The sequence below is a fragment of the Bradyrhizobium sp. LMG 9283 genome (genome assembly GCF_045571415.1).
GTDB lineage: Bacteria > Pseudomonadota > Alphaproteobacteria > Rhizobiales > Xanthobacteraceae > Bradyrhizobium.
This window is the reverse complement of the sequence record NZ_CP120691.1, coordinates 512427-568923: the sequence shown is the minus strand read 5'-3', so window position 1 is coordinate 568923 and position 56497 is coordinate 512427. Positions and strand designations below refer to the sequence as shown.

55 protein-coding genes, 2 tRNA genes and 5 pseudogenes (2 of these 62 only partly in view) are annotated in these 56497 nt (G+C 61.9%); 30 read left to right on the top strand and 32 right to left on the bottom strand.

Features of this window, described 5'->3' with window-relative positions:
- Positions 1–1067, bottom strand: a pseudogene (locus P6U29_RS02640) (chemotaxis protein CheW) (it extends 1752 nt beyond the left edge of the window).
- Between the two features lie 422 nt (positions 1068–1489).
- Positions 1490–1972 (bottom strand): response regulator, encoded by a 483-nt coding sequence (locus tag P6U29_RS02635; protein ID WP_407116198.1) that lies wholly within the window; start codon positions 1970–1972, stop codon positions 1490–1492.
- Positions 1973–2716: 744 nt separating this feature from the next.
- Between P6U29_RS02635 and P6U29_RS02630 the strand changes: the two genes are divergently transcribed.
- From P6U29_RS02630 to P6U29_RS02620, 3 genes are all read left to right on the top strand, one after another.
- Positions 2717–3415: a Crp/Fnr family transcriptional regulator gene (locus tag P6U29_RS02630; RefSeq protein ID WP_407119584.1), complete on the top strand. Its 699-nt coding sequence runs from the start codon at positions 2717–2719 to the stop codon at positions 3413–3415.
- A 154-nt stretch (positions 3416–3569) separates the two neighbouring features.
- Positions 3570–3947, top strand: a complete 378-nt coding sequence (locus tag P6U29_RS02625; protein WP_407116197.1) for an Hpt domain-containing protein — start codon at positions 3570–3572, stop codon at positions 3945–3947.
- Between the two features lie 121 nt (positions 3948–4068).
- Positions 4069–4317 (top strand): hypothetical protein, encoded by a 249-nt coding sequence (locus P6U29_RS02620; RefSeq protein WP_407116196.1) that lies wholly within the window; start codon positions 4069–4071, stop codon positions 4315–4317.
- A gap of 83 nt (positions 4318–4400) precedes the next feature.
- On the opposite strand, the gene P6U29_RS02615 is transcribed toward P6U29_RS02620, so the two are convergent.
- Positions 4401–5024, bottom strand: a complete 624-nt coding sequence (locus P6U29_RS02615; RefSeq protein WP_407116195.1) for a LuxR C-terminal-related transcriptional regulator — start codon at positions 5022–5024, stop codon at positions 4401–4403.
- Positions 5025–5357: 333 nt separating this feature from the next.
- Here P6U29_RS02615 and P6U29_RS02610 point away from each other — a divergent pair, with 333 nt between their 5' ends.
- From P6U29_RS02610 to P6U29_RS02600, 3 genes are all read left to right on the top strand, one after another.
- Positions 5358–6521, top strand: a complete 1164-nt coding sequence (locus P6U29_RS02610) for a hypothetical protein (RefSeq protein ID WP_407116194.1) — start codon at positions 5358–5360, stop codon at positions 6519–6521.
- 352 nt (positions 6522–6873) lie between these two features.
- Positions 6874–7299 carry a hypothetical protein gene (locus P6U29_RS02605; RefSeq protein WP_407116193.1) on the top strand — a complete coding sequence of 142 codons (426 nt, stop codon included), beginning with the start codon at positions 6874–6876 and terminating at the stop codon, positions 7297–7299.
- Positions 7300–7588: 289 nt separating this feature from the next.
- Entirely contained in the window at positions 7589–8803 is a 1215-nt protein-coding gene (locus P6U29_RS02600) for an EAL domain-containing protein (RefSeq protein ID WP_407116192.1), read from the top strand.
- An 11-nt stretch (positions 8804–8814) separates the two neighbouring features.
- Here the strand turns inward: P6U29_RS02600 and P6U29_RS02595 are convergent.
- The 3 genes and pseudogenes from P6U29_RS02595 to P6U29_RS02585 form a co-directional block, all read right to left on the bottom strand.
- Positions 8815–9674, bottom strand: a pseudogene (locus tag P6U29_RS02595) (DMT family transporter).
- 433 nt (positions 9675–10107) lie between these two features.
- A complete protein-coding gene (locus P6U29_RS02590) occupies positions 10108–10698 on the bottom strand; it encodes a type I restriction enzyme endonuclease domain-containing protein (RefSeq protein WP_407116191.1) in 591 nt (196 codons plus the stop codon).
- A 305-nt stretch (positions 10699–11003) separates the two neighbouring features.
- Positions 11004–11861: a GNAT family N-acetyltransferase gene (locus tag P6U29_RS02585; protein ID WP_407116190.1), complete on the bottom strand. Its 858-nt coding sequence runs from the start codon at positions 11859–11861 to the stop codon at positions 11004–11006.
- Positions 11862–12398: 537 nt separating this feature from the next.
- Here P6U29_RS02585 and P6U29_RS02580 point away from each other — a divergent pair.
- Positions 12399–13019 (top strand): DUF6538 domain-containing protein, encoded by a 621-nt coding sequence (locus tag P6U29_RS02580; RefSeq protein ID WP_407116189.1) that lies wholly within the window; start codon positions 12399–12401, stop codon positions 13017–13019.
- A gap of 1098 nt (positions 13020–14117) precedes the next feature.
- Here P6U29_RS02580 and P6U29_RS02575 read toward each other — a convergent pair.
- The gene (locus P6U29_RS02575; RefSeq protein WP_407116188.1) at positions 14118–18392 is read right to left on the bottom strand and encodes a TIR domain-containing protein; all 4275 of its coding nucleotides are present in this window, start codon (positions 18390–18392) and stop codon (positions 14118–14120) included.
- A gap of 743 nt (positions 18393–19135) precedes the next feature.
- Between P6U29_RS02575 and P6U29_RS02570 the strand changes: the two genes are divergently transcribed.
- The 8 genes from P6U29_RS02570 (at position 19136) to P6U29_RS02535 (ending at position 26493) form a co-directional block, all read left to right on the top strand.
- Positions 19136–19375 (top strand): hypothetical protein, encoded by a 240-nt coding sequence (locus P6U29_RS02570; RefSeq protein WP_407116187.1) that lies wholly within the window; start codon positions 19136–19138, stop codon positions 19373–19375.
- A 252-nt stretch (positions 19376–19627) separates the two neighbouring features.
- Entirely contained in the window at positions 19628–20215 is a 588-nt protein-coding gene (locus P6U29_RS02565; RefSeq protein ID WP_407116186.1) for a hypothetical protein, read from the top strand.
- A gap of 132 nt (positions 20216–20347) precedes the next feature.
- On the top strand, positions 20348–21997 hold the full coding sequence (locus P6U29_RS02560; RefSeq protein WP_407116185.1) for a hypothetical protein: 1650 nt from the start codon (positions 20348–20350) through the stop codon (positions 21995–21997).
- A gap of 15 nt (positions 21998–22012) precedes the next feature.
- Positions 22013–22603: a hypothetical protein gene (locus P6U29_RS02555; protein ID WP_407116184.1), complete on the top strand. Its 591-nt coding sequence runs from the start codon at positions 22013–22015 to the stop codon at positions 22601–22603.
- Positions 22604–23135: 532 nt separating this feature from the next.
- Positions 23136–24113, top strand: coding sequence for an AraC family transcriptional regulator (locus P6U29_RS02550; RefSeq protein ID WP_407119583.1), 978 nt, complete (start codon positions 23136–23138; stop codon positions 24111–24113).
- Between the two features lie 95 nt (positions 24114–24208).
- On the top strand, positions 24209–24895 hold the full coding sequence (locus P6U29_RS02545; RefSeq protein ID WP_407116183.1) for a nitroreductase family protein: 687 nt from the start codon (positions 24209–24211) through the stop codon (positions 24893–24895).
- A 31-nt stretch (positions 24896–24926) separates the two neighbouring features.
- Complete coding sequence (locus tag P6U29_RS02540) at positions 24927–25472, top strand: carboxymuconolactone decarboxylase family protein (protein WP_407116182.1); 546 nt, start codon at positions 24927–24929, stop codon at positions 25470–25472.
- 70 nt (positions 25473–25542) lie between these two features.
- Positions 25543–26493: an NADP-dependent oxidoreductase gene (locus P6U29_RS02535; protein ID WP_407116181.1), complete on the top strand. Its 951-nt coding sequence runs from the start codon at positions 25543–25545 to the stop codon at positions 26491–26493.
- Between the two features lie 84 nt (positions 26494–26577).
- Here the strand turns inward: P6U29_RS02535 and P6U29_RS02530 are convergent, their stop codons facing one another.
- On the bottom strand, positions 26578–27681 hold the full coding sequence (locus P6U29_RS02530; protein WP_407116180.1) for a DNA topoisomerase IB: 1104 nt from the start codon (positions 27679–27681) through the stop codon (positions 26578–26580).
- A 234-nt stretch (positions 27682–27915) separates the two neighbouring features.
- Here P6U29_RS02530 and P6U29_RS02525 point away from each other — a divergent pair, with 234 nt between their 5' ends.
- Positions 27916–28740 (top strand): ribonuclease HII, encoded by an 825-nt coding sequence (locus tag P6U29_RS02525; RefSeq protein WP_407116179.1) that lies wholly within the window; start codon positions 27916–27918, stop codon positions 28738–28740.
- Positions 28741–28767: 27 nt separating this feature from the next.
- On the opposite strand, the gene ligD is transcribed toward P6U29_RS02525, so the two are convergent.
- Complete coding sequence (gene ligD, locus P6U29_RS02520) at positions 28768–29715, bottom strand: non-homologous end-joining DNA ligase (protein WP_407119582.1); 948 nt, start codon at positions 29713–29715, stop codon at positions 28768–28770.
- A 322-nt stretch (positions 29716–30037) separates the two neighbouring features.
- Here ligD and P6U29_RS02515 point away from each other — a divergent pair, with 322 nt between their 5' ends.
- Positions 30038–31243 carry an IS481 family transposase gene (locus tag P6U29_RS02515; protein WP_407115981.1) on the top strand — a complete coding sequence of 402 codons (1206 nt, stop codon included), beginning with the start codon at positions 30038–30040 and terminating at the stop codon, positions 31241–31243.
- A gap of 204 nt (positions 31244–31447) precedes the next feature.
- Here P6U29_RS02515 and P6U29_RS02510 read toward each other — a convergent pair whose 3' ends face one another.
- The 9 genes and pseudogenes from P6U29_RS02510 to P6U29_RS02470 form a co-directional block, all read right to left on the bottom strand.
- The gene (locus P6U29_RS02510; protein WP_407119581.1) at positions 31448–31771 is read right to left on the bottom strand and encodes an MOSC domain-containing protein; all 324 of its coding nucleotides are present in this window, start codon (positions 31769–31771) and stop codon (positions 31448–31450) included.
- Positions 31771–31980 carry a hypothetical protein gene (locus tag P6U29_RS02505; RefSeq protein ID WP_407116178.1) on the bottom strand — a complete coding sequence of 70 codons (210 nt, stop codon included), beginning with the start codon at positions 31978–31980 and terminating at the stop codon, positions 31771–31773. The genes P6U29_RS02510 and P6U29_RS02505 overlap by 1 nt, the downstream gene beginning before the upstream one ends.
- Positions 31980–33650 carry a PHP domain-containing protein gene (locus P6U29_RS02500; RefSeq protein WP_407116177.1) on the bottom strand — a complete coding sequence of 557 codons (1671 nt, stop codon included), beginning with the start codon at positions 33648–33650 and terminating at the stop codon, positions 31980–31982. The genes P6U29_RS02505 and P6U29_RS02500 overlap by 1 nt, the downstream gene beginning before the upstream one ends.
- Complete coding sequence (locus P6U29_RS02495) at positions 33651–33932, bottom strand: hypothetical protein (RefSeq protein WP_407116176.1); 282 nt, start codon at positions 33930–33932, stop codon at positions 33651–33653.
- A gap of 44 nt (positions 33933–33976) precedes the next feature.
- Positions 33977–34532: pseudogene (locus P6U29_RS02490) on the bottom strand (DNA ligase); the annotation flags it as partial.
- 318 nt (positions 34533–34850) lie between these two features.
- Positions 34851–36200, bottom strand: coding sequence for a DUF1036 domain-containing protein (locus tag P6U29_RS02485; protein WP_407116175.1), 1350 nt, complete (start codon positions 36198–36200; stop codon positions 34851–34853).
- Positions 36201–36465: 265 nt separating this feature from the next.
- Positions 36466–37395, bottom strand: a complete 930-nt coding sequence (locus tag P6U29_RS02480) for a hypothetical protein (protein ID WP_407116174.1) — start codon at positions 37393–37395, stop codon at positions 36466–36468.
- 961 nt (positions 37396–38356) lie between these two features.
- Positions 38357–38485, bottom strand: a complete 129-nt coding sequence (locus P6U29_RS02475; protein ID WP_407116173.1) for a hypothetical protein — start codon at positions 38483–38485, stop codon at positions 38357–38359.
- 267 nt (positions 38486–38752) lie between these two features.
- A tRNA-OTHER gene (locus P6U29_RS02470) sits at positions 38753–38839 on the bottom strand.
- Positions 38840–38931: 92 nt separating this feature from the next.
- On the opposite strand from P6U29_RS02470, the gene P6U29_RS02465 reads away from it, so the two are divergent.
- A tRNA-Ile gene (locus P6U29_RS02465) sits at positions 38932–39007 on the top strand.
- Between the two features lie 163 nt (positions 39008–39170).
- Here the strand turns inward: P6U29_RS02465 and P6U29_RS02460 are convergent.
- A complete protein-coding gene (locus P6U29_RS02460) occupies positions 39171–39473 on the bottom strand; it encodes a hypothetical protein (RefSeq protein WP_407116172.1) in 303 nt (100 codons plus the stop codon).
- Positions 39474–39552: 79 nt separating this feature from the next.
- On the opposite strand from P6U29_RS02460, the gene P6U29_RS02455 reads away from it, so the two are divergent.
- Positions 39553–39786 (top strand): helix-turn-helix domain-containing protein, encoded by a 234-nt coding sequence (locus P6U29_RS02455; protein ID WP_407116171.1) that lies wholly within the window; start codon positions 39553–39555, stop codon positions 39784–39786.
- A gap of 114 nt (positions 39787–39900) precedes the next feature.
- On the opposite strand, the gene P6U29_RS02450 is transcribed toward P6U29_RS02455, so the two are convergent.
- Positions 39901–40464, bottom strand: a complete 564-nt coding sequence (locus tag P6U29_RS02450; RefSeq protein ID WP_407116170.1) for a DUF4145 domain-containing protein — start codon at positions 40462–40464, stop codon at positions 39901–39903.
- A gap of 121 nt (positions 40465–40585) precedes the next feature.
- Between P6U29_RS02450 and P6U29_RS02445 the strand changes: the two genes are divergently transcribed.
- Positions 40586–41116, top strand: coding sequence for a hypothetical protein (locus tag P6U29_RS02445; RefSeq protein ID WP_407116169.1), 531 nt, complete (start codon positions 40586–40588; stop codon positions 41114–41116).
- A gap of 68 nt (positions 41117–41184) precedes the next feature.
- Here the strand turns inward: P6U29_RS02445 and P6U29_RS02440 are convergent, their stop codons facing one another.
- Positions 41185–43617, bottom strand: coding sequence for a hypothetical protein (locus P6U29_RS02440; RefSeq protein WP_407116168.1), 2433 nt, complete (start codon positions 43615–43617; stop codon positions 41185–41187).
- A 718-nt stretch (positions 43618–44335) separates the two neighbouring features.
- Here P6U29_RS02440 and P6U29_RS02435 point away from each other — a divergent pair.
- From P6U29_RS02435 to P6U29_RS02425, 3 genes are all read left to right on the top strand, one after another.
- Positions 44336–44605, top strand: a complete 270-nt coding sequence (locus P6U29_RS02435) for a hypothetical protein (RefSeq protein ID WP_407116167.1) — start codon at positions 44336–44338, stop codon at positions 44603–44605.
- Positions 44606–44768: 163 nt separating this feature from the next.
- On the top strand, positions 44769–45188 hold the full coding sequence (locus P6U29_RS02430) for a CopG family transcriptional regulator (protein WP_407116166.1): 420 nt from the start codon (positions 44769–44771) through the stop codon (positions 45186–45188).
- Positions 45189–45192: 4 nt separating this feature from the next.
- Positions 45193–46365: an alpha/beta hydrolase family esterase gene (locus P6U29_RS02425; RefSeq protein ID WP_407116165.1), complete on the top strand. Its 1173-nt coding sequence runs from the start codon at positions 45193–45195 to the stop codon at positions 46363–46365.
- Between the two features lie 102 nt (positions 46366–46467).
- Here P6U29_RS02425 and P6U29_RS02420 read toward each other — a convergent pair whose 3' ends face one another.
- Both P6U29_RS02420 and P6U29_RS02415 read right to left on the bottom strand, forming a co-directional pair.
- Positions 46468–46665, bottom strand: coding sequence for a hypothetical protein (locus P6U29_RS02420; RefSeq protein ID WP_407116164.1), 198 nt, complete (start codon positions 46663–46665; stop codon positions 46468–46470).
- A gap of 158 nt (positions 46666–46823) precedes the next feature.
- Positions 46824–47789: pseudogene (locus P6U29_RS02415) on the bottom strand (glycosyltransferase family 4 protein); the annotation flags it as partial.
- Between the two features lie 61 nt (positions 47790–47850).
- Here P6U29_RS02415 and P6U29_RS02410 point away from each other — a divergent pair.
- The gene (locus P6U29_RS02410) at positions 47851–49296 is read left to right on the top strand and encodes an IS1182 family transposase (protein ID WP_407112541.1); all 1446 of its coding nucleotides are present in this window, start codon (positions 47851–47853) and stop codon (positions 49294–49296) included.
- A 147-nt stretch (positions 49297–49443) separates the two neighbouring features.
- On the opposite strand, the pseudogene P6U29_RS02405 reads toward P6U29_RS02410, so the two are convergent.
- The 4 genes and pseudogenes from P6U29_RS02405 to P6U29_RS02390 form a co-directional block, all read right to left on the bottom strand.
- Positions 49444–49551, bottom strand: a pseudogene (locus P6U29_RS02405) (glycosyltransferase family 4 protein); the annotation flags it as partial.
- Between the two features lie 138 nt (positions 49552–49689).
- Complete coding sequence (locus tag P6U29_RS02400; protein ID WP_407116163.1) at positions 49690–49899, bottom strand: hypothetical protein; 210 nt, start codon at positions 49897–49899, stop codon at positions 49690–49692.
- 195 nt (positions 49900–50094) lie between these two features.
- Positions 50095–50319 (bottom strand): hypothetical protein, encoded by a 225-nt coding sequence (locus P6U29_RS02395; protein WP_407116162.1) that lies wholly within the window; start codon positions 50317–50319, stop codon positions 50095–50097.
- Positions 50320–50339: 20 nt separating this feature from the next.
- Positions 50340–51263, bottom strand: coding sequence for a Ku protein (locus P6U29_RS02390; protein WP_407116161.1), 924 nt, complete (start codon positions 51261–51263; stop codon positions 50340–50342).
- A gap of 163 nt (positions 51264–51426) precedes the next feature.
- On the opposite strand from P6U29_RS02390, the gene P6U29_RS02385 reads away from it, so the two are divergent.
- The 3 genes from P6U29_RS02385 to P6U29_RS02375 all read left to right on the top strand — a co-directional run bounded on the left by P6U29_RS02385 (position 51427) and on the right by P6U29_RS02375 (position 52365).
- Positions 51427–51651 carry a hypothetical protein gene (locus tag P6U29_RS02385; protein WP_407116160.1) on the top strand — a complete coding sequence of 75 codons (225 nt, stop codon included), beginning with the start codon at positions 51427–51429 and terminating at the stop codon, positions 51649–51651.
- Positions 51652–51880: 229 nt separating this feature from the next.
- Positions 51881–52060: a DUF6557 family protein gene (locus P6U29_RS02380; protein WP_407116159.1), complete on the top strand. Its 180-nt coding sequence runs from the start codon at positions 51881–51883 to the stop codon at positions 52058–52060.
- A gap of 59 nt (positions 52061–52119) precedes the next feature.
- Entirely contained in the window at positions 52120–52365 is a 246-nt protein-coding gene (locus P6U29_RS02375) for a hypothetical protein (protein ID WP_407116158.1), read from the top strand.
- Positions 52366–52377: 12 nt separating this feature from the next.
- Here the strand turns inward: P6U29_RS02375 and P6U29_RS02370 are convergent, their stop codons facing one another.
- Complete coding sequence (locus P6U29_RS02370) at positions 52378–52545, bottom strand: hypothetical protein (RefSeq protein ID WP_407116157.1); 168 nt, start codon at positions 52543–52545, stop codon at positions 52378–52380.
- 407 nt (positions 52546–52952) lie between these two features.
- Between P6U29_RS02370 and P6U29_RS02365 the strand changes: the two genes are divergently transcribed.
- Both P6U29_RS02365 and P6U29_RS02360 read left to right on the top strand, forming a co-directional pair.
- On the top strand, positions 52953–53150 hold the full coding sequence (locus tag P6U29_RS02365; RefSeq protein ID WP_407116156.1) for a hypothetical protein: 198 nt from the start codon (positions 52953–52955) through the stop codon (positions 53148–53150).
- Between the two features lie 312 nt (positions 53151–53462).
- Positions 53463–53684, top strand: coding sequence for a hypothetical protein (locus P6U29_RS02360; RefSeq protein WP_407116155.1), 222 nt, complete (start codon positions 53463–53465; stop codon positions 53682–53684).
- A gap of 54 nt (positions 53685–53738) precedes the next feature.
- Here P6U29_RS02360 and P6U29_RS02355 read toward each other — a convergent pair whose 3' ends face one another.
- The 4 genes from P6U29_RS02355 to P6U29_RS02340 form a co-directional block, all read right to left on the bottom strand.
- Positions 53739–54116, bottom strand: a complete 378-nt coding sequence (locus tag P6U29_RS02355) for a response regulator (protein WP_407116154.1) — start codon at positions 54114–54116, stop codon at positions 53739–53741.
- Between the two features lie 77 nt (positions 54117–54193).
- Complete coding sequence (locus P6U29_RS02350) at positions 54194–54556, bottom strand: PRC-barrel domain-containing protein (RefSeq protein WP_407116153.1); 363 nt, start codon at positions 54554–54556, stop codon at positions 54194–54196.
- 318 nt (positions 54557–54874) lie between these two features.
- Positions 54875–55090, bottom strand: a complete 216-nt coding sequence (locus tag P6U29_RS02345) for a hypothetical protein (protein WP_407119580.1) — start codon at positions 55088–55090, stop codon at positions 54875–54877.
- 51 nt (positions 55091–55141) lie between these two features.
- On the bottom strand, positions 55142–55441 hold the full coding sequence (locus P6U29_RS02340) for a hypothetical protein (protein ID WP_407116152.1): 300 nt from the start codon (positions 55439–55441) through the stop codon (positions 55142–55144).
- 376 nt (positions 55442–55817) lie between these two features.
- On the opposite strand from P6U29_RS02340, the gene P6U29_RS02335 reads away from it, so the two are divergent.
- Positions 55818–56497 carry the 5' portion of a 3'-5' exonuclease gene (locus tag P6U29_RS02335; protein WP_407116151.1) on the top strand. 217 nt of this gene lie beyond the right edge of the window, so only the first 680 of its 897 coding nucleotides appear in the window; the start codon lies at positions 55818–55820; its stop codon lies off the right edge, out of view.

Here is a 56497-nt window from a genome sequence, read left to right as displayed (position 1 = left end):
CGGTCGAGCTCGGTGTCGGCGCCGTGCATCTCCAGTTCGATCTGCTTGCCGAGTTCGCTCGAGAGGTCGCGGACGATGCGCGGCAGCTTCTGCCAGGCATTGCCGATCGGCTGCATGCGCGTCTTCATGACGCCCTCCTGCAGCTCGGCGGTGACGTTGGAGAGGCGCTGCAAGGGCACCTTGAACTCGGTGTCCTCGTTGCGCCGCGAGATCTCCAGCAGCTGGTTGCGGGTCAAGACCAGCTCGGAGACCATGGTCATCAGATGCTCCAGCGTATCCACGTTGACGCGGATCGACTGGTTGGCGACGCGGTCGCCCTCGCTCGCGGTCTCGTCGGCCATCGACTTCTTCGGCGCGGGCTTGGCGGGTTTTGCGGCTTCCTTCGCGACAGGGGCGTCAGCCGCCGCTGCGGGCGCGGCCTTGACGTCAGCCTTGGCAACGGGCGCCGGGACCGGCGCTTCGCTCGCGGTCTCGCGGAAGGCGCGCTCGAGCTCGTCGAGCGAGACTTCGCCCGGACGCAACGGGCGCTCCAGGGTCTGCGCGACCAGCGAGCCCGTGGTCATCGCCTTGGCCGGTGCGGCTGGGGCTTCCGGCGCCAGCGGCGGCGCGTCGGCAACCGGAGCGGAGCCGCTCGGCAGCGGCTGCGCCGAGCCGGACGCGATCGGCGAAGCCGACGCTGCCATCGCCGCCATGCCCTGCTCGACCATCGCTTCCAGCTTGTCGATGAGGTCGCGGTCGTTGCCCTCCGGCTCGGCTTCGGTCGCCTCGAGGCCCGCCAGAATCTCCTTGATGCGGTCGATCGAGGACAGGATCACCGTCACCGCCTGCCCGGTCACCGGCATGCCGTCACGGAATTTGCCCATCAAGGTCTCGCCGGCATGCGCCAGCGCTTCCAATCGCGGCAGGCCGAGGAAGCCGCAGGTGCCCTTGATGGTGTGGACCAGGCGGAAGATGTTATCCAGGATCTTGGCGTTGTTCGGCTCCTGCTCGAACTTCACCAGCTGATTGTCAACGGTGTCCAGGCTCTCGCTGGTCTCCGTCAAAAACTCCCGCAACAGATCATCCATGAGCTACGCCTTACTGACCGGGCCTAAACTCGACGCCATCTCTTGCACGGACGGAGGCCCTATCCTGGATCGTTAGACATCCCCTTTCACGGTCCCGTTAATTTCATCCTCCGTGCTACTACGGATATTGAAGAGAAGTTTGCGGTTCGACCGCATCCTGCAGCGCTTTTCGGCAAGACCAGCTCCGCGCCGGCGTGCGAGGGGACATGCGAGGGTAAACGAGCCGATAACAGCGAGGCGAGGCTCGCAGAAAACTCCTGCTCGTGAAGAACGATAGAGACGGCGTGCAGGGCGTTGGACCGAGCCGCCCATAAGCGGCGGCGCTCTCGTGATCCGCGGTTTTGCGGTGTTGCCGCGACCTGCGCGGTCCGCGCTTGAGGTAAACGAACGATTACCCTGCAGCCAATGTGGCTCGTGTCGCGCTAACGGAGCCGCGCGGCCGAGGCAATGTCGCCGTCGGAGCGATGCTCTGCCAGGCAATCGTTGATGGCGACGAGCAGCGCATGCGGCGTGAACGGCTTGCGCAGACAGCGTGCGGCGCCGAGCTCCAGCGCCATCCGCAGGAAATCAGGTGCGGGTGAATTCAGATTTGCGAACGCATAGCCGGACATCGCGATCAGCGGAACAGCGGGTGCCCGGTCGTGGAAGAGCCGGATCGATTCGAACCCGCGCATGTGCGGCATGAAGATATCGATGATCATCAGATCAAACTGTTCGTGCTCGAGAGCGCGCAGTCCGGCTTCACCTCCCTCGGCGATCGTCACCCGAAAATTGTTGCGCTGAAGATAGATCTCGATGGCCATACACACCATCGGGTCATCGTCGACGACGAGAATATGGCGCAGACTTTCGGTCCCCGTATGAGCTTCCCGTTTCGGCGATTCAATAAATGAACCGTGGGGCACGCCGTTCGCCTATGTTTTCAATCAAGAGAGGGTGGTCGCAAACGTCATTGGCGGAGCGATGAAGACGGAGGCGACGGAAATAGGAGCCGCGGTCATCGGACACCAAGGTTCAGTGCAATGCTGGGTAGCTATGAGCAATCGTCCAACGAACGAGGCGGCGCGGGTCAACCGGCGTCCGACGGCAGCACGGATGCAATGCTTCCGGCTCATGAAGGCCCCCCACCGCTTTTTCCTACATGCCCTTGCAGGACACGCGCCCGCTCGGAAGCGAATCAGCGCGCATTTCTTAATTCCGTCGCGAATGAGACACCCTGTCTGCCCTCCAACGGGTATATGGACGGCGTCACAACCTTCGGGATAGTATTTATTCACCGTGCAACTGAATGACGGGCAGACGCGCCGATCGTCTATCGAACCCGCTGGATTGACCTGCATGACCGCGAGCGGCCACCCGCCCAATCAGCTGCTGCAACTGCTCGACGCTGCGGATTTCGATTTGCTGCGTCCGCATCTCGCGACGGTCGAAATGGTCAGGAAATCTGTCCTGGGCGGGGGCGGCGCTGCGTTGGATACACCTACTTCTCCCATGCGCGCAAACGTCGCGCACCAATCGCAACGGACGGACAACTTGTCCCAATTGCTAATATATCGCGGCGTGAACATGATGGAACTTACCCGCGCAGGACGTGATTTCGCGCCGCGACTCGAGGGGGGTAGGGAACGGGGGAGGCAGCTTTGGAAACGATGGTGCGTCCACCCAACGGCTTCCTGTCTGCACTGTCGGCAGACGATTACGAATTGATCCGTCCGCACCTGCGAACGGTCGATCTGCCCCATGATGCCGTGCTGGTCGAGACCGGCGAGACGCTCAAGCGCGCCTATTTTCCCCACCGCGGCGTCATCTCGCTGGTGGTGGAGCTGGCCAAGGGCGAGCATGTCCAAGTCGCCATGATCGGCCGCGATAGCCTGCTCGGGACGCTTTCGATCATGGGCGATGCGTGTGCGTTGAACACCGCCATTGTGCTGGTTCCCGGCGTCGCCTCGGTGGTGGATCTGGACCGGCTGCGGATCGCCGCCGACCAGAGCAGCACCCTGCGCACGTTGCTCGCGCGCCACGGGCTGGCAGTCTATGCCCAGGTGCAGCAGACCGCGGGCTGCAACGCCGCCCATCCGGTGGAGTCGCGGCTGTCGCGGTGCCTGTTGCACACTCATGATCTGTCGGGCGACTCCCGGCTGCTGCTGACCCAGGAGACCCTGGCACAGATGATCGGGGCGCGGCGCAACAGCGTGTCGCTGGTCGCCAACTCGTTGCAGCAGGCCAATTTCATCCACTACAGCCGCGGACACATCCAGATCACCAATCTGGACGGCCTGCGCGAGACGGCGTGCGAGTGCTACGCCACCGTGAAGGCTCAGTACGACCGCCTGCTCGGCACCGGCTGATCGCCGCGGTCTTGGTAAACCGCCGGCTAATGCCCGCGTGCAAACACCGGCCATCCTGCTACCGGAACTGAAATTCGAATGCCGTAGACCCGGGGCATGCCTCGCGCCGGCACGTGCCGCGCGCCAACGAAACGTGATTGATCAAGGCAGGCCCATGTTGGACGTAACCGTCGCGCCGGCGCAGAAGGCGCTCGATGCCGAAGCTGCGCGCGAGCCGCGCGCGTACGAAGCGCTGGTGCACGAGATCGGCGAGGACGGCGCCTCTGAAGTGCGCGATGTGTTCTGGAGCGATACCTGCGTGCGCCTGCAACTGTTCCGCACGCTCTCGCCTGCACAGCACCACGCCAGGATCTCGCGCGAAGCGCATTCGCTGAAGAGCGCGGCCGGAACGTTCGGCTATGTCAGGCTCGCAGCGCTGGCGTTGCGGCTGGAGAAAACCGCGGAGGGCCTCGGCGAGGCCGAATTCCCCGTTCTCCTGGACATGATGGATGCCGCCTATGCCGCCGCGCGCGCGCAGGAGCCGCAGGTCTAAAGCGCGACCTTGCGCGCTCCGGCACAGACCGCGCGAAACCCGCCGTACTTCTACGGTTTGGGATTTTTAGAGATGGCTAATCATAGGTAGCGATAGTCCCGGAAAACCAGGAGGGTTTTCCATGTTCACCTACGAGACCGCAGACCAGAAGGAGGTTCGTCGCTTCCGCATCGCACAGTTCAACGGCCGGATGGCGACGGTGAAGGCTGGCGAGTCGACCGTGACCGGCTTCGTGCGTTCGGTGCTGGAGCAGGAATCGAGCATGCCACCCCGCTGGACCATCACGATCATTCCGAACGCGCCGAAGGAAGAGATCAAGCCACCGCGTCCCGCCTCGCGCACACGTCCGTTCATCGAAGACTATTTCTGAGCGCGACGGGTTTCCAGACTTCTCGAGAGATGTCGCGGGCCTCGCCCGCACCGCCTGCCGGCCGCGCATCAAGCCGGCTTGATCTAGTCGATCGAATGCAGCAGTGCCGCACGGACGAGGTCCGCGGTGTTGCGCGCACCGAGCTTGCGCATCGCCTCGGCGCGGTGGCTCTCGAAGGTGCGCGGACTGATCTGCATGCGAAGCGCACCCTGCTTGTTCGAGTAGCCTTCGCTGATCAGCCTCAGCACCTCGCGCTCGCGCTTGGTCAGCCGCTTCTGGCCGGACGGGCCGAGGAGTTCGGCGCCTGGCACGCGCTGCGGCTGCAGCACGCGGGCGGCCTTCGATTCTGCCTCCTCGGTGCTCGACGGCATTGGCACGCCGCCCTTGTGAGGACCGGCAAGCTGCTTGACCAGACCGCAAACACGCTCGGTCTGGGCCAGCGCGTTCTCCACCACCCGCTGCAAATAGGCGCGATCGCCCGTGCCGGGCGCGAGCTGGTCGCTGTGATGCTTGATCTCGCCCATGTAGAGCAGGAGCGCAGTCAGAGGGCCGTTGAGCTCGCGGGCGATGGCAGCGGCCATTTCGTCAGCTGCCTTGGCACGGACGGCGCTCAGGCGGACGAAATCGGGCTCTTCAGCTGAAGCAGCGCTGCCTTCGTGCCATTCCGACGGCCGCGAATCGGTGGCCGTATCATTCTGTGACCCCATGTCACTCATTTAGCGGAACCGGGGCCGGTCTGTGGTTAACTTTTTGCTCCGTAAGACTACGGTGATTTAGGCCGTTTTGCGCAAAAATGACGGCTTCGGCACAATTTGTGCTTGCGCGGCGTCGCGCCCGACCATGCAAGGGTTGAGTTTCCCCCCGAAATCTTGGGCGGACAGGCGCAACTCCTTGGCCGCCGGCTTCCTCTGACGTCCGCCCCCCGGGTTTTACGGATTAATTAACGGCGACTTGCTTCTCTGGGGAGGTTGAGAGCGCGCAAATGCCTCCACGCATTGGGCCCGCAAGCCCGCGGGACACGCTGCGAAAGATTGCGTGCCATGAACGAGATCGATCGGCTGTCGGAATTCCTGCAGAGGCTGACGCCGCTGTCGCGCAGCTGTCTGCTCAGCGAGCTCGAACGGCTCGAGCTGTGCGGCATCGACATGCCGGGTTCGGCCGACATCCAGTCCCGCCTGCGCGCCGAGTTCCGCAAGGACGGATCAACCCACGCGCGCGCCACCAACCCTTCGCGTTATTTCTTCGCGCCGCTGGAGCTGCTGCTGATCGACGGCGCGCCCGAGCATGCCAACGCGGGGCGGATCTCGCGCAACACCCTCACCCCGATCTGGGAATGGATCTGCCGCGACCTGCTGCCGACCATGGCGCGCGACTACATCAAGGCGATCAACGACCAGGTCGCGGCCAACAACCCGAAGGAAGTGCAGAAGATCGCCTCGACCTTCCAGACCAAGGTCGTCAAAGTCCTCGAGAGTTCCCTCACCTCGTCCGAGAGCGCCGAATCGGCGCGCGCCAAGCTCGCGCAATATACGGCCTCGCGCACCGCCTTCGACGACGTCTTGAAGATGCTGCAGGTGTTGCGCGCCGGCGATGCGCTACCGAAGTTCAACGAGAAGCTGCCTGAAAAGATCGCGAAGTTCGACGACGGCCACGTCGCCCAGATCACCACGCAGCTCGACGCCTTCAAGAGGGCGCATCCCCAGGCGCTGCCCTTTGCGCTGGCGCTGGTGGCGCGGCGGCTGAAGACGTCCTGGCAATTGGTGCGGCTCGCCACCAAGGCCGCTGCGAGCAAGGCCGCCGCAGATGTTGCCGCCACGCCCTATGCCTGCGTTGTTCCCATGGTCCTCGACCGGCTCGACGACAGGCGCCTCGCGCTGCGTATCGCCCTTCGGCACAACCGGGTGCTGATCGCCCGCGACCTGCTCACCGAAATCTACGAAATCGAGTATGCGCTCAAGGTCCGCATCGACGGCATCGAACATTGCGACTGGGGTGTCCGCCTCCAGCAATTGATGGACGCGATCGCAGCCCTGGTGTCCGCCGAGGTGAGCCGCTTCCCCGCCAATGTCGGCCACATCCTCGGATCGCGGCGGCTGCGCAGCCACGACACGCTCGGCAGCAAGCTGACCTATCTGGCCTGGAAGGGCCGCGACGCGATGCAGGACGGCGCGGCCGCGTTCCGCAAATTGATCGGGCAAAACTAGATCGGGGTTCGGTCGCGAAGCGACACGTTGCGCGCGGCTAACGCGGCAGGCAAAGGAAGCGATCCATAAATCGCCCTGACAGCACGAATCTGAACCACCAAGAAATCATTCGCCGCATCGACATAGCTGTAGTCCTCGACAGCCCTCCACCGGCTACGCGGACCAATAGCGCACCTGCAGCAATGCACATGTGATGTGCTTCACACGCGCGCCGTCTCATCCGGGCGCGTTGTCGCAGAACCGTCACGAGCGAAATCGAAACATGCGCGCATCGCGCGAAAATGAGTTCTTCGGCCATGCCACCACTCCTATGCTCCGATGCATCGCTTGAGCATTGGGAAGGAAATCCGCGATGAGGTCGAACCGACGGATATTGACGATGTCTGCCCTGGTGACGGTCGCGCTGGCGCTGACATCCACAACGATGGCGCAGACGGTGCCGCAGCAAGGCAATGCGGCGCCGACCGCCGACAACGCGGTGCTGCTCACCGTCTTCTTCAAGCACGACCAGTCCCGCCCGTTGAACGAGCTGAATGCGCAGCTCGACAAGCAGGGCTTCTACAAGGCGTTTCCGCCGCCCGGCGTCGAGGTCGTCAGCTGGTACGTGATGATGGGCATCGGACAGGTGATCACGCTGCGTTTGCCGGCCGGACGGCTGCGCGAGGTCAATCGCGTCATCGAGGACACCGCGTGGGGCTCTTACCGCACCGAATTCTATCCGACCTATGACTACAAGGCGATCGGCACGGCGCAACACGAAAAAGCCGCCGGCAATTAATCCTGCGGAAGCGTCATCGTTGAACCGGATGGCGATGCAACCGCGTCGCTCGTCTCAGTTCATCGGCAAGCAACGACAGTCGGACGCGCGAGGAAGATTTCGCCTGCACTGACTTGTCGTTGCCTGTGTGGTGCTCGGGTATGCGAACTCTTTTCGAAGATTCTGTCGAAAAATTAGCTCGAATTGCAGGGCTTAACGTTACTCAAATTATTCAACAACGATGTGAAGCTCTCCATATTTGAACCCACGCTCGGCGTTTAAGAAACCGTCACGGAACGGGAGTGGTGTAATGAACGATGGGATGACTGAACTCGTCGGACGAAGGCCTGTGACCTTCGGACGGCGAAAGGTGACGCCGCGCGCCTGCGTGGCCGACAGCAAGCGTCACTTGCGCGCCTTTCTCAGCGAGGTGCTCGAGGATCTCGGCTTCGTCACCTGCGAATGTGCCAGCGCCGACGAGCTGCGGACCGTGCTCGCCACCGAATTGCCGGACCTGATCCTGCTCGGTGTCGCCGCCGATGGCATCGAGCCGGGACGATTCCTCGAGATATTGGTGCGCGAGGCATTTGCCGGCAGGGTTCTCGCCGTCGGCGCCCGCGAGTCGATCATCGTCAAAGCCGTGCGGCAGGTCGGTGAGGAATATGGCCTTGCGATGCTGCCGCCGCTGACGACGCCGTTTGCCGCGGAGACGCTGCGTGAGCGTGTTGCGATGCTGCTGCCGGAGGAGCCGGCGCCGAGCCCGGCCGTGCATGTCGGCGAAGCCTTGCACGCCGGCTGGCTCGAGCTCTGGTACCAGCCCAAGATCGACGCGCGCACGCTGGTGCGCAGCGGCGCCGAGGCGTTGGTGCGGATGCGGCATCCGACCTGGGGCGTGGTGCCGCCGGCCTATTTCATCCCGGAGCCACACGATCCGCATTTTCGCGAGCTCTCGGAGTTCGTGATCGATCGCGCGGTGCAGGACTGGCACTATCTGCTGCAGCAACAAAGCCCGGTCGATCTGTCGATCAATCTTCCCGCCTCCTATCTCAGGGAGCCGCAGGCCGTGCGCGATCTCTGCCGCCGCGTGCCGACGCATCCGGCCTTCGGCGGACTGACGGTCGAGATCGAGAGCGAGGAGGCGATCCGCGAGCTCGATCTCTTGACCGAGGTCGCGCGCGAGGTCGGACTGCACAACATCGCCCTGTCGATCGACAATCTCGGCGCCGACTGGCCGGCGCTGATGGGCCTCGACAAGATTCCCTTCGTCAAGCTGAAGGCCGACCGGCAGTTCGTCACCGGCAGCGGCAATGACCGGCTCAAGCGCACGGTGTGCCGTCACATCGTCGAGCTGGCGCAGGGCTTTGGCGCGCGCGCGGTCGCGCAAGGAGTCGAGAGTCGCGCCGATCTCGTCGCGGCGAACGAGCTCGGCTTCGATCTCGTGCAGGGCTTTCTGTTCGGCAAGCCGATGCCGCTGAAGAAGTTCGCAAGAAGCGCGCTGACGCGAACGGTGATGGGGCAGGCGTGAGGCGACAGGCTTCAGGCAAACCGCCGTGCGAAGAAGACGCAGACGACGACGAGCGCGGTCGCGGCGATCATGCTCCAGGCGACCGGCTCGTGCAGCAGCAGACCCGCAAGCGCGAGACCGAAGAACGGCTGCAGCTGCTGCAACTGGCCGACGCGGGCGATGCCGCCGACGGCAAGCCCGCGGTACCAGAAGATGAAGCCGACGAACATGCTGAAGACGGAGACGTAGGCGAGCCCGATCCAGGCCGGCACACCGACGCCGCTCCAGGCGGGCGGCCACGTCAGAATTGCGAGCGCCAGCATCAACGGCAGCGAGAGCAGCAGCGCCCAGGGATCACCTGCCAGCCGCCGAGGCGGCGCGACAGTGCGGCGCCTTCCGCATAGCCGAGGCCGCACAGCACGATCGCGGCCACCATCAGGAGATCGCCGGTGAGCGAGGCCACGCCGTCGCCGGCGAGGGCAAAGCCGGCCACCGTCGCGCTGCCGAGACCAGCGAACAGCCAGAACAGCGGCCGCGGCCGCTCACCGCCGCGCAGCACGCCGAAGATCGCGGTCGACAGCGGCAACAAGCCGATGAAGACGATCGAATGCGCCGAAGTGATGTGCTGGAGCGCGAGCGCGGTCAGCAGAGGAAAGCCGACCACGACGCCGATGGCGACGATGGTGAGCGAGGCGAGATCCTGCCGTTGCGGTCGTGTCTGCCAGAGCACGGCGAGCACCGCCGCACCGATCAGCGCCGCGATGACGGCGCGCGCCGACGTCAGGAACAGCGCCGAGAAGCCACCGACGGCCACGCGCGTCGCCGGCAACGAGCCGCTGAAGATGATGACGCCGAGAAGGCCGTTGCCCCAGCCGCTGGCGGAAGAGTGCATGTTGGTCTCGCTTGGTAGATAGCGGCTGGATTTCGCCGGGAGAGCGGGGGTGCCGCGATCATGAAACCCTTGGCTTTCTGTCATGGGACAACAAAAACGCGAAAACAACCCCATGCACAGTAGACGGCAGCTGCATGATCAATGACTTACGTGGGGGTGAAAGTCTGATGAGATTTGAAGAGTGGTGCGCACCAGATGGTGGTGGGTTGATCGTCCTTGGTAGCGGGTTCGATGAGGGCGTGTCGTTTGACTCGTCGGGCAAAACAGGAGCATGATGTCATCATTGCAACTGACTGATCGGTACCGACGCTGCCAAGCCCATTAGTGCGCGCTATGGAGCGACTTGCCCTGAACAGGACCACGTACCCACGTTGCGCAAAGCCTGATTGTCGCGTCTCCGTGTGCACTCAACTAGCCGTCGCGAACCCGCCGCTCATGGCTTGCCGTCAGATATGCGCATAGACGCTATCCGCGACCAGCTTCTTTTCTTCGGGCGTGAAGGGCGGCGACGGCAGCTTGACAAAAATCTCGTCCAGAATGAGCGCCTCGACTTCACCCTTCGTCTGCTCCTTTCCCAAAACCGATCGAGTTCGGCCAAGCGGGTCTTTATCGATGAAAGCAACTCCCTGCTCGCCTGTTTGACGCGCTCGCGACTCGCCTTGTTAAGATCGTCCCTCTTCAACAGGTCGAACATGGCTAGCTCGTCGTCAGAGAGACCCTCCCGCGCCGCGCGCGCCTGTTCTTCGTCGAGGCTGTTCACAAGTTCGACCAGTCGCCTGAAGGTCTCCTCGATCGTCGCGCGGTCCTTCTCGTTGTTGTAGGCCGCGACGATAGCCTCGTACTTCAATTGATAGTCCATCCGCATCGAATTGCGTGTCAACATCTCGGCGAGCTTTTGTTCGACTACCTCAAATCCCTTTCTTATCCGCTCTCGGTGAGGGATAATGTCGAAGTCCCATTTCTTGAAATCGGCAACCTCGTTCTGAGCGTCGGCGCACCGTCTCTTGAGCGCCCAGTTCAACATCCTAGAAAAGCATGGCTATACGGCGAAGGTGGATGAGCGCGGCCGCCCCGCCGTCGAGATATTCTCGCGGAATGCCGCCCTCATATTGTTCGAGACTGAGATTCCGCAGCCAACCTCCGACGTCCACGGTGGTGACCTCCCGAAGAGATGATCTCCGAAGACAACCTGTCCAGGTGGTGCCGAATGTCCCGCTAATGATCAATTTCCGGTCCACGTTCAGGAGCTGACTATCTCGCCGCTAACGTGCTTTTCGGCTACGGCCGTGGACCGAAGCTCGGCCTGATGCCGGGGCCGAGGCTCCTTGCTCAATAGAGCACCGAGGGCAGATAAAAGCCCTTAGGCTCGTTGTAGAGGCCGGTCGTCATTAGGGTCATCTGGTGCACGAGTCGGAGGCCATTTTGCAGACACCAGCGGAATAGTTCGCTATTTCGGGTCGGCACCAAAAAGCCGCCGCCGGGAAAGCCCGGAGCAGATCCGATCAGGGCCTTCAGACCTTCGTTGCTCTCGGCGACGGCATGGGCGAAGAACGCGACATCCGTCGCATAGGCGGTGATGTGGCCGAGATGCACGACGACCCGCGCCGTTCCCGCCTTAATCGCGTCATCGAGTTCGCCGCCACGATCATGACCGTGAACCCGGTGGCATAACAAGTTGCAGGCCACGAGATCGTTAGCGCCGGCCGGACGCACGTCGTACCCCGGCAAGCTGACGCCCAGCGGAGCCCCGTTCATTTTCGAGATCGTCTCGCGGGTGTCAAAGCCGAGTTTGGCGTACAAACACAAAGAACGATTGTGAAATGCGGATTGCAGCAGCCTCACCCCGGCCGCACGCCGATCGCTCGCGCGGTCGAGCGCAGCCTGCATCAATCGGCTCCCAATCGTCGCGTTCTGTGAGGTCGGATCAACTGTGATCGGCCCGAGTCCGGCAATCGGTCCGCGTTCATCGAGAAAGTTGCTGCCGACAACCTTTCCGTCCTTTTCGGCGACAAGCGAGTAGAACCCCGGGTTGGACAGCAGCATCACCAGGACCTGCGTGGCCACCTCCACCGACGGAAAATCCCACGGGAAGTTGTGCTCGTCATCAATTGCCCTGAACGCCTCGAAGCAGATTTTTCCGCAAACGGTGGAATCCGACGGCGCGCCGGGTCGCAGCACGATGCTCATTCGTCCCTCCCCTGCGAATTGCTCTGACGCCTTATCCGACCAACAGTTCCGGGGATTTCAAGCTGCAGCTTATTGCTCTCAGGGTAAATTATCCAGAGCTTCGCTGCCGTGCGCCTCGGTCTTCTTCAGAGTACTCGAGAAGGAGTCCCTCCGAATTGTGGTCTACTCGCCGATGTCCGGGTCGGATCAAAATGAGGCTTGGCTGCCAGCGGATCGGCGCTTCGGGTGTACCCCACAAAGCTGACACGAGCTTGAGGACCCTCATCGGCAGGAACGGGCAACAAGCGGAAGGTCGTACTCCATGGCAACCGCTTCAGGATCGTGCTGGTCGACACCCTAGGGCCACACCAGAGACCTCTGGACCTTATTTCGTGCAGTAAGACCTTATTTTGTGGGGCTTTCTCGAAGCCGTTTTATTGTGGCGGAGAGGGAGGGATTCCTAACCCAGCGGCGGGATTTTGTCAGTCCGTTCAAATTGTTCCGGTCTGATAAGGGCTTACGCAGCATCCGGGTGCTACACAGGGATGCTACACAGCCATGGTCGTTCGTATGCCTGCGCCGGTCCTGCGTGACAAGAAAAGCAAATCCTATTGGCTGCGCAAGCGCGTGCCGCAGCGCTACCGCGACATCGTCGGCCGCGGCGAGGTCTGGCGCTCGCTGGAGACCGAGGACGAGCGGATCGCGACCGTTCGCTGCGCCAGCCTCTCCTTGGTGCTCGAATCCGAATGGGAGAAGCGGCTTGAGGCGCTGCGTGCGGGCCTGCCCGACCCCGTGACCCAGGACCTGCCGATGACGGCGCTCAGCCCCAGGCAAGCGGTTGGGCTTGCCGGAGAGTACTACCGCGAATACGTCGAGAAGCACGGCAACGACCCTACTTCCGCGGCCTACGAGGCGGCGCAAGTCCACAAGAAGAAATCCAAGCCGCTCATCTGGCACCCCAATTGGCAGCTGTTCGCCTATTGGGACGACATTTTGGAATTCCTCAAGCGGAAAAGATTGCGGCTCGATCCCAACAGCAAGCCCTTTTCGTGCGCGCCTTCTTCAAGGCTCGGGGCCATGCGACCGCCGACCTGGTCCGCGCCGCAAACGGTGACTTTTCACCCTCACCCCACGTTGCGAACTACCCGCCGCCCGAGCCCGAAAAACTCGACGCCCTGACCTGGTTCGACAAGTACGCCGAAGCCGCGGGTCTGGCTGCATCGACCCTGGAGCGGTGGCGGCCGGTCATCAAGGAGTTCACGGACTGGGCCAAGGATTCGAATCTCGCCAAGGTGACAAAAAAGCAGGTCATCGACTGGAAGAATGATCTGCTGCAACAAGACGTCAGGATCGGACGAGAGGTCAAAAAGCGCACGCCGCGGACTGTCAAGGACGTCCATCTCGCCGCCCTGAAAGCGGTCTGCCAGTATCTCGTCGACGAGGACAAGCTGACGATCAATCCCGTGTCCGGCGTCGTGGTTCGAAATGTCGAGACCGAAAAGGACGATGACGCGAAGGGATTTAGCGACAAGGACGCGCACACCATCCTGACCGCGACCCTGCAGAAGGGCTCGCATCTGCTTTCCACTGAAATGGCCGCGGCGCGACGGTGGATCCCCTGGATCTGCGCCTATACGGGCGCGCGGGTGAACGAGATCACGTCCCTCCTGCCGTCAGACATCGTAACAGTCCAAAGCATCCTCTGCTTCAACCTGCCCAAGGATCGCACCAAGGGCCGCAAGAAGCGCCTTGTGCCCGTCCACTCCCATCTGATCGAGCAGGGCTTCCTTGCCTACGTGGCAGAGCGCAAGAAACTTCGAAAGCCGTTGTTCTACGATCCGGGGCGATCACGTGGCGGCAAGGGTGCGCATCCTCACTACCAGAAGGTCGGCGAACGGCTGGCGGAATGGGTGAGGAACATGCCGGTCGATCACAACGTGTGGCCCAACCATGGCTGGCGGCACCGCTGGAAGTCCCAGTCACGCCACGTCGGGATGCATGCGCAGGTGGCGGATTTCATCCAGGGGCATGGCAGTGGCTCGGTGTCTGCGAAGTACGGCGCCAAATGGCCAAAGACACTGAAGAGAGCAGTCGAGATGATTCCGCGCTATCGGATTTCGGAATGCACCCCGCATTAGATTGGTAGTCTGGGCGGGAACCTCGAAATTGCCTAGGTTCGTTACCGTAAGAACCCAAGCACCGCCGAGTCGGTTCGGTTACTCGGTCCAACAATGGCAACAACAAACACTGCGTCGCAGTAAGGTCTCGCCGATGTTGTTACTGCCGCATAGCGGGTAACTTCCTGCCGGCGCGGGTATCGGCAAGCCATTGTTTCCAGGCAAGGGTATTGTAAGGCCACTTCTGCATTTCGATGCACCACGGCGGCGGCTCGGGGGGCAGGAAATACGCGTTGCGCTGCGCGGTGGTCAGGCAGCGGGGGATGCCTGTCTTTGCATGCGACACCAGCTCTTGCGTGTTTGCAAAAATCTTCCACAACCGTGCTGTCTTGTCCCCACACAGGGCGGCAATGTGCCCGCCATCGGGGCTGAACGCAGCGCTCAGCGCGTCACATTGGTGACCCTTGAGCGGCTTGCCGGTTTCGGCGTCCCACAACCGCACCGTCTTGTCGTAAGACGCGGTGACGATGCGCCTGCCGTCGGGGCTGAACGCCGCACTCCGTACCCCTCCCTCGTGGCCTACGAGCGGCTCGCCGATCGGCTTGCCGGTTTCGCCATCCCATAGCCGCGCCGTCTTGTCGTAAGACGCGGTAACGACCCGCTTGCCGTCGGGGCTGAACGCCGCGCTTCCTACCGAATCCCCGTGGCCTTTAAGCGGCTCGCCGAGGGGCTTGCCGGTTTCGCTGTCCCACAACTGGGCCGTTTTGTCCCGAGACGCCGTGACAATGCGCCTGCTGTCGGGGCTGAACACAGCGTCCGTCAGCTCATGCTCGTGGCCTTTGAGCGGCCCACCGATGGGCTCGCCGGTTTCGCCGTCCCACAGCCGCACCCTCTCAGGAGACGCGGTGGCGATGCGCTTGCCGTTGGGGCTGAACGCCGCGCTCCACACCGGATCCCCATGGCTGAGCGGCTTGCCGATCGGCTTGCCAGTTTCGCTGTCCCACAACCGCGCCGTCCTGTCCCCAGATCCGGTGACGATGCGCCTGCCGTCGGGGCTGAACGCCGCGCTCAGCACCATATCCTCGTGTCCTTCCAACGGCTCTCCGATCGGCTTGCCGGTTTCGCCGTCCCACAGCCGCGCAGTCTTGTCCCCAGACCCGGTGACGATGCGCCTGCCGTCGGGGCTGAACGCCGCGCTCAGCACCGCATCCTCGTGTCCTTCCAACGGCTCTCCGATCGGCTTGCCGGTTTCGCCGTCCCACAGCCGCGCCGTCTTGTCCCCAGAGGCGGTGAGGACGCGCTTGCCGTCGCGGCTGAATGCCGTGCTCAACACCTTAGCCTGGTGGCCTGTGAGCGTCATGCCGGCTTCGACGTCCCACAACCGCGCCGTCTTGTCGTGAGACGCGGTGACGATGCGCCTGCCGTCGGGGCTGAACGTTGCGCTTACCACATCTCCCTGGTGGCCTTTGATCAGCTCGCCGAGGGGCCTTCCCGTTTCGCCGTCCCACAACCGCACCGCTTTGTCGTCAGCTACCGTGACGATGCACTTGCCGTCGGGGCTGAACGCTGCGCCCCACACGGGATCCTCATGGCCGAGCGGCTCTCCTACCGGCCTGCCAGTTTCGCCGTCCCACAACCGCGCCGTCTTGTCAAAAGACGCAGTGACGACGCGCTTGCCGTCCGGGCTGAACGCCACGCTCCACACCGGACCATTGTGGCCGTCGAGCGGCTCACCGATCGGCTTGCCGGTTTCGCCGTCCCACAGCCGCGCCCTCCCGATAGACGCGGTGACGATGCGTCTGCCGTCGGGGCTGAACGCCGCGCTCCACACCGGATCCCCATGTCTGAGCGGCTCACCGAGAGGCTTGCCCGTTTCTCCGTCCCACAACCGCGCGGTTGTGTCGTACGACGCAGTGACGATGCGTTTGCCGTCGGGGCTAAACGCCGCGCTCCGCACCGCATGCCTGTGGCCTGTGAGTGGCTCGCCGATCGGCTTGCCGGTTTCTCCGTCCCACAACCGCGCTGTCTTGTCCTCAGACACGGTGACGATACGCCTGCCATCGGAGCTGAACGTTGCGCTCCACACCACACCCTCGTGGCCTGTGAGCGGCTCGCCGAGGGGCTTGCCGGTTTCGGCATCCCACAACCGCGCCGTCTTGTCGAAAGACCCGGTGACAATGCGCCTGCCGTCGGGGCTGAACGCCGCACTCCGCACCGCATCATCGTGGCCTTTGAGAACCAGCCGCTCACGCTGATCGTGCCAAGCCTCATCGAGCCGCCACTCGGCTTCAGGAACGTAGGGTCGAACAGGTCTGGCGGTGGGATCGGGCAGCGCTTCAAGTGCGAAGAGGACCGCTGTACCCGCGTCGCCCCCGCTTCGCAGCTGATTCGCGAGAGCCGCCAGGAACAGTGATTCCGTCTTTTGGGCCTTCTTGAGCTCGTCGTCAGCTCGCGCTCTTTCCGATTCAGCTATTTTTACGTTCTGCTCGGCTTTACGGGCCTCATGAAACGCGTAGCCTGCAAACCCCAGGGTAACCAGGAATGCCAGTGCAACGGCGAGCCGGTTCCGCCGACGTCGTTCGGCATCCTTGTCGACGCTCGCGTTGATGAATTGCCGCTCCTCTGCGGAGAGGTCTTGTGGACGCTTGACGAGCCATTCACCCGCACGAAGGAGCTTGTTGCCAGAAAGCAGCGCGCCCGATTTGTGGCTCTCCGGCGTCGCCCGCCACTCGGTGACATCCTGCTCGAGCTGGCTCTTGGCGACCAGAAATTCCCGCTCCTCCAGCAATGCGTCGTGCAGTTCGTGCCACTCGCGCAGCAGCGCCTCATGGGCGACCTCGATGATTTCGACATCCTGTCCAGCGATTTTGCGGCGATCCCTGATGAGCAGACGGCGCTCGGCGAAGCGGTCGATGAGAGGTCTTGCTTCCGCCAGGATCTCCGCGCGTGTCGCAATGCGTCGGGCGAACTGGCCGACCGGGTTCACCCTGGCGAGGTGCGGAATGAAGGCCATGCGCGCCAGCGCGAACTGAGCCTTCGCATCCTTGGGCAACTCACCCTTGGCGACACCCTCCTCAAAGGCCTCGCGGACCGTGGTTGCGATCACGCCCTTGAGGCGGCCGAGCTTCTCGTAATCCACGAGATTGAGTTCGTTGCCGGCCGCGTAGTTCTCGTAGAGATGCGCCAAGGTGAAAGCGAGAAGCGGCAGCGCGTCCTGGCCGGACACGTCCTGAAGCAGGGCATCGGTCAGCTGCGGATCGATTTTGAGCGGAGTCGGTTGGACGAGGCGCGCTGGATCTTCGATGACGGCGCGGTAGGACCCCTGCAACATCATGTCGAGCGTGAAGGTATCCTTCGGCAGGTCGGCGAGCCGCGCTTCGGTCTGCAATTGCGGGAACGAATCCGAACGCATGACCAGGATTGCGAGCGCATGCGGATCGGCTTTCAGCGCGTCAGTGAGGATCTCGATGAAACGCCTGGCCTCGTCCTGTCCGTCTTCATTGAACAGTTCCTCGCCCTGGTCCACGGCCAGAACGATGGTTGGCGGTGGCGTCGTTTCGCCGGAGAGCCCGGGCACTTGTGCGATCTCGCGTAGCGCGGCGAAAATCTTGACGAGCCCGTCCTCGGTCTTGTCGATGGAGTCTTGGATCTCGGCACGGCTGCGCGGCAGGCCGCGTTTGCGAATCCCGTCGGCAAATTGCGTATCGCTCATCACCTGCTGCAGTGCCCGTACGAGACCAAACTTACCGGAAATCACCGCCCGCTCGGGCCGGATGGTCGGTAGCGGCAACCAGGTCCGATCGTCGCGTTTGAGGCGAGGCCAAAGTCCCGCACGGAAGAAGGACGATTTGCCGGAACCCGACGCACCCAGGATGACCAGCATGCGGTCGACGCCGGCGCGGACGAGACTGCGGATCTTGTCAAGCCCGCGGACAATCTGCGCGTCGCGCCCGAAGAAGATAGCCGCGTCCCTCTCCTCAAGGAAGGCGAATCCGGGATAGGGCCGGCGTCCTACCTCGAAAGGAAAGCTCGAGGGATCGAGGCCGCCACGCCTCAGACCTTCCCGTAGCCGCGTGTAGGCGTTGGGGTCGCCGGTCAGGTCGATCCACTGCTCGTCATTGAGATCAGGTGGCACCTGGGCCTTATCAATCCCAATCAACGCGACGATAACTTTCTTGCCCATCAACCGTGCGGCATCGATCTCAGCCTTGCACCAGGGCGACGCCAGCCATTCTGCCGAGATCAGCGCCAGCACCATTTCGCAGCGTTGTGCGGCCCTCTGCAGTGCGTCCTTCCAGCGCTGGCCGGCAACAATGCCGCGCTGCGGATCGAGATCAAGGAAGACATCGTCCCAACCGTTCTTGGCGAGCCAGTCACGGACCTCGATAGCCTTGTCGTTGTTGCGGCTTGAATGACTGATGAATAGGCGTGCCATGGGTCGGTAGTCCTGTTGCGATCACTAAGTTAGCGGGACACGAAGGATACAAATCCAGCTGCATCGCTATCGGAGAGCTGCAGGTATCGAGTGCAGATGCCGGATCGGCTCGCCACGCGCCCTCGCACGGTACCGTGCTTGCCGGCGGCGTCCTCGCGCGCGCAATGACCGAACGCGACGTTAGATCGCAGTACAATGAAATCACAATCTCCAATTTTTGGGCGTGAAGCGCTTCACATTCTTTCGAGTCGGGCTATGCTATTGTGTATTCGACTGCCGTGATGATTTTCAGAGGTCGTGAGGCCACGACCGGGCGGAGAGATATTGCCTTATGCGGCGGGCGCGATCGCCACTTGTCAGAATTGACGTCGCCGCCAGCACGGCAATGCACGCGTTGCGTGCATTGAAGAATCGCATTCTCGGATTTGCCGGCAAGAGCGTTTCGGATGCATCGGGCGACCTAAGCCATTGGCCACCAAGCAGCGGATATGTATTTGCATGTGCTCGACCGTTGCATCGAATCGACTGCGGCGTCTGTCGCAGAGCGCATGCTTCTGCCGGGCGATCCTGCGCCGTCTGTCAGCGACGTTGAGCAAGTAGTCGCGCTCCCGTCATTGGTCTGCAAGTCGGCGGAGACGGTCGAGCGTTTCCTGGCATTCTGCAAGCAGCAGGCCCACGACCTCTTGCGGCCCCACGGCCGATCATCATGGCGTTAAGCATCGTGTTGAAAATTCCGCCGAACCTTGACGGGCGCAAAGATCGACGACGTGATCGCAACGACGGTCGCCGGTCTACAGTTGGCGGCCGAGCGCCAGCGGCCGACCGAGTGGCGCAAGGCCGAGCAGGCCGCGAGCCGCTTTCGTGCCTTATGTGATCACCTTGATACCGGAGCCGTGCCACGTTCTGCACCGAAGACGGACGGATATAATCAGCCTGTTGATGTTGAAAGGCTCGACGCCACGATTTTGTTGCATGCCTTCTGATAGATGTCGGACGCCTTGGAGCCTATATTTCACTGAATTTTCGGGAGGTTCGCGTGCGGACTATCCTCTTAATTCTTGGGCTATGGCTATTGATTAACGTCTTGTTTGTTGTGATCAGGATGCCGCCTCGCGGGCCACGTTACTCAATCCGAGAGCGGTCGGACCATTACGTAAATCGCTGCTCATAAAGCAGTCGGCGCACTTTAAATGCTCCTCAGGCGGGAGGAAGGCACCATAAAGCGGCAGAAGAGTATGACGACTTCGATACTTCGAGCTCTGCCCCTCGCGATTGTCGTCACCGAGAACGTCAAACGCGAGATCGAACTCGATGCGACCACGGGACGCTCGGAGCGCCAACAACTGTCTCGATTGGTTGGCGACGGGCTTGTTCGTATTGCCCAACTCGAGGGCAAGACGCTGGAGACTTTCTTCGATCTGGTGTCCGGAAGTGCTGCCCAATCTTTGAGAGATGGCGAGAGCGCTACTCTTGCATTTGCGTATGGACATTCCTGCTCGGCCGCTATTGACGAAAAGAAGGCGACACGCATCGCCGCGGCACGCTTTTCCTCTCTGCGGCTGGCAACCACCGTCGACATCCTCGCGCACCCCGATGTGGGTGCAGCCCTTGGCGACGACAAGCTGGCTGGGGCGGTGTTCGGTGCACTGACTGAAGCGCATGCAGGTACGAGAGCACCAATTCGGTTGGGTGGCAAATCTGATCGGAAGCGAGCGCATCGCGGCCTGCCCCAGTCTTCGGCGGCTCGCAGTGCGCAAGCATCGACAAAGCGACGTCACAACCTGAAGGTGACTAGTCAGGATCGCAAAACCAGACTAGTCTAAACGTGATCTGACCTTCTCGGCTCCGCTGCCGAAGTGTATAGGATTTGCGGCCACGACGTCCGTCAAAAAAAATTTTCTGATCGACCCGCATTAGAGATACGCGAAAGCAGCTTGATACTTCGGGGTTCTTACGTGCCAAAGAAGAAAAAGAAGACCGGCAACGGGTTCGCCGTCGAAATAGAGGCGATCGTTGCAGGCTTTCACAGTATCCTATTCATGCAACTGGATGCGCTTACGACGTCACAGAGCCCGACGGTCGCAACCCATGAGACCTTGCACGAGAGGATCCTCACGAGGACTCCGGACGGCGCCACTCATCTTCACCTCAAACACCTTTCTGCCAATCCAGACGTTAACAATGACATCCGCGATTGGGCTCAAAGGTGGTGCAAGGAAATCGAGTCGAACGCCGGTCTGGCTCATGAGACGGTTGCCACATATTGCACGATCAAGCAGGAAGACGTCACTTCTCAGCAGAGTGCAATCGACGCGCTCGTGCCAAGCTATCAAGTTTGGTATCGGAGTTTGGCGGATCGGATCGATCCTGTGTTTCACTCCTCATACCTGCAATATCTCATCGGATGGTTTGTTGCCGAACTGTGCTTCACGACTCCCTTTCCCGCGCGGCTCGCAGCCTCAGGCCTTGAGGCTCAACCTGATCTGGACGCTCAAGAGCAACCCAATTGGCGCTTGGGCCGCATCTTGGAGCGTCTGACGCACTCGTTATTGTCTGATCTTCTTGCAGTTCTCGAAAAGGCAACGTCCGTCTCGATCCAATCGGAGGACGCATGGCGGTCACTGCCCCTCCCCGCGAGCGTCGAACTTGATCGCCAGTTATCGCAAGTCATCCGCAACTGGGCCGTTAGCCAGGATTTCGGCATCGACACCACGCTCACTTTCGGGGACTGGCATCAAGCCGAGTTGAACGTCGTGAAGATGCTCAACGATTTGGAAGGTTTGGAAACGCCCGAACCAGATCCCGATCTTGAGGTGATCCGCATCACGGAGACGCGCCTTGGCAACCGCCAGATGGTGCGTCCGGTCGAAACCGGGAATGCGTCCAATACTGAGTTCGAGCGATTGATCGAGAGCGGCCCGGAATACCTGCTGATCTCGTCAGCAACGTTTTCCGGGGCGTTCGACGATAGGCAATGGATTGCAGCACTGGAATCCTACGACGGCGAATCGCAGGGAACGCTCGGCGGCGCGACTTTTCCAACCAGCGATCTGGAGTTCTTGCTCCGAGAACGACGAGACAGAATACGGGGCGGTCAAGACGTCAGGGCTATTTCGACAATCCTGGTGGGGATTGAGACACCAAAGGATATGGCTGAGCATTTGGAGCATTTCGCCAAGCTCATCGGTGACGCTGGCGATCCCTCGTCTGGAGGCCCCGATGGTTGGGACCACCTGTTGTTTTACCTTGCCGGCAGTTATGTCGAACTTGTTCGGCTTGTCGAAAGAACGTGGGATCACGTGGCGTTCATCGCGGTCCCGCTGTCTTTCAATGCAACCGGCGGCCTCGGAGTAGGGACCGCTCCGGGAGCCCAGCAGCCGTTTCATCTGGTCTTGCATCTGGTCCATTGCCGGGGTGGCGGCCGAGAAACACGAATGTGCCGCATCCTAAATCCGATAGCTTCCGGCTATGCGATGCGCATCGAGCATGAAATCGCCACGCGAGGCAAAGGCACCCGGATAATGCCAGACCAACTCGATGAACATTTTTACGCCTACGCAGCACGTATTGTCGGCCTTGTGACCGCGCTGTGGCCAGAATATTGAAGGGAGCAATAAGCCATGTCCGTCCGCAAGCTGGAATTTCCCAGTGAAAGCTCTTGTGCAGACCATCTTCTCAGTAGAATGCCGCAGGACTTGATCCCCAAAGACATTGCCTCTGCATTCGCACACGACCTTGCTGCGCGCTTTAAACAGCCGCCTCCCGAGGCGCCTGACGGCGCGTTCTCTATCATCGTTGAAAGATGGATCATTCGGGACGATGACCTAAAAGCATTTGAAGAGTTGGTTAGGGCAGCGACAGCCGCCGCGGGGGCGAGTTTCTTCCTCGATCACACCAAAGCGGCTGCAGCCGTGGTTGGCATCGCGGTCGCCGTGTTTTCAATCATTCGGAACGCAATTAGATCAGGCGCCGTTCTTGCAAGTGACGAAATAGCCGTCGTCTGGAAATTGAACAGCGCCCGGCCGCTGAGGCCCAGCGCTGCGGACTTGGCTTCAGCCTTGAAGGACCGCACCCGTGCCAATGGATCGGACTGGACCGAGGAGGACGCCCGGCAGGTGTTGGAGCGGCTCGAAAAATATCCCACGAAGTCAGGCTTGAAGAAATTTGCGGCAAAGGACGCTGCCGGAGGATGGGGCCTGGAGGGCGTCTGATGCCTCACCATTTAGACCCGTTCGAGTGACATAGCACGGAAATAGCCCTGGTGAGATCAGTCGCAACACACAGATCGGAGGCCAACCGGCCAAGCTCGTTCGTAATCTTCTCGCCAGACGGCTTTCACGTCGACCCGGTCGACAAACATCTCTTCAGAGCATGGTGGCGCAGGACTATCGAGACGCTGATCAGAGCAAAGAAGCTTCACGGGTCCAATCGTGGTCACGCTTTGCGGCTCGGGTCGGTTGGGACAGGGCGGCGAGCGCCAGGACAGCTTCTTCCGTTTCCATATATCCAGACTTACGGAATTATCAGGCCGGCGTCAATCCGGAACCCGGGAGCCTGCCCGATGGGCTAGCCGAAGGCGATGGCATTATTTCGAATATTCTAGCCGGTCGGGCGCCGCAGGAGCGGCTGAAGATCCCGGCTTCGACCCTGTCCCATCACATCAAGGGTCTCGTCGCCGTCGGCCTGGTGACTCAGCTTCGCGAAGGCATATGCTGCGTCGGCGATTTCACGTCTCGAGGTCTTATGTCTCAAGTCGACTGGTTGAGTCATCTCCTGCAAATCATAACCGTTACCGGCCAACTCGAGGTCCGCTGCGCCTACGGCGCACCATGGCGGATTATCTGGCCCAGGGCGGCGGCGAACGAGATCCCCTACCATGTCATAGTCATGGGCCGTGCCATTTTCGAGGACCCGGATTCGAGAACGGTGCAGGAGCTTGGGAGCGGGGATATCGTGCTGCTCCCTCACGGTTCGGCGCATACGCTGCACGACGGCAGCGGCGAAACGCCGATCAGGACGCACCAAAGCAGGGGCTCCGCAGGATGGATGTTGAGCGAGAACGATGGACCGGGTGAGCAACTCGATCTGCTGTGCGGACGATTTTTCGTCGTGCCACCCCACGATCGATTGGTCCGCAACTACCTGCCAGCAAATCTGGTCGTGCGCGCTCTGAAAAACCACGGAGACGAGGACATCGCGTCGGCATCGAGTCAACTTTCCGGACTGGTCAGCCTGATGCGAATGGAGTCCTCAGGCGACAGAGCGGGAGGACGCGCCATTCTCAACGCGCTTTCTTCGGTGTTATTCACTCTGGTTCTCCGCGCCGCAAGCGAAGCCGGAAAATCCACTGAGGGCCTATTGGCCCTTGCTGGCCATCCGAGGTTGGCACCGGCCATTGCGGCGATGTTCGCTGATCCGACGCGACCTTGGAAACTTCCCGAACTGGCCGATTTGTGCGGCATGTCACGCGCTACATTCATGCGCCAGTTTCAGGACAAGCTGGGTCGCTCCGCCCTCGACCTGTTGACCGATCTTCGCATGAGCATGGCCGCCAACGAGCTTAAGAAGCCGAGGATCAGCACGGAAGCCGTGGCGGAGACGGTCGGGTATCAATCCGTCTCGGCATTCCGGCGTGTCTTTGCGGAGAGGATGGGGATGACGCCAGGGGAATGGCGCCGACTGGCGCATAACGGCGATGAGTCTGGATCGCCGTCAGAATGATCCTTTTGGGCACCAAATTGAGCCAATAGAGGCTCGAAACGATCACATCCAGCGGTAAATTGGGCTCCGTCATCACTTGATAACGGAGCAACCCGATGAACCACACCGCGACAAGCACTGCCGCTGCCGACCCGGAAACCTCCCGTTCGCTTGCGCGGCCGCTGCCGACAAACGCCGTGATCGAAACCATTCTGAGCCGCAGTGCTGCGAAGTACTACGACTCGACCGCTACCCTGAGCGATGATCAGATCCGCGACCTGGTGCGGATCGGCACTTCAGCGCCGACATCGTTCCATTTGCAGAACTGGCGCTTCGTCGCGGTGCGCTCACCCGAAGCAAAGGCGCGGCTGCTTCCGATCGCCTGGAATCAGCCTGCAATCAGCGAAGCAGCCGTGACCTTCATCATCGTCGGCCAGTTGGCCGATGCCGGCACCGTTCCTGCGCGCCTGGCGCCGGTCGTGGAAGCCGGGATCATGCCCGCACATATGGTGCCGGAATGGGAGGGGCCTGCGCGAGGTCTGTACGACAACCATCCGCAGCGTCAGCGCGACGAGGCCGTACGCTCCGCGACCTTCGGCAGCGCAGCCATCATCTATGCAGCCCGCTCGCTGGGCCTCGGGTCGACACCGATGATCGGGTTCGATGCAGAGGCGGTGCACCGAGAGTTCGGCCTGGCCGAGCACGAGATCCCTGTCATGCTGCTGACCGTCGGGCCGGAGCGGCCCGGCAACTGGCCGCAGAAGCCGCGCCTGCCCGTGGCTGACGTCCTGCACTTCGTCTAACCAACCCTGAAATCATCCAAGGAGAAATGTCATGGCCAGAGCTGCCGCTCTGAAGCCGGAACACGTCCCGGCTGATTCGAAAGCGACCCTCGATACATTCACCAAGAACATCGGGTTCACTCCAAACATGATGGCGACCTTCGCGCAAAGCCCGATCGCGTTCAACGCATGGGCCGCTCTGCTCGGCTCGTTGAGCAAGGCGCTCGATGTCAAAACGCGCGACAGCATCGGCCTTGCGGTCTCCGAAGTGAACGGCTGCGACTACTGCCTGACGGTGCACAGCTTCACGGCGGAGCATATGGCCAAGCTGGCGGCCGAGGACATTGTTCTCGCCCGAAAGGGGCATGCCAGGGATCCAAAGCGGGATGCCGCCGTTCAGTTTGCACGCAAGACCATCGAGAGCCGTGGCCACGTCACGGACGCCGATCTGCAAGCCGTCCGCGATGCGGGTTACACGGATGCAAACATCATGGAGATCGTCGCGCTTGTGGCCATGTACTCGCTGACGAACTTCTTCAACAACGTGTTCCATCCCGACAAGGACTTCCCCGCGGTGGCACCGGCCGGCTCGATCTGAGCACGGTCCTCTCGGTTCGCAGAGCGGGAAGTTCGGAATCTGAAAAACACCACAGATAAAGGAGACGAAGATGAAAGCGATTATTGTGACGGACCAAGCTGCCGGCTTTGCCGGGATGAAGCTGGTGGACCGGCCCGACCCTCAACCAGCGATCAACGACGTTATCGTGGAGGTTCATGCATCGGGATTCGTTCCGACGGAATTGGAGTGGCCGTCGACGTGGACCGATCGGCGCGAACAGGACAGAACTCCGTCGATCCCTGGGCACGAATTTTCCGGCATCGTCACGGCTCTTGGCTACGGCACGACGGGATTGTCGGTGGGACAGCGCGTATTCGGCCTTGCCGATTGGTACCGCGATGGTTCGCTCGCTGAATATATTGCCATCGAGGCGCGCAATCTCGCGCCATTGCCGGGTGACGTCGATTTCAAGGTGGGCGCGAGCCTGCCGATCTCGGGTTTGACCGCGTGGCAAGGGCTTTTCCAGCACGGCCGTCTTCAGGCTGGCCAGAGCGTGCTTGCGCATGGTGCGGCGGGCGCGGTCGGTTCTATAGTCGTTCAACTCGCCCGAGAGGCTGGCGCCTATACCATCGGAACAGGACGTGCAGCCGACCGGCAGAAAGCGCTCGACTTCGGCGCGAATGAATTCGTCGACCTCGAGAACGACGTCCTTAAAGACGTCGGCCACGTCGATCTCGCATTCGACGTCATCGGCGGCGACATCCAGAAGCAGTCTGCAGCCCTTGTGAGAGCCGGAGGCACGCTGGTGAGTGTCGTCGGCCCGGCGCAGGCTCGGCCGCTCGACGGTTTGGCCATCGACTTCGTCGTGGAGGCCGATCGCGGTCAGCTGAATGAGATCATCCAGAGGGTGCGGGACGGAAGACTGCGGACAAACGTCGGACAGGTCTCCTCCCTCCACGACGCGGTTGCCACTTTTAACTCGGCCCAGCGACGCCAGGGCAAGACGATTATTCAGGTCCGCTCGTATGAGCTTGGGCGGGACGAGGGCTCTCCCAATTGAGCTATCGTTGCGATTCTGGATCGCGGCGAGTGTCTTGCCACGCGTCCTGGCGAAGCATCGAGGATAACTCAGGCCTCTGGAAGGCTAGGCGGGGGCCTTCAAAGTATCGAGACGCTTACGGAGAAATGCCAGCACCGTGATTTCGTCGGAGGTGAGCTTGGCGTACTGGCGCTTGAACTTCTGCGCGATCTTGGCTTCGATCATCTTCACGAGGTCACCGGACATGTAAGCGTTCAGGACTTCCGGGTGCACGTAGCACTTGCGGCAGATGGCCGGTGTGTTGCCGAGCTGCTTCGAAACGCTCTCGATCGCGGCGACGACGTTGCGCTTCGCCTCGGCCTGGTTGTCGTACTTCTTGAATTCGGCCAGGGCCAACGCCGCCAGAACCGTCCCTGCCCAAGTGCGGAAATCCTTCGCGCTGAAGTCCTCGCCCGTGATGTCCTTGATGTAGGCGTTGACATCGCCGGAATCGACCGTGCGCGGCTGTTCGTCGTCGTCCAGGTACTTGAAGAGCTCTTGTCCGGGGATCTCCGCGCAGCGCTTCACGATGGCGGCTATCCGCTTGTCCTCGACGCGAAGCTTCCATTGCTTGCCTGACTTGCCCGTGAAGTCGAACCGAAGGACGCCGCGCCCGACTGCGACGTGCTTGCGGCGCATGGTGGTGAGCCCATAGGACTTATTTTTCTCGGCATACTCGGCGTTGCCGACCCGGAACAATGTCTTCTCCAGAAGACTGACGATCGTGGCCAGCACCTTCTCACGGGGCAGCCCGTCCCGCTTCATGTCGGCGGCGACCCGCTCCCGCAGCGCGGGCAAGGCGGCAGCGAATTGGATGATATGCTCGTACTTGTTCTGGTCGCGGAGCTCCCTCCACTTCGGATGGTAGCGATACTGCTTGCGGCCCCGCGCATCGAGCCCGGTCGCCTGAATGTGGCCGTTGGCAGAGGGGCAGATCCAGACGGACTCGTACGCCGGCGGGATGCCGATTGACTTGATGCGCCGGATGACGGCGGCGTCGGTGATGCGCTTGCAATCCTTGTCGTAGTAGCTGAAGGTGGTCCCGGTCCGCTTGCGCGTGTAGCCGGGGCCCGAGTCGCTGACGTAGCGAAGGCCTTCTTCCGCGATGGTGGCCGCGACTTCGGCGCCGCGGTCGAGAACCTGTTCTTCTTCGCCGGTCTGTCGGAGCATGGGCCTGTCCCTTGGAAGCACCCTGGGATCGAGGCTTGACTCTTCTAAAGGGATGAAGCCACCGGTTAGTTCCGATCCGGGTAGACAGACACGACGTCTAGTTCGGTGGCAGCTGGCTTGGTTCCTCTCGACAAGGCCCTGCGCGTTCGATGACGGGACCCATGGTTTAATTTCAGACAATCGCCACAAAGTTAACCGACACGCGCCCCACAGTCAGTCTTCACGAAGGCGGCCATGTCCCAGTATTCCCTCGATGTATTGCGTCAGCGCTATGTCGTCGAGAAAAGACCACTCGAGGCCACCATCGAGCAGATCCTGCGGGCCGACACCCGCGCGGGAGCGCGTGCAATCCTGGCTTCAATCGATAAACGTCGCTTTGAAAATAGGTCGGAAGGGCAGCGCCTCCGCAGGATGCTCCGCTTCGAGACCTCTCTCTGGGAAAGCGGCCATCATGCCGTGGCAGGCGTGGACGAGGCCGGAATGAGCCCTCTCGCCGGGCCGGTCTCCGCTGGCGCCGTGATCCTGAAACCCGGCACGCGGATAGTCGGGATCGACGACTCGAAAAAACTCGACGCCGCGGCTCGCGAAGAACTCGCGAAGGAGATCAAGGAAAAGGCAGAGAGTTGGTGTGTGGCGTTCGTCGAGGTCGAGGAGATCGATGCGATCAACATCTATTGGGCGGGTATCCAGGCTATGCAGCGTGCGGTCCGGGGGCTGGGGTTGACGCCGCAGCACTTGCTGATCGATGCGAAGCGGTTGAAGGAAATCGACATCCCTCAGCAGGCCATCATCAAAGGCGACGCGAAGTCCGCCAGCATCGCCGCCGCCTCCATTCTCGCGAAAGTCGAGCGCGACAGTGTCATGCGGACGCTCGACGTGCGTCACCCCGGCTACGGATTCGCGGATCACAAGGGTTACCCGGTGCCGGCTCATTATGAGGCGCTCGCCAGGCTTGGCGCATGCGCAGCCCACCGGAGGTCGTTCGGACCTGTACGCAAGACTCTCGGATTGCCGCCGCTGCCGCCGTGGCCTTCGGCATCAGAGCGCGACGCCGGCTGAACAGGGCGCACCTTCGTTTCGGCGGCATTATTTTCGCGACCAGCTCTTTTCGCGAACGACGTCCTTCGGGTTTTTGTCGGACCGCAGGCCCAGATAGACCGGCTGGCGCGGCTCGCCCTTGCTCGTCCACTCCGCGAACTTAACTTCCGCGACCAATGCGGGACGCACCCAGGTCGTGACCCGCTCGTCCTTCACCTGGGCAGGAAAGGGCGACTTCGCGGTCTTGAGCCTCATCAGCTTCCCATGAAGCTCTTCGAGAATTTGGTGGCTGAAGCCGGTGCCGACGTGGCCGATGTACCGCCAGGCGTCATCTTCGGGTACCGCTAGGACGAGAGCGCCAAAGAAGGGCCGGGTCCGCCTCGGCGCCGTGAAGCCGGCGATCACTACCTCCTGCCGCTGCGCGGTCTTCACCTTCAGCCAGTCAGCGGTCCGACGTCCGGACGCGTACGCGCTGTCGGCGCGTTTGGCCATGATGCCTTCGAGGTGTCTCTGCTCGGCTTCTGCAAAGAACTTTGTGCCGCTGCCTTTACGGTGCTTGCTGAATGCGATCAGCTTGTCGCGCGGCAGGATGGCCTTGAGCCGCTTCTTGCGCTCGAGGAGCGGCAGCGCACGCAGGTCCTCGCCGTCTGCGAACATTAGGTCGAACGCGCAGTACAAAAGCTTAGCCTCGTGGCGCAGAGCGTTCTGAAGCAACTGGAAATGGGATACGCCGTCCTTTCCGATCGCGACCAGTTCGCCATCGATCACGGCGTCCGCCTTCACGCCCTCAAGTGCTTTCGCGACCTCGACATAGGAGTGGCTGATGATTTTCCCGTTGCGGCTGTAGAGCGCGACCCGGCCACCCCGGATTTCCGCGACCATACGAAAACCATCGAATTTGTCCTCGAAAACCCAATTGGGATCGTCGAACGGTGAATCGGTCAGCGTGGCCAGCATGGGCTGCAGGCGATTGGGCAGAGTTGATTTTCGCGTCATGGCCGGAGGAAACAACAGAGGGGTGGGAACGAGTAGGATGCATCGTAAGTTCCGGCTCGCCCGCAACCAGGTCGCACGCGCGCAGATCAATGAGCAAATTGACGCTGTTAAAGTCCAGCCTGCAGCCGGAGAGTGGGACGCCACTCCTCACGGGTTTTTCTACAGAGCCGGCAAGGCACGGAATGAGGAGGACGAGAGCCGGACGCGCGCGGCATCGCCAGCGACCAGCGTCCCGCCGGCCCTGAGCGGCCCGAGACATAGGTGACAGAACGTACCGGACACATGGGTTACACTTTCCGCTTTTGTTCTGCGGGAGGTGTGGATGCCGTGGAAAGTGAGTTCGGTAATGGAAGAGCGCCTGCGCTTTGTCGCCCGGCTTCTGGATGGGGAAGCCATGACCGAGGTCTGTCGCGAGTTCGGCATCTCCCGCAAGACCGGCTATAAGATTTTCGACCGCTACAAGGAGCAAGGGCTTGGCGCGTTGAGCGACCGCTCCAGGCGGCCCATACGCTACGCCAATCAGCTCCCGCAACAGGTCGAGACCCTGATTGTCCAGCTCAAGGCCGAGAAGCCGCACTGGGGCGCCCGCAAGATCCGCGAACTGCTGGTACGCCGGCTCGATGGCGACATCAGGGTTCCCGCCAAAAGCACCATTCATGCGGTGCTCGACCGCCACGGTCTGGTCAAGCGCAGCAGCGGGCCGCGCCACCATGCGCACGGCACGCCGCTGTCGCAGGGCACGCTCCCCAATGATCTGTGGTGCGCCGACTTCAAGGGCGAGTTCAAGCTCGGCAATGGCCGATACTGCTATCCACTGACCGTTACCGACCATGCCTCGCGCTTTCTGCTGCTCTGCGAAGCGCTGGACTCAACGCGCGAAGACGCTGCCCTCACAGCCTTTGAGCAGCTGTTCCGCGAGCGCGGCCTGCCGTTTGCCATCCGCTCCGACAATGGCGTCCCCTTTGCCAGTCCCAATGCTTTGTTCAATCTCTCGAAGCTGTCAGTGTGGTGGCTCCGGCTCGGCATTGCGATCGAGCGCATTAAGCCAGGCCATCCGCAGCAGAACGGCCGTCATGAGCGCATGCATCTCACGCTCAAAAGGGAAGCCACCAGACCGCCGGGGTTCAACAGCCTCCAGCAGCAGGATCGCTTTGATAGCTTCCGGCACGAGTTCAATGAGGAACGCCCTCACGAAGCTCTCGATATGAAGCGTCCCGCAGACCTCTACACAGCTTCAGCACGCCGCTACGATGGCCTGCCCGAACTGACCTATCCCTTCCACGATCGAGACGTCGTCATCACATCCTGTGGGCGCCTTTGCCTGCACCGCAAGAAAATCAATATCTCCGTCGTGCTGGCCGGCCAAAAGCTCGGCATCAAGGAGGTCGACGACGGCATTTGGCTCGTCAGCTTCATGCACTACGATCTGGGCTACTTCGACCTGGAGCAAAAGACCTTGCAGCCCCTCGACAACCCATTCGGCCCAAAGCCCGTCACCGATGTCTCCGGTACGACATCCTCGCTTTGACCGAGAGGCAGTCTTGCTCATTCTTGGCACGGCAGCCCTTGGCTCGGCCGCGCTGAGCGGTCAACCCCCGCAGCCCGCAGGGGCGCGCCTTTGGCGCGCGGGGTTGACGGCGAACGCGCGTGCCGAGCAACAATGCGGCTGTGCCATGAATGCTTGGAGTGAGTGACCCTGCAACCCCTCGACAACCCGTTCGGCACGAGGTTGTCACCCATGTCTTAGGTACGACCTGTTACCTATGTGTCCGGGCTGGACACCCGCACTTACGCCCAACACCCCGGACTTGAACGGAGGGCCCGTTTCCGCCGACGAGAGCACCTGCCTTTTCAGGCCGGCTCGGAAACGGTCGATCAGGACACAGGGCGTCCGGAGGCCGGTCAACTCTATGATGGCCGTGGGCCCGAGCTTGATCAGCGTCCCGAGCGGCATCCGTTCGAGGTCCAAGCCGATGGTGGTGCTGTTCTCGCCGAACTCTCCGGCTCCGACCTCGAAACCAGCCTCCGCGAGGGTTGCGAAGAGCTCGGATGGGATCAGGTGGACCTGCCGCAGGTTGGGAAGCCGGGTCGGCGACGGGCGAGATAGCGGTGCCTGACGAACGCGCCGGCATGGGCATCGCCTTCCATCCCGTGGCCCTCCACCAGCAGGACCTGATTCCGTGACGGCTTGCTGAAGTGGTGCTCGCGATCGGCGGCGACCGCAACCACCCTTCCCTCGAGCGAGAGGCCGTGCGCCTGCGACATCAGGCAGCGCGGGCGAGCGAGCGCCGCTTCTGGCGCAAGTAGCGCGTGATTTCCGGCAATGTCATCGCGTTTAGGATCCGGTCGGCAGGGACGCCGCCCTTGCGCGCCATCACGACGCCCCAGTGCATGTGGTCGAGCTCGGGGATCGAATGCGCGTCCGGATTGATGCTCATTATGCAGCCGAACTCGAGCGCAGCCTGGTGCCAACGCCAATCGAGGTCGAGTCGCCACGGGTGGGCGTTGATCTCGACCACGACGTCATGCTTGGCGCAGGCCCGCAGCACCTTCTCGACGTCGATTTCGTAGCCCGGCCGCCGCTGAAGCTGTCGCCCGGTCATGTGGCCGATGATGGTCGTGTGAGGATTGGAAATGGCCCGCAGCAGGCGCTGCGTCTGCGCCTTCCGGTCCAGTTTGAACCGGCCGTGGATGCTGGCCACCACGAAATCGAAGCGCTCCAGCACGTCATCCGCATAGTCCAGCGAGCCGTCGGCCAGAATGTCCGACTCGATGCCTTTGAGGATCCGGAAAGCCTTGCTGAAGCGCTTGTTCAGCCGGTCGGCTTCCCGGTGCTGCTGCGCGATCTCCTCCACGGATAGACCGCCGGCATAGTGGGCGGACTTCGAATGGTCGGCGACCCCGAAATACTCGAAGCCTCGCTGGCGCGTGGCCTTGGCCATGGTCTCCAGGGTCTCCGTGCCATCGGAGGCATCGGTGTGGCAGTGAAGGATGCCGCGCAGATCCTGGTCGGTGACGAGCTTCGGTAACTTGCCTTTCAGAGCCAGCTCGATCTCGCCGCGCCCCTCCCCGATGAAGGGCAGACCGAGGGCGCGGTAGATCTCGGCCTCCTCGCCGGCGACCAGCGTGCGGCCCTTCTGCAGGCCGTCGGCCTTCAACCGCATGCCCTTCTCGGCAGCAAAGGCTTGGAGCTGCTCGATATGTGCGGCGGAGCCGGTGGCGAACAGAAGCGTGGCGCCAAAGTGTTTGCGATCTGACAGCCGAATCTGCAGTCCGTCGGCCGGTGACGGATTCGGTGCCTTGGCGGCCTCCGGAGCTTCCGCGACGATGGCGAGATCGCCGACGAGCTCGCAGCCTCGACGGAAATCGCCGGCGATCGTCACGCGCTTGAGTTCGGGGCGAGCCTTGCGGATCGAGTCCTGCGCGTGCGCGAGCAGAGCGGCGGCCCGATGAAGGTGAAGGCGGCCTTCTCCGCTTTTTGCGATCGCGAGGTTCTGCAAGATCTTGGTCTGCAGCGCGGCGACGAGTCCTTTCGCCTTCTTGATGCGGTCATCCTTGGCGGCGGCCTCCAACTCCGCGAGCGAGCCGATGCCGAGATCCTTGTACAGGCGCAGCACCTTCTCCGGACGAAGGCCGGGTACAGCGAGCATCTCGAGAACGCCCGCGGGAATCTCCTTCCGCAGCTTTTCGAGGCTGGGATGACTGCCCGTCTTGTGAAGCTCGGTGATGACGTCGGCTATGGCGTTGCCGACCCCCGGGATCTCCGTAAGCCGGTCTTCGGCGATGAGCACATCCAGAGGGACGGCAAGGGCCGCCAGGCTATCGGCGGCCCGAGCATAGGCTTTTGCCCTGTAGGGATTGCCGCCTCGCAAGGCCGTGCGCTGCGCATATTCCCGCAGGAGGCCTGCTACGGCGCGAGCGTCGAGGGAGGCCACTCAACGAACCTCCTGCTCTGCGCGATGAGGATTCGTTGCGGCAAAGCGAGTTCGAGCGGCCGGATCGTTCGGGCGACCATCCAGAGATCTTTCCAGCTTCTGCGCCGCGCGGAAGTCGTCCAGGTGGTGCGTGTTCGGGCCGTACGCCGCCTCCTTCTTGAGGAGGTTATAGATCCGGCCGGCCACAAGCTGCAGGTGCTTCATCCGGCCCTTCGGCATCGACCGCGCTTTACAAAGAGCTCGGACGGCGTATGCGCGGAAATAGTCGAACGCGTCTGACATGGTTGGTAAACGCCTGTTCCTGCCGATAGTTCGGCCGCGCTCTCTCAAAGGTCCTCGCGCAGCCCCTGAAATACGGGTGCCTCACCTTTCCTTCCGCCGACTTGGCCCGATATTCGACCTCGGCGAGCAGCTTCGGCTCCACCCAGATGCCCTTGTGGGCGATCCGCTTCGCGTACGGCTGCGTCTTCCGGATTAGCGGCTTCAGTCGCCTTTGCAGGTCCGCTGCGGAGACCTTGTCGAAGCCGTGGTCGACCTTGCCGGCGTAGACCAGGTCGTCCCCATTGCGCCGACCGAGATAATGCCATCCCACTTGCCTTCGTCGAGAGCGAAACCGGCGATCGCCAGGGTCTCCCGCTGCGCGCAGGTCTTCTTGACCCAGTTGTTGCCGCGGCCACTGGCGTACGCGCTGTCGCGTACCTTGGAGACCACGCCCTCCAGCCCAATCTTGCAAGCGTGCTCGAACATCTCGCGGCCTTCGATCTCGAAGCTTTCTCTGAACTGGATCTCGGTGCCGTCCACGATCTTCTTGAGTTCGGTCTTGCGTTGGAAAAGCGGCACCTTCCGGAGGTCGCGGCCGTTCAGGTAGAGCAGATCGAAGGCGCCGCTTATCCACTATGCCGACTTCACCGATTACGTGGATATCATACTCGGTAAGGCCAACTGGCGCGACTGCTTCAAGTCCGCTTTCAGGCGGGAGGAAGCTATCCGCGAGGGCTTCAACCGTTTGCGGCCGGTTCGACTGGTGACCGCGCACATGCGTTTGATGACTCCCGAGGATTGGTTGATCCTGAATCTTGAGGTACGGCGTATCCTTCGGGCGATAGGGGTTCGCGTCTAGGTGCAAGCCCGTGGGGACAGCCGACGGGAACGGCAAAGGGCCGGGATCGCTCCCGGCCCTTCATCGCATCCGCGCAGGGATTACCACAGCCGGATGCGGGGAAGGTGCAGGTCCTTGCGCCAGACGGATTGGTCGCTACCGCCGATCTCGCCGCGGGCGACGTCGCCCACAGGCCCTGCGATGACGTTCCGCGCGGTACGGACCAGGGCGCCGTCGCTACCGACCAGGTCGTTGCTCGGACCGGGGCCCTGGGTCACGTCCTTCCACGCGTTGCGCACGAACTTGACGGCCTCGTTGTTGTTTCCGAAGCAGCCGCTCCCACCGATGCCCTGCGTGAAGCACTTCTCCAGTTCGTTCAGAGTCAGCTGGGTTCCCACACAGCCGGCGAAGACGTAGGGTTGGCCGCCCGAGGTCATCGCACATTGCACGAATGCCTGCTGCTCGGGGGTGAGCGAGTTGCCGGCGGCGCAAACACCCATTCCGACATAGCTGGTGCGGTTGCGCACCACGCAGTCGGCGATGCGGCGCTGCTCTGGGGTGGCGTAAGATCCCGCGGCACAGAAGGCCATGCTGGTGTAGCTGCCGCGGTTGGTGGCCACACAGTCGACCAGCCGCCGCTGCTCGGGGGTGAGCTGGCTGGTGACCGCGCACGATCCCATCGAGACGAGCGAACCCTGGGCCGACACGGCGCAGTTGAGGATCCGCACATCCTGTTCGGAGAGTCGGCCGTTGGCCAGGCACATGGCGGTCTTCGCGCTCCAGGGGTCGTTGGCGTTCTTGGCCACGCAATCGACCGCGGCAGCGGTGTCCTGGTTCAGGTAACCCTGACTGGAGCAGACGGCGAAGCTCGAGTATGTGCCGGTCTTGTCCCAACAATCGAGGATCTTACGCTGGGTGTTGGTCGCGACGTTGCGGGTCCAGCATTTGACGAAGGCGTCGCGGCCATTGCTCATGGTGTTCATGCAATCGCGCGCCGCTGCGGCCGGATCCTTCACGCCTTCGCCGAGGCGAAGGGTGTACTGGTCCTGCCCCCCGGTGTTCGCCTTGCGGAAGTTGTAGCCTTCGCAGGGCGGATCGGTCGTGTAGGAATAGTAGAACTTGTCCTTCGAGGTGCAAAAGTGCGCGCTGTCGGCGCCGTCACTCCACTTCATGGAGTTGTCGCTGCTGTGGGCGTAGTAGTAGAAATTCGAGTTCTGCAGCGCGCCGGACACCGCGTAGGCGCAATCGCGCGGGCGGATGTTGTACCATCCGCGCGAGCTCCAGGCCTCGCCTTCCTTCCAACCGATTGCGACGCTGATCTGCGTGCCGGCGTCGTTGCAGACGAAGATACCGGCCTCCGCCGGCGAGCTGGTCATCGCCATGCAGGCAATGATGACGAGCGTAGCCGCGAAGCTCCAGGCAACACCGAGTCGCTTGATGAGATTGATCACGAAAGCCTCCGCTTGTTTGCTCGAACGTTCTGTCCGAACTTGGCGCGCAGGCTACCGATGGCCCGACCTCCCGCAATGGAGAGTATGCGGCGCCGTCCGGCGGAAGGATTCGTTTACCAAGTTGTTGCGAATGCCGTCGCCTCTCGGGCGCCGTTGAGTGTGGACGCCCCTGCGTGGGAGCTTCGCACCGGAAAGGCGCCGCGCCGAGCGGGTCCGAGATCGGCAGGATTCGTGGCGCCACCTCCGCCGAAGTTCCGGAAACGTTCTAACGGGAGACTCTGAATTTCAATACATTATCCGCGTCCGGCGCGGTGGTCTCAAGCGCCGCGCTGTAGGTCTTCAGGAGATTGCGCCCGGCCTCGACGACCAACTCGGACGTGGAGGAAAAAGCGTTGCGGAAGCCCTCAAAAACCTTCCCGTCCATCCGCACGGCAAACTTGCCGCGCGGAACGCCGTCTTCCTTGCTGAGACGGCGCAGGAATCCCCAATCGATCATGTCCTGAATATAGCCCGTCGTCGCCTTCACGCTCACGCCGACGTGCTGATAGATCGCCGGATGGAAATCGTCGACCAGGAGGTAAACTTTCTTTGGCTTGCTCTGGGGGTGCTGGTGCAGCCACGACGTCATGAAGATATGCCAGTAAGCATAGGTCTTGAGTGCCAGTAGCGCCTTGTGCCGCCGTGCCGGCGAGTTTGCGATCTGCTCACGCAGGAACTCAAGACGATGCCGATCCCAGGCATCAAGGAAGCCCTCGAAAAACTCAAAGAAGATGCGGTTGGCGCTCGCAGCGGGCGCCGCCGGCAGCTGAGAGGGAAAGGTTGGCTCGATCTCCCGAGCTGCGGCGTACAGCAGCGCCACCGTATCGACGACGTGCGCATCGAACAGCTCGGACAGCTTCTTGGTGGGCGATAGGCAGGTCGAAGAACGGATGCTGGGCTCGTCGGTTTCGATCAAGCCGTCCTGCACCAGCTCGTTGATCCTGAGAATGCTCGTCTCTTCGTCGAGCCCGTAGACCGCGTCGAGGCGTCCGCGCATGCGCGAAAACAGCAGACCATCCTCATGCAGCCGCACGATGGAGCAGATTTGCCAATGCGCTTTCCTAACGGAGTTCGGGAAGTACCGGTCCCAGACCTCCCCGTAGTGCTGAATAAATCGGCAAACGACATAAGCCGGATCTGAAATTTTCTCCGCCACCCTGGCCCCCACCCGCCAAAAGCAATGACGGCACTCTACCCGAAATTGCGGTTGCCGGATAGAGTTCGGCGGACAAAGCCGGGAGCGGGACTGAGTTGCGGCGGGCTCGCCCCCGCTCGGATCACATCTGTGTAAATTCGGGGCCGGCGCGGCGGGCGGCCGCTGCCCGGCGGTCCGTCGTGGAAGGATCGGTCGTGGCTGTTTGAAATTGTGAAGGGTAAGGCAAACCGGAGGGGCTTTCTCTTCCGGAGACGAAGCTGCACGGCTCGCAACGGTGGCTCGGCAAATTCACGTCGTACGGTCCAATTGCCGCAATCGTCGCAATTTCGACGGTCATAGCAGCCGTTCGCTCATGCCTTCTCTCGACCAGAGAAGCGAAACTATCGACGTCGACGACGAGACCCGTTCCTAGCCCGACAGGGAAAGTTCTGCGGATGAGCTTGCGGCCGACGCCTGTTCTACACCGATCGTGTGTCCCCCACTTCGGGCCTTCGTCGAATGCCGGCAAGCGCACAGTTTCGCCGCAGATGATCCGGCGGATGTCGCTCCATCGCTCAAGACGTTTACCGAAGTGTGCCGGGTAATCCGCTCGACTACATCGTCCGCACGACAGTGGACGAACACTTCGTTTGCAAATCGGGCGGCGCCCACCAAGCCCGCCGCTATAGGACCCCCGACTGAATCGAAACCAATGGGGATGTTGTAGAAGTGTTGTAGAGTGAAGGGTGCTGAAAGCCGGACGCGAGGCCCTCGCTACGCGCAAGTTGCTGTTAATTCTCAAAAATCGATTGGAGCGGGCGAAGGGAATCGAACCCTCGTCGAAGCCTCGCTCCGAAGATCGTGGTGGCAATGCCGGATCAGCTCGGCAACGGCCGGCTTCAGATAAGTCCGGAAGACACCGGGCAGCGGTTTGGCGAGCTTCGCATGGCTGTTGCGCGATCCGCATAGCCTGCGAATCGCGTCAAAAATGGTTCATGGCAACTGTAGAGACATCGGGAAACCGCGCGATGACGTCGGTCTTGCCGGAGCCGGTGACACCATCAAGCAGTGCGACATGAAAGCTGCAGCTCGCCCTCAAGGTGCGGACCACCTCGAGCTCCCTTGCTGCTGGCGCGAGAAATCCGGCTCTTTGCCGCGCAGCAGTGACAGGACGAAGGACGAACATGCCAACAGCTTCGTGTTGCATCATCCGTGTTGCATGGAGCAGACGTCGTCCCAGATAACCCCTTGTAATTCCACGTACTGCACGGAGCATACGGAGCCGGCCCTGAGACGGCCAAATAGGCTTTAGAACGGACCGCGTACGTCGAGGAAATGCCGATATTTATATTTATTGGGTTTCTTGCGTGGGAATGACTGGCGATCCCGGGAAGACTCGAACTTCCGACCTACGGTTTAGGAAACCGTATTGGAGGTCGATAAATCAACGAGTTAGGAGCCGCGTGTTGCATGTACGTTGCAGAGCGGTCGATGCAACGCGTCTTCCTAGATTGCGTCTCGGTGATCGCTACTCTACACGAACTCCCCACCGGGCGCGGGCCTGTAGCTCAATGGTTAGAGCCGGACGCTCATAACGGTCTGGTTGGGGGTTCGAGTCCCTCCGGGCCCACCAACAAAATCAATGGCTTACAGGAGGTTTTATTTCCTTGAGAATTTGGGGCACAGTTTGGGGCACAGCTTTTGTTCATGAAATGCACAGCTCGTTTAGGTAGTATTTTTTCTCTTTTGCTCTCTTTTCTCTCGCCGTATTGCGGCGCTCTTTTCTCGCCTTCTCCTTATGAGTCGTTCCAAGTCGGACTCCCCCTCGTGACCTTCGCGGTCCGGTAAGACATCACGTCGAGAACAAACCTCACCGGTCCGAGAGTTCTTCGGAGGAACTTGCACAGCTCGCGCATCCGCTCGATCGCAGCAAGGGTCGTGAAGTGCTTGTTGGCAATCAGTTCGACCTCTAAGCGCCCTTTCTCAATTTCCTTTCGCAGTCCCTTCACCGTTAATTTCCCGGCGGGAAAGGCCAACTTCAGAGCGACGTCCAATCTCAAAGGGGCGTCGCGAGAGATCCTCGCCGTCTTGTCATCCATTGCAGGTTCTCACTCGCGGGAATTGACTTGAATACTATAGTCTGTAGCTCTTTAGTCTTCGAGGCAAGACTATGAGGGCGTGAAGAAACCGAATGCGCCCTTCGGAAAAATCATTGCTAACTTGAGACAGGCTGCCGAGCTCTCCCAAGAGGAGCTGGCTGAGCGCGCAAAAATTCACCGGACATATGTGAGCCAGATCGAGCGCGGACTTAAGTCCCCAACCCTCGTGATGCTCTTTCGATTGGCCCACGCGCTCAATACGACTCCGAGCAAGATCGTAAGGCAAGTCGAGAGCGATATTGGATTGAGTTAGCTCTGGCGGCTCGCGCCCCGCTCTGTGTGAACAGATTCTACATGCGGGTGCGGCTCGGGCAAAGATAGCGGAAGCAGGGAGCCTCCGATCAAGGACGGGGGCTCAGATGAGGACCTAACTTAATACCTCCAGATACTTGATGATGCTGTCCGCCAGCTTCCCAAAGCGGAGCGCTTCTTCTTTGGTGATCTCCCCGGTACCGTGAGCGGCGCGATTTCCAACCACGCGCAGATCGTCCAAAAGTGCGGAAGTCTTTTCGTCCAAGAAGCCGCTGTTTCGCAATAGACGGACCGAAGAGAGAAAGGTTAGCCGAGACGGCTTTGCAGCCGTCTCCATCACACGTTGCTCCGCAATCGTGCGTACAGCTTGTTCGAGGTCGGCTCGCTTCTCAAGGATCGCGGCGCGGGGCGAATGCTCGGCTACGGTTTCAAAGCGGCTCAGCTCTTCTGGGGTTGGGTTCAACGCCGGTGCAGCGGGCGGAGCCGGAAGCGCCTTCACTTCTTGCTCCGCTTGTTCGAGACGGAAAGAGACCTCCGTATCTTTATGCTTCAGCCGCAATAAGGGGAGGAGCTGGGAAAGCCGGTCGCGAAAGAGTGCCACCGCTATAACAAAAGCAGCTGGCCACGCCAACGAGACCAACGACTGGAAAATCGCTGCGATAAACTGGTAGCCGTCCATGATTTCCCCTATACCCGGGCGTATCTTGCCCCAGCCACAACCTGTAAGACAAGGGGGGCCGTCAACAACTCGAGAGTGTTGGCGACGGGGCTAGCATGGGTCAACCAAGACGGAGAGGATCGTGGCTCTACCGCCAAACAGTGAAACGGAACGTGGCGTGTATCTGCGCGACGTGTTTTATAATACGCACCCGACGGAAGTTTTTAGCAAATGGCCAAAACTCACAGTCGAGGATCACGCCGTCGTCGGGAGACTGATCAATCTTTACAGCTTCATCGAAATCAACCTGCGGCGGTTAGTCGAATCTTGGGCTGATGCAGATTTGCTTACCAAAGGGCGGATCAAGGATCTGCCTTTGGGCAGGGTAGAACAACTCGCGCAGACCGTGCTGCCCTGGCCTGAGGCTAACATGTTCGCATTGAAAAGGATGGCCGAACTTCGGTCGCTGCGGAATTTGGTCGCTCATTTTGGGATGATGCGATTTCCCGACGATGACGCGTTTCTTTTCATCGCGAAAGTGAAGCCGACTATAAAAAGCAAACGGGCGAGCAGTCAGTGGAAGACGTCATGCTCATTGCCGTGCTCGATGGTCCTGTTTTGCCTGGGCTGGTGCAGGAGCTGGAGGGAATGGCACAGTGGCTCGCTACTGTGACCGCGCAGATTTTGAAGCAGAAGGCAGACGCCGAAGCTGCTGTCCCCAAGTCCTAGTCGGGCACTATACTATCGCAGGGGTGCATCAGCAGGTTCGATGAAGAAGGCCATCGGAACGTTCGATATATGCCTCTCCGAGCTCGACATCAGAAGAAGGCGATTGACGGTGTTGTCCTGCATGCCGCCCGGGGGGAAGACGCACGAGATGCGCCCCTCCCTCACGGGCACGCCCGCCTTTTTGAATCCGAGCTGCGCCGCAGCATGCGTTTTGGCGAACCGGCTGACCAACTGCGCCTCGCGATTGGGTTTCGCCCCGCGCTCTTCAAGATTGGAAAGGTATTTAAACAGGTCTCGAAGCAAATCCGGGTAGCCCGCGCCGGTCTTGCTCAAGGCAGCGGCCACAACGTCTGTCGCGCTCTGCGGGAAAGCGAATTTCGAGCGCTCGATACCGGTCACGAGCGGTGCAAGACCGGGCGTCGCGGCCTTATAACGCCGCCGGATCGCGCCCTGGACTTCTCTCCAGCGGAACGGACTATCCGTGACGATGCAGGCTCCAGTCGCCTGGGCCAAATACATCGTCATCTCGAAGTTCGGCGCGAGCTTGAACATACTCATCTGCCCGCCGTCTTTTCCGCCTTCCAATGAGCCTTCCTGGAGGACGGACAGGGGATCATCCTCGCGCATCCGCACGCTTGCTCGCATGACCGCCTCGACCTCATCCTCCCTGAGATCCGGCTTGAGCTTACGAAGCTGCCTGCGCATAGCGTCAGGCGGCATCAGCATAATGCCGCGCCGGTTGTCCTCTTCTGTCGTCTTTAGCAGGCGGGGGTCCTCTTTCGGGTCGAACCGCGGAGCTCGAGCCCGTGCCATGCTCATCATCTGCTGGCGAAGATTGAAGTCGAAGTCGCAAGGATCCGGTATGAGGTTGATTAAGCCGAGATCGACGAGCGGCATGACGTTCAAGAAAAACAAAATCGTCTTCAGGAACTCCTGCCGATACGACTTTGGGTTGGCGGTCGGGCTCATCTCCTTTCTTATTATTCCGGGGTGGACGAACGGGTGCGCCAAGATCAGCTCGCCGAAGTACAGAGGAGCCGCCAAGGCGAAGTCCGCGATTGATGACGGGTGGATGGATCCAGTGTAGACGGCGCGAGGCTCGCCGTCAGGCTTGGGCAGCAACGCAAGCAGATCGGTCTCGAGCGGCCACAGCCCTTCATAGAGACTGTAAATCCTGCTGATCTTCTCGTCAGTTAGCTCGCGGCGAATCTGCACCCAGTCCTTCCCGGACTGGAGCTCTAGCACGTTCACGATCGCGTTCTGGAGCATCAGGTTGCGCTCGCGGATGCTCTTCTCGTTCCAGGCCGGGCGCAGCGCCTCCGGTTTGGACTGGCAGCACTCTTTGAACGATCTCCCGCGCCCGCATCCGCAGTAGTCGCCCGGCCGCAGCGGGTTGTCCGGCGGCCTCTTCATCAAGAATTCCCGCTGCTTCTCGGTCCTGCCGAACTCGTCCTGGTAGTGGACTTCGCCGCTCTCGTACTTGACGAATATCTCGCCGCCGAAGTGGTGCAGGCCGAGCTCCGACGGCATCAGCGTCTTCCGGAGCTCGCTCCACGAGCGCGTCACGGTTCTTTCCGGATATAGCCATTCCTTGCGCCCGCCGCCGATATAGCGGCGCGCGCGCATTTTGACGATGAAATTGATTTCCGCAACTTCCTGCGCGGTAAGCCTCCGCTCGCGGATCAACGAGTCGATCTTGGTTATGGACTGCCGGTAGTTGCGCGCAAAGGTCCTCTTCTGGAGCGGGTCAGTGCTCGGGTCCTTCGCGTACTCCAGATTCGTGAGGATCAAACAGTGGTCGCGATCCATCGGGTAAAGCGTCTGCGAACCCCGCAGCGCTATTCCGGGATCAAGTGGGTACGCGCACGCGCTATCCGTGGGAGGGACCGCGTGATTGTAGATCGTTACGGGATGGTCGCTAGTAATGAACTTCACGTCGGAGTCTTCGGCAGAGACAATCTCGCGCACGCCTCCGACCCAGATCGCACAGTGCAGCATGCGGATGCCCTGCATCTCGAACATCAGTTCGTTCTGCGTGAGATTGGGATATTGGGCCTTGAGCCAGTCTAAGCCCTTCGGTGTACGGATTTTCTGGATATCGAGAAACTCGAAGAAGTCTTGGAAATGGTCGTGCCATTCGCCAATGTCCGTGCCTATGAAGGCGCGAACTGCTTGCGAGCCCCTGGCGTCGACATCGCCGAATAATCGGCGCTCAATTTCGTCATTGACGGACGTTCCGAAGAAGGTTGAATATAAGTCCTTCTGGCGAAATGCCAATGAGGTCGGCGTACTGTCCCACGCGCCCCTTTGAATAATCACGCGGCCGTCCGCTAGGACCTTCCGATCAGGTGTCGTGTCGACGTAGGCAAGCGACGAGCACCCAGGCTCAAAGAACCCCTCTTGATACCATTGCGGGACGTAGTGGTTGTTTCTTGTGATCGACACCGCAGCGATTCGCCCGACATTGCGACACCCCAACGCCCTTACCTGACTTCCGTCGCAATTGTCGACTGTCTCATCTTCTCACCCGAGCGGTTACGGACGCGACAAATTTATGAGTACAGGAAGTCATGAGAACGAGCGAACGCCTCCAAGAGCATCGGCATGGTCCGAAGCAAATTGGAATGAAAATGCTCGAAAGCAAACAAACGGGAGCGATTTGCATTTTTGGGTGAAAAAGCAAACACAATTGGTTTTTCAGAGAGCGCTACCGAACCGCTCATAACGGTCTGGTTGCAGGTTCGAGTCCTGCCGGGCCCACCAACGCAATCAAGAGCTGCTGTCGCGCCAAATTTGGACCGAGTTGATTCCAAACGATCGTGAAGCTCCCTCGACATTCGAACGTATTGTGCCGCCCGGCGCGCTCGGCTCCGCCTCGCAAGCTTGTCCCTTTGGGAACAACGAGCCAGTTGCCCATGCACCTCTCCTGCGACTTAGAGGTACCGCGCCAGCAAATACACCCCACGCGTTCTGAATAGCAATGCCGTTCGAACTGCGCGGGGAGCCGGCTCCCTGGGGCGAGCGCTGCGCCCCTGGTGTTGTGCACAGCGCGGCGGGAACACGGGGACAACACCCAGCTCTGCCGATTGCGAATCCCTGACCCGTGCTAACCGCCCGGAACGGACAACTGGGCGGAAGGATTCGTCCGGCAGGAGCGATCTCGATGCTGATGACGAAGGAACGACGGCCGGCGGTCCGCACGTTGCGCGGCCGGGCCATAGCCGTGCTGCAGGAGGCGGGTGCCATCCGCGAATGCGAGGAGCACGGCTGGATGCAGGACCGCGCCGACCCGCACGCGCGCGAGCGCGCCCTCGACATCGCACGTCGGGATGCGCCGCCGGGCATCCCCCATGCCGAGGCCGTAGCCGAGGCCCGCGATGTCCTGGAATCGATCGGCGACACCTGCCCTGAGTGCCCGACGGAGTCCGACTAGACGGCTTCGCCCGTCCGGCCGTCCTCACGGAGTCGGCCGCCGGCAGACGCTTACGCCAAAACGCTCTGGATCATCCCGCCCCCTGCCGCGATCGCGTGTGGGCACTCCCTTGACGCCCGAGGCTGCCCACCATCCAGTTAGATGCCATTAGGATGGTAATGGGATGCCAAGCAGCGTTCACGAAATCCGACCAAAGCCCTCCGACTCGGAAAAAATCACGATCAATCTTGGTTTTGTCGATCTCGGTCAGGTCGATTTGATGGTGCAGGAAGGCTTCTACTCGAACCGCACGGATTTCATCCGGACCGCGATCCGCAACCAGCTCGAACGCCATGCCGACGTGGTCAAGCAATCCACGGCGCGAAAGAGCTTGGACCTGGGCTTGCGAAACTACAGCCGCGAGGATCTCGAGGCGGCGCGGCGGGCGGGCGAGATGCTGCACATCAATGTTCTGGGTCTCGCCACCATCGCGCAGGACGTCACGCCCGAGCTGGCCCGCGCGACGATTGCATCGGTCTCTGTGCTGGGGGCCCTGCATGCCAGTCCGGCGGTCAAGTCCGCTCTCGCCGACAGGACGAGGTAAGGTCATGTTGAACCAGGATATCATTCGCGAAGCCACACGCCTCACACGCTCGGGCCAACTCGTCGAGGCCACCGCGCTACTTCAGCGCATGCTTCGGGGCGGGAAAGAGCGCGGCGCTACCGCACCGACGGTCGACCACGCCGCCCTTGCTGCAGGACGAGAGCCGCCAACCATCGACGCCAAGGCGAACGCCGCCGAGACGAGGCGTCCGCGTCGGGCGGCCCAGCCGGCAGTGGATATCGCCAAAAAACTCCACGGGCTCGGACTGGGAGGAGCCCTGAGGCGTGCGCCGCCTCCCATGGCGGACATCGTGCCGGACGGCGCCAGGTTCGTCGAAGGCGTCTACGCAAACGCCGCGGGAAGCCGCGCCTACCGGCTCTTCATCCCGAGCGGCTATCATGGCCAGGCCATTCCGCTGGTGATCATGCTCCACGGCTGCACGCAGTCGCCGGAGGATTTCGCCGCCGGCACGCGGATGAACTTCATCGCCGAACAACAGACCTGCTTCGTGGCCTATCCCGCGCAGCGGGCCGAAGCGAACCAGGCGAAATGCTGGAATTGGTTTCGTCCGGCCGACCAACAGCGCGGCGGAGGCGAGCCCTCGCTCATCGCCGGCATCACCCGCCAGATCATGCACGACCATTCGGTCGATCCGGAACGCGTCTACGTCGCCGGACTGTCCGCCGGGGCCGCGGCCGCGGCCGTCATGGGATCGACGTACGGCGATCTGTACGCGGCGATCGGCGTTCATTCCGGACTGGCCTGCGGAGCAGCCAGCGACCTTCCCTCCGCGCTGATGGCCATGAAGCAAGGTGGCGGACTTGAGGCAGCGCCGAGCGACGGCCCGCCCGTGCCGACAATCGTCTTTCACGGCGATCGCGACACCACCGTGCATTCCAAAAACGGCGATCGGATCGTCCGACAGTCGATCGGCGGATCCCGCACGAAGGCCAAGGTGCATCGCGGGCGGGTACCTGGAGGACATGCCTACACTCGCACGGTCCACACCGACGCCGGCGGGCGCGGAATCCTCGAACACTGGGAAATCCACGGAGCCGGACACGCATGGTCGGGGGGCAGCCCCGCCGGCTCCTACACCGATCCGGACGGGCCGGATGCAACGAGAGAAATGCTGCGCTTCTTCCTCGAGCACTCGCTCCCGCAGGGGCGGAATTGAGGTGGCATCCGCTTTTCATCCCGGTGAAGGGAGGCGGAGGTCGCAATCCTCCTCCATCTAACGGGGAGCCCGCTGGCGCTAACCGTCCGACCTTTAAGCCAATCAGGTCTTCGGCTTCTGTTCCGCTGCAGCCTCTCGCGCGATCCGCTCCGCCTTCAGGCGCTCCCGGTTTGCATGGAATGCCTGTTGGTCGCGTTCATGCTCGGAGACCGGCGCCTTCGCGCTCGTGTCGCGAAACACCTTTCGCGCTTCCCGTTCGGCAGCGGTCGGCGTCCTCCGGTCCGATGTGCGATTGCTCATTGCTCCCTCCTTCGGGCGCAAACGGTCCTTGCGCTATGTTGCGCATTCGGACCGCCAACCTAGGGGTTAGGTTTTCCCCCGGCGGGGCTTTTGGGGGTCCGGGGGCATGGATTCGACGCCCGACGAACCGGTTGGTTCCAATCTGTCCCCGCTTCCCTTCATGGCGACGACGGTTGCAGATCCTGCTCGCGCTCGACGCCCCCGGCGGCGGCGATCAGCTTCCGGTACAGACCTTGGTATTCCCGCCCCATACGGTGCGCGGAGAAGCGCTCCTCGAACCGCGCGCGCACAAGCCTTCGATCGAGTCGAGCCACTTCGCTCACCGCGCTGACGGCCTCCTCCTCGCTGTCCACGATGAATCCGGTCACGCCGTCGTCGACCACTTCCGGCACGGAGCCCGAGCGATAAGCGATCACGGGCGTCCCGCACGCCATCGCCTCGATCATCACCAGGCCAAAGGGCTCCGGCCAATCGATTGGAAACAGCAGGGCCGCGGCCTCCGCGAGGAACGGCTGTTTCCTCGCTTCGTCGACCTCGCCGACGAGCTGCACCTTCTCGCCGTCGATATGAGGCTCCAGGCGCTTCTTGAAGTAGGCGGTTTCGGCACGCGGGATCTTCGCGGCGATGCGCAGCGGCTTTCCGGCGGCGCGGGCGATGCGGATGGCGTCTTCCGGTCCCTTCTCCGCCGCGAGGCGCCCTAGAAACGCCAGGTACGATCCTGGTCCGTACGACGGCCGAAACAGGTCGACGGGCAGCCCGTGCTGGATCGTGGCGCACCAATTCGCCTCCGGAAGGGGCCGGCGCTGGTGGTCGGAAATCGAGACGAAGCCGGCGTCTGGAAATTGGCGAACCACGCTGGGCAGTCCTGCCAGGTCGAGCCGCCCGTGCACCGTCGTGAGGAACGGGACTCCCAGTCGGCTGAGCAGCGGAAGGGGCAGCCAGTCAACGTGGCAATGAATCACGTCGAAGTCGGCTGCACGTCTCGCAATCGCTTCCAGCAGGAGGGTACACGCGGCATTCGGGTCGACACCCTTTCGTCCGAGGCGCAGCGCGCGAGGCCACACCGGATGAAGCTTGCCGCGCGTCCGGGAATCCCCGGTCGCAAAGAGCGTCACGTCATGACCCTGGCTGTGTGAAAAGTCGCGAGTCGGCTACGATTCCTCCGTTTCCTGATGGGGGATACGGATGGGACGTTTTGTTGAGGGCGCGGATAGGTCTCAGCTAACGCTCTTGCCGGAATGTCTGGAGGACTGGGTAAGCGAGGACAATGCAGTCCATGTGATCGATGTGTTCGTCGAGGCGCTCGACCTACATGGACTGGGATTTGAGCGTGTGATCGCCAAGGAGACGGGCCGGCCCTCCTATCATCCGGCAGTCCTTCTGAAGCTTTACATCTACGGCTATCTCAATCGGGTGCAATCCAGTCGCCGCCTGGAACGTGAGGCGTGCCGCAATGTCGAGGTGATGTGGCTGATCGGCCGCCTGGCTCCCGATCACAAGACGATCGCCGATTTCCGGAAGGACAATGGCGCGGCGATCCGGAAGGTTTGCGCGAAGTTCGTTGCGCTATGCCGGCAAATGGGCCTGTTGCAGACCCCAAGCATCGCAATCGACGGCAGCAAGTTCAAGGCGGTGAACAACCGCGACCGCAACTTTACGCATGCCAAGATGGCGAGGCGGATGGCGCAAATCGAGGAAAGCGTCGGTCGATATCTGCGTCAACTCGATAGCGCCGATCGGCAGGAGCCATCGGAAGCGATCAGCATCAAGACGACGAGGATCAAGGAAAAGATTGCTCGGTTGAAACAGGAGATGAGCCGGCTGGAAGTGCTTGATGCGCAGATGCGCAACACGCCGGATCAACAGATATCGCTCACCGATCCGGATGCTCGTTCGATGGCCACCAGCGGACGCGGATCGGGTGTCGTCGGCTACAATGTCCAGGTCGCGGTCGACACTGAACATCATCTGATTGTTACGCACGAGGTCATAAACGTCGGCAACGACCGTGGGCAGCTTGCTCGGATGTCGAAGCAAGCCAAAGAAGTGCTCGAAGTGGACAAACTCGAGGCGGTCGCCGACCGTGGTTACTTCGACGGAGAGGAGATATTGGCCTGCGAAGAGGCTGGCGTTGCCGTCACCTTGCCCAAGCCCATGACGTCGAACGCCAAGGCGGAGGGCCGGTTCGGCAAACAGGACTTCGCCTACCTGCCTGATGAGGATGTCTACCGCTGCCCATCCGGCCAGCTGCTGCCGTATCACTTCACCAACATTGAGCATGGAATGGCGCTGCGCCGTTACTGGTCGACGGCGGCATGCCAAGGCTGTGCGATCAAGAGCCAATGTACGCCGTCCAAGGAGCGCCGGATCACGCGCTGGCAGCATGAGCATGTTGTCGAGGAGGTCCAGAGACGGCTCGATTCCAATCCCGGCGCCATGCGGACGCGACGTGAGACAGTCGAGCATCCCTTCGGCACGATCAAGGCCCGTATGGGTGCGACCCACTTCCTGATGAAGCGCCTACGGAATGTCGCCGCTGAGATGGCGCTGCATGTTCTCGCCTATAACCTCACACGGGTGATGAACATCGTCGGCAAACCAAGCCTGATTGCAGCCATCCGCGCCGCCTGAAGGCCGGAAAGCGCGTCCAAAGCCGCAATACCCCGACGCGGTACTCCCTTTGGCCCGGTCATTGACGATCCGAGCCGACGACATCGGCCGACTGCAATGATTGGCGGCAACGGCCGCGCCCGACCTGTGCGTTTGCACACAACCAAGACCCAGTTCGACCAGCTCATCCACCAGCCAAGCGACCACCCGCTCTGTGCCGCCGTAGAATTTTGGGGGAACGCTCTCGGCCAAAGGAGCAAGTTGGGCGATGCGCATGGGGGCCGTCCGCTACGCCCCGAAGACCGATCGCAACGCCAGCACGATCACCGCCGAAAAGAGGTATGAAATGGCGAGCAGCGTCAAATCGGGATTGGTGCTATCGGCAGCTACCCGCCAACAGTCCTTCCACCCGCCTCAACATTCGTCTTCAGGGAGTCGTTCGAGGTAGGCGAGTCCGAGGCATGTGAGCTCTTCGGCATCGCTTTCGCGCGAGTCCCATTTCCTGTGCAGGTGGCGCTCGAGGAGGCAGCGACGGCCGTCCGCCGCATCGACGTCGCGGTGGGTCGCCCTGTAGACGGACCATGCCGTGTCTACCGCCTTTCGCAGCGGCACTTCCTCGGCCATGCTCAAGCTCCGACAAGACATTGTCTGGTAGCAACTCACCTTCACCGCGAAAGTTTCCAGACTTTCCCGATGGACATTAGGCGTAGGAACGCCGGAAGGAACGTCGCGATGGCTACGCGGACTCCGCTGCGGCCGCTCTTCGGAGCCGAGGCATCAGCCGAAGCGCCGCGGACGCTCCTCAGTCTCTCAGGTCTCCTAGCGCCGACGCGCGACCCAGATTCCCAACAGGAACGCGACGAAGAGCGACTGCAACGGGGCCTTTACGGTCACCTCGCGCAGCCGATCGGCCCACCGGATCGCTGCATCCTGCGAAGGCGATTGGAGCGGTCGGCGGCGCGCATCGGGACTTTGCTCGATGCCGCCCTGTTCGTCGATCAGCCCGGAGGCTTCCGTCATCGCCGCGGCTTCTTTCATATCCATGCGGCTCTCCTAATCTTGTGTCAGGCGGACTTCCGCTGCGGCCTGGCCGCCGGCTTCTTCGCCGCAGACTCCTTGGCCGGCTTCTTGCCGGCGATCGGCATCAGCATTTCCTTCTGTCCGGCCGCCGCCTTGCGCGGCTTCTTCGTCGCCTTCTTCGGAGCCTCAGCCGCAGCGCCGCCGACGCTCCGCCGCAGCGCCTCCATCAGGTCGACGACGTTTCTCGCCGCGGGCCGCTCCTTCGGCGTGATCGGTTTGCCGGCGCGCTTCTCGTTGATGAGCTCCACCAGCGCGCTCTCATAGTGATCCTCGAACTTCTCGGGATCGAACCGTCCCGCCTTCTGGTTCACGATGTGCTTGGCGAGGTCGAGCATGTCCTTGGTTAGCTTCACCTGCTGGATGTCCTCGAAATACTCCTGCTCGCTCCGGACTTCGTAGGGGTAGCGCAGCAGGGTGCCGACGAGCCCCTTGTCCAACGGCTCGAGCCCAATGATGTGCTCGCGGTTGGTCAGCACCACCCTTCCGATCGCTACCTTGTTCATCTCGCGGATGGTCTCACGGATCACCGCGAAGGCGTCGTGCCCGACCTTGCCATCCGGACGCAGGTAGTAGGGCCTGATGAGATACCTCGGGTCGATATCCGCCTTGTCGACAAACTCGTCGATCTCGATGGTGCGCGTCGACTCCAGCGCGATCTCCTCGAGCTCTTCTTTCGAGACCTCGATGTACTGGCCCTTGTCGAGTTCGTAACCCTTCACGATGTCCTCGTTCGGGACCTCGTCGCCGGTGTCCGCATCGACCTTCAGGTACTTGATGCGGTGTCCGGTCTGTCGGTTGAGCTGGTTGAAGCTGATCTTTTCGCTCTCCGAGGTGGCCGGGTAGAGCGCCACGGGGCACGTCACCAGGGACAGACGAAGGAAGCCTTTCCAGTTGGCGCGCGGGGCCATGTTACGCAGAACTCCGTTGGGGCTTGGATTCAAGACGAACGGTAGACGCCAGTTCCGACAGGTAGCCTCTCCGAGCGAAGATTCATCCGCACGGCCCCTGGGCGCCCGCGGAATCCAACGGATGCCCATTGACTCAAGCAGAACGAATAGAGAACATGGAGGCATGTCCGCCGCGTCCGAACCTGCCGTGCCCGCCGAGGGCGACCTCGAGCTCGCCGCCGACCAAGCCATCGCAGCCTGCGGCGGAGACCCCCAGGAGGCGGTCAAGGCGTTGTTGGTAGCCATCGACTTTCTCGAGGCCGAAGCCAACGAGCTGCGAGCGGCGGTCTCAAAAGGATATTCACGCGGGAGGCAAGCCGGTCGGCGCGACCGCAACGAAAGCGACTGATCGCGAGGAGATGACGACATGACAGTTGGAGACCGTTTTGCGTCCCTCGAGCGCGCTACGGTCATCGAAGAACTCGAGCGGCAGAGCCCCCGGCAGATCGCCAACCGGGACGGGCACATCGAGGCCTGGAACGAGATCATCCGGCTGAAGCCGCTTCCGACCGAATACGCCTGCCGCGTGGACCTGGTGCGGCCGCGAACCGCGCCCCAGCTATATCGACGTTTCTGGCGTGATCGAAGGCCAGGAAAATCTGCTCGCGATAGAGTTCGTGGACTGGCGCCAATGGCTCTCGATGCGCGTCGTCCTCGGCGACGGCATTGCAGAAGCGTCCCCCCAGGCCGTCCTGGCCGCAATCCTCAACGAGATGACCTTCGCCGGCTACAGCAACATGCAAGCGACAGGCAACTAGATGAAGCCGGGTCTGCAACGTCGGTTCTTATCGGGGTCCGAACGCAAGGAGTGACTGCGATGGACGTCACCTACTACGTGGCACTGCCGTTCGTGATGGCGGACGACGGCGTCGCGCCCGGCGAGGCGGTGGAATGCCTGAGCGCCAACGCCGCCGTCATGCGCGCCGAGGCGCTGTCGCGAAAACCCGGTTGCGCCGGTGCGGTCGCCTTCTCGCGGACGGGCGACCCGTCTAGCGGCGAATTCGGCGACGCCAAGCTGATCCGGAAGTTCGGCGAGGTGCCGGACGATCTGAGCGCGCTCTGACGGGCGGCGCCTTCACTCGTCGCTTGGACCGACCGCATCTCTCGGCTCGAGCAGATTCAGCGCGGTCTCGATCTGGGCGAGCAGCGTCTGGATTTCCTCCCGCTCGTTCGGCCCAGGATCGCTCTGCAGTCGCTCCAGGAGCGCCTGCTTCCGCGCGAGCAGCTTTGCGACCGTGGACATCGCGCCTCCCCGTGTTTGCCATCTACAAACGAGGTGGTGCGCCCACGACGAGCTTGCCAGTCCTGGCCCTGCGAGGTGCGGACGCTGGCCGGGCCGATTTCTTCCGGACTATTATTTTGCCGAGGGCCGCAGCGGGCCCTCCACCCACTTCCGGGCGGCGGGATCGTGCAGCGGATCGTCGTCGCAATCGGGGCAGACGTAGCGCTCCCCGCCTCTGACCGCCTCGTCAGGCACAAGCTTCATCGGCCGCCCGCAGTGAGGGCACGGCTTCCGGATATGGTGCAGCAGCGACATCTGACTCCCCCCCTTTTGCCTATTCCCGATCGCGGCGCGGACACAAGCGAGCTCTTGACGCGAACCGCGCCACCCAATCAAATCCAGCTTCGGTGATGTTGTGGGGTGGCGTCATGGAAGAGTTCTACAGCGGCTTCGCGCAGCAGGCGCGCGATCTTGCGGAGAAGGCGGACCCGTTCACACGAAGACGGCTGCTCGACCTGGCCAAGAGATACGACGCCAAGAGCAAACCTGCCGGAAGCGCCAGGCCGCTGCCGCCGCCACGCCCCACGCCGCCGGCGACACTCTTCGCCGGCCCGGGCGAGGCATGACGAAAGGCGCCTTCGCCGAGGTCAAGTGCGACGCCTGCAATGGCGCTGGGCACCAGCCAGCGCGCGAGACCGAACCCCGGTCGCAAGATCTTTCCGGGCCGTTGCACGAAGTGCGGCGGCAAGGGGCGGATACGGGAGCCGAAGTGACCGCACCGGAATCAGCGGCCGACCGCCCTCATGGCGGCCGCCGTCGCAACGATCGCCGAGCAGCCCTCCGGTCGATCCGGACCAATCTGTTCGTGAACTAACGATCGATCTTGCCGTTGTGCCGCATCCGGGCCGCCTTCGACTGCGTGCGCGGAGGGGACAACCATGAGGACCGATTCGCGCCAGCATTTGGAGTCAGGCAGCACCGAGGATCGAACCTACCTCGAGTCGCTGATCAAGGAGGATTTCGAGCGATGCCATCCCGATGACACGTTCGAGGACCTCAAGCGGCGGGCGTCGTTTTCCAAAGAGGACAAGGGACTGTTGCGGGACTGGATGGCGATCGCAGCGGCTCGCGCCGCGGCCGCATCCACGGCCAAGACATAGCCACCGTTGCGGGCTCGGCCGAACGATCGGAAGCTCGCAAACGGTTCAGCCCGGCTAGACTCCCGCAGCGAGTAGCTGCGACACGGCGGCCGCCAATTGCGCCGGCGCAAAGGGCTTCTCGATCAGGACGCTGCCGTCGACGCCCTGCGATTTCCAATCCGGGGCACTGGCGCTCGTCATGTAGACCACCGGAAAGCCAGGCGTGATTTCCCTGATCCGCCGCGCCAGCTCCCATCCGCTGATGCCGTCCCCGAGATTGACGTCCGTCAGCAGCGCCCGACATCCCTCACTGCCATCGCAAAAGGTGGAAAGGGCCGCCTCCCCCGAAGAGACCGAGCAGGCCTCGAAACCGCCGTCCGACAAGGCGTCTTCGATGAAGCTGCAGATCAGAGCCTCATCCTCCACGACCAGAACACGAACGGCATCACTCACTTTTCAAGTCTCCTCGGCGCCCCGGCCGGTCTTCCCGCGCGACGGCGGGTGAGTTGTCCGGTGAGTGCCGTGGCGTCTCAAGCCACCGGCACCCCGTAGTAGGCGTTCACGGAGCGCGCCCTCGCCGGGTCGCTCCAATTCCATGCACTCTCGTCGGCGTATTTTGGAGCGCCGCGAAGCTGGTCCTGGGTGATGCCCGTGACGTATCCACCGAGATCGGTGTCGTACTTCAGTGCCTGCCAGGGCAGCGGATAGTGATCGTCGCCGATGCCGAGCAGACCGCCGAAGCTGAGCACCGCGTACGACACCTTGCCGCTGATCTTGTCGATCATGACGCGCTCGATGTAGCCGACCTTTTCCCCGTCGGCCCCGTACACGTTCGTGCCCTCCACCTTGTCGCTGCCGATCAGGCTGAACGTCTCGCGATCTTCCATGGCCATCTTGACCTCCTGGATGTTGTCTCCGGAAATCAACGGGGCCACGATGCCTCCGTTCCGGGCACAATCCGCGGCGAAATGTTGATCATCAGGATAGAGCGGCCGGATCGGATGATGCGCCGCAATGCGTGCCGGAAGAAGTCGGCGAGCGGAGGTGGAGGATGGAGCTGACCGATGAAGCCGGTTCGACCGGAAAAGCTAAGGCAGCACTCCCAACATGAAAAGCAGCACCACGGTGACGAGGGCTGAGATCAGCAGCGAGCCGATACAGCCCAGTCGGTTGGAAAAGAAAAAGAACATGGCGGGCCCACCGGGCAGGCGTCAGTCGTCGATCAGCGTCCCGATCAACGCGAGCAGGGCCTGGTGTTCGGGTCCGTTGCCGCCCACCCGCAGGAATTGTCCGACCTCGGTGATGGACGCCCGTCCGCCTGAGCTGGCGTTCGGCTGATGCTCAACCGCCGGGCGTCCGGAGTGCGGATGGCGGACGAGCCGCCAGACATCGCCGTTGGCGCTTTCGTAGAGAACTCTTCCGGTCATGCCGTTCAACCGAGGCCGGCCACCCGCGTTCCTATAGGGCGGTTCGCGAGGCTACGACGGCGCGTTGGCCGCGGAGACGACCTTCCGCAGCGCCTCCAACGCTCCCTGCGGCCCGACCAGAACCGCAGCGACCTTTTCGAACTCCGGGCGATCGATGCGGGCGAAATCCACCCACCATTGCGCAGCATGCGCATCGTACATCTGGGCATCAAGCAGCAGTGTGAAACTCGCCTGGACTTCCTCGTTCTCACGCAGGCGATCGCGCAGCGGCGCGACAGCGCCGGCGGCTTCCGCGATCGCGGCGTGCCGCGAGGACTCGTTCTCGATCGCTTCGCGGATCTTCTCCTCCATGAAGTCGAGAAGGTCGCGCGAATTCGGTGCGTCGAGTGGATGTCATGAGAAAGCTCCGCTGGTGTTCGATCTGAGCTGTGTAGCAGCCGAAGGTTTCACGTGGGTCTCACTCGCAGCCGCTGCGGCAACTTTGGTGACGAGAATCCGCGCGAAGCGCCCGAGTCGAATGCGCGAACGTTTTACACGGTACCCGGTGGGCTGGATTCCGCCGGTGCCCGCTGCGACGAAGGTACAAGGCCCAATCGAACCGACATGAGCCGAAAACGCCGTCAATCGCCGTGAATCGCTCGTTTTTCCGGTACCTCGTGGTGAGCGCCTCCGCTATTGTGCGGTGCCCCGACCTGACCGGATCCCACCGCAATCCTCTCGAGCAAAGATGTTTCAGGACACGACTGACCTGGCGGCAATGGCGGAGGCGCTGGCCCGATCGCCCGACTACCGGATCCTGCGGCGCCTTATCGCCCGACCGACCTACGTCCCGGCCGCAGGGCAGGAGGTCAGGACCGGAATTCTGCTCGACACCGAGACGACCGGCCTCGACCACACCAAGGACGAGATCATTGAGCTTGGGATGGTCAAGTTCGACTACGCGGCGGACGGCCGGATCGTCGGCGTCAGAGACACGTTCTCCGCCTTCAACGAGCCGAGTGCGCCGATTTCCCCGGAGGTGACGGCGCTCACCGGAATCACCGACGAGATGGTGGCGGGTCACCGGATGGACGATGCTGCCGTCACGGCCTTCGTCGATGGCTCAGTCATTACGATCGCGCATAACAGCGCTTTCGACAGGAAGTTTGCCGAACGCTACTGGCCCGTGTTCGAGCACAAGGCCTGGGGCTGCAGCGCCACCGAGATTGATTGGCGCGCGCACGGCTTTGCAGGCGCGCAGCTCGGCTATCTGCTGAACGGCGCCGGCTTCTTCCACCAAGCGCACCGCGCCGTCGATGACTGCCACGCGCTGCTGGAGGTCCTGGACTTCGTACTGCCGACGACCGGAGCGCCGGCGCTCGCGCTCCTGCTCGAGACCGCGCGCAAGCCGACGCTGCGGGTCTGGGC

Bases quoted from the DNA above. Each gene is read 5' to 3' on its own strand.
- P6U29_RS02350 (WP_407116153.1), bottom strand. From the start codon at position 54,556: ATGGCCATGGAAGATCGCGAGACGTTCAGCCTGATCGGCAGCGACAAG.
- P6U29_RS02345 (WP_407119580.1), bottom strand. From the start codon at position 55,090: ATGACCGGAAGAGTTCTCTACGAAAGCGCCAACGGCGATGTCTGGCGG.
- P6U29_RS02590 (WP_407116191.1), bottom strand. From the start codon at position 10,698: ATGTTGAACTGGGCGCTCAAGAGACGGTGCGCCGACGCTCAGAACGAG.
- P6U29_RS02495 (WP_407116176.1), bottom strand. From the start codon at position 33,932: ATGTCAGACGCGTTCGACTATTTCCGCGCATACGCCGTCCGAGCTCTT.
- P6U29_RS02450 (WP_407116170.1), bottom strand. From the start codon at position 40,464: ATGGACGGCTACCAGTTTATCGCAGCGATTTTCCAGTCGTTGGTCTCG.
- P6U29_RS02390 (WP_407116161.1), bottom strand. From the start codon at position 51,263: ATGGCCCCGCGCGCCAACTGGAAAGGCTTCCTTCGTCTGTCCCTGGTG.
- ligD (WP_407119582.1), bottom strand. From the start codon at position 29,715: ATGACGCGAAAATCAACTCTGCCCAATCGCCTGCAGCCCATGCTGGCC.
- P6U29_RS02425 (WP_407116165.1), top strand. From the start codon at position 45,193: ATGTTGAACCAGGATATCATTCGCGAAGCCACACGCCTCACACGCTCG.
- P6U29_RS02530 (WP_407116180.1), bottom strand. From the start codon at position 27,681: ATGCTCCGACAGACCGGCGAAGAAGAACAGGTTCTCGACCGCGGCGCC.
- P6U29_RS02620 (WP_407116196.1), top strand. From the start codon at position 4,069: ATGTTCACCTACGAGACCGCAGACCAGAAGGAGGTTCGTCGCTTCCGC.
- P6U29_RS02550 (WP_407119583.1), top strand. From the start codon at position 23,136: ATGTCTCAAGTCGACTGGTTGAGTCATCTCCTGCAAATCATAACCGTT.
- P6U29_RS02585 (WP_407116190.1), bottom strand. From the start codon at position 11,861: ATGAGCATCGTGCTGCGACCCGGCGCGCCGTCGGATTCCACCGTTTGC.
- P6U29_RS02385 (WP_407116160.1), top strand. From the start codon at position 51,427: ATGTCCGCCGCGTCCGAACCTGCCGTGCCCGCCGAGGGCGACCTCGAG.
- P6U29_RS02395 (WP_407116162.1), bottom strand. From the start codon at position 50,319: ATGGATATGAAAGAAGCCGCGGCGATGACGGAAGCCTCCGGGCTGATC.
- P6U29_RS02565 (WP_407116186.1), top strand. From the start codon at position 19,628: ATGACGACTTCGATACTTCGAGCTCTGCCCCTCGCGATTGTCGTCACC.
- P6U29_RS02525 (WP_407116179.1), top strand. From the start codon at position 27,916: ATGTCCCAGTATTCCCTCGATGTATTGCGTCAGCGCTATGTCGTCGAG.
- P6U29_RS02370 (WP_407116157.1), bottom strand. From the start codon at position 52,545: ATGTCCACGGTCGCAAAGCTGCTCGCGCGGAAGCAGGCGCTCCTGGAG.
- P6U29_RS02505 (WP_407116178.1), bottom strand. From the start codon at position 31,980: ATGTCGCAGGCGCACGGCCTCTCGCTCGAGGGAAGGGTGGTTGCGGTC.
- P6U29_RS02435 (WP_407116167.1), top strand. From the start codon at position 44,336: ATGCTGATGACGAAGGAACGACGGCCGGCGGTCCGCACGTTGCGCGGC.
- P6U29_RS02575 (WP_407116188.1), bottom strand. From the start codon at position 18,392: ATGGCACGCCTATTCATCAGTCATTCAAGCCGCAACAACGACAAGGCT.
- P6U29_RS02515 (WP_407115981.1), top strand. From the start codon at position 30,038: ATGCCGTGGAAAGTGAGTTCGGTAATGGAAGAGCGCCTGCGCTTTGTC.
- P6U29_RS02555 (WP_407116184.1), top strand. From the start codon at position 22,013: ATGTCCGTCCGCAAGCTGGAATTTCCCAGTGAAAGCTCTTGTGCAGAC.
- P6U29_RS02610 (WP_407116194.1), top strand. From the start codon at position 5,358: ATGAACGAGATCGATCGGCTGTCGGAATTCCTGCAGAGGCTGACGCCG.
- P6U29_RS02625 (WP_407116197.1), top strand. From the start codon at position 3,570: ATGTTGGACGTAACCGTCGCGCCGGCGCAGAAGGCGCTCGATGCCGAA.
- P6U29_RS02580 (WP_407116189.1), top strand. From the start codon at position 12,399: ATGGTCGTTCGTATGCCTGCGCCGGTCCTGCGTGACAAGAAAAGCAAA.
- P6U29_RS02605 (WP_407116193.1), top strand. From the start codon at position 6,874: ATGAGGTCGAACCGACGGATATTGACGATGTCTGCCCTGGTGACGGTC.
- P6U29_RS02540 (WP_407116182.1), top strand. From the start codon at position 24,927: ATGGCCAGAGCTGCCGCTCTGAAGCCGGAACACGTCCCGGCTGATTCG.
- P6U29_RS02460 (WP_407116172.1), bottom strand. From the start codon at position 39,473: ATGGATGACAAGACGGCGAGGATCTCTCGCGACGCCCCTTTGAGATTG.
- P6U29_RS02360 (WP_407116155.1), top strand. From the start codon at position 53,463: ATGAGGACCGATTCGCGCCAGCATTTGGAGTCAGGCAGCACCGAGGAT.
- P6U29_RS02535 (WP_407116181.1), top strand. From the start codon at position 25,543: ATGAAAGCGATTATTGTGACGGACCAAGCTGCCGGCTTTGCCGGGATG.
- P6U29_RS02340 (WP_407116152.1), bottom strand. From the start codon at position 55,441: ATGGAGGAGAAGATCCGCGAAGCGATCGAGAACGAGTCCTCGCGGCAC.
- P6U29_RS02365 (WP_407116156.1), top strand. From the start codon at position 52,953: ATGGAAGAGTTCTACAGCGGCTTCGCGCAGCAGGCGCGCGATCTTGCG.
- P6U29_RS02545 (WP_407116183.1), top strand. From the start codon at position 24,209: ATGAACCACACCGCGACAAGCACTGCCGCTGCCGACCCGGAAACCTCC.
- P6U29_RS02375 (WP_407116158.1), top strand. From the start codon at position 52,120: ATGGACGTCACCTACTACGTGGCACTGCCGTTCGTGATGGCGGACGAC.
- P6U29_RS02630 (WP_407119584.1), top strand. From the start codon at position 2,717: ATGGTGCGTCCACCCAACGGCTTCCTGTCTGCACTGTCGGCAGACGAT.
- P6U29_RS02400 (WP_407116163.1), bottom strand. From the start codon at position 49,899: ATGGCCGAGGAAGTGCCGCTGCGAAAGGCGGTAGACACGGCATGGTCC.
- P6U29_RS02615 (WP_407116195.1), bottom strand. From the start codon at position 5,024: ATGGGGTCACAGAATGATACGGCCACCGATTCGCGGCCGTCGGAATGG.
- P6U29_RS02420 (WP_407116164.1), bottom strand. From the start codon at position 46,665: ATGAGCAATCGCACATCGGACCGGAGGACGCCGACCGCTGCCGAACGG.
- P6U29_RS02600 (WP_407116192.1), top strand. From the start codon at position 7,589: ATGAACGATGGGATGACTGAACTCGTCGGACGAAGGCCTGTGACCTTC.
- P6U29_RS02430 (WP_407116166.1), top strand. From the start codon at position 44,769: ATGCCAAGCAGCGTTCACGAAATCCGACCAAAGCCCTCCGACTCGGAA.
- P6U29_RS02410 (WP_407112541.1), top strand. From the start codon at position 47,851: ATGGGACGTTTTGTTGAGGGCGCGGATAGGTCTCAGCTAACGCTCTTG.